The organism is Klebsiella sp. YJ (genome assembly GCF_002108615.1).
Lineage (GTDB): Bacteria > Pseudomonadota > Gammaproteobacteria > Enterobacterales > Enterobacteriaceae > Klebsiella > Klebsiella planticola.
On sequence record NZ_MTEG01000002.1, the window covers coordinates 1 to 53,577 of the forward strand.

The window sequence follows — 53,577 nt, forward strand, 5'->3', positions numbered from 1 at the left end:
CCAAGCCCGTTCATTTCCGTCCAGGTGTCGAACAGGTCATAAATACTGAAAAACTCACAGTTCAGCGTCTGAGAGAGGTCGTACATTACGTCACGGAAATCAACGAGTGGTGTTACCGCGGTGCCGTTGGTTCTCGGGGGAGCCATGAGGATGAAACCCACGTCAGGCAGTACAGCGCGACAGGCGGCCATATAGGTTTGCAGCGCAGTGCGAAATGTCTGGGTTCCGGTTGAAATGCGGTAGTCGTTGTTACCAATGACGATAGCGATCACGTCAGGCTGAATGGTACTGAGGTATTCCGAGATTTTGTCGGAGAACAGCAGAAACTGGTCCGCAAGAATCCCAGAGTTGCCGGCTTTGCTCATCACGCAGCCAGCCACACCAGCGCGCCAGAGATAAAAACCGTGGATGGCCACACGCCCAGCGTTACCGTCAGTTTTGACGTAAATCGTCCTGACATCATCCGTCAGTCCCGTCAGCAAAACAGATTTAGTAGTGCCGGTATTCCCACAGACAACCTCAGTCCACTGCGTGACACCGCCCACATCGTAGCCGTACTGGAAGGTGCCATTCAGGTCCTGATAATAAATACGGCAATCAGTACAGCGGACATTAGTCACGTTGAAATAGGCCGTGTTCGTGGTGGTGTTGATGGACTGGCCGTCAATGCCGCAACCATAAAGCGGAGCACCGCTCGTTGGCGAGGCGTCATATAAATCCCAGCCGGCTGAGCGAAAGATATTTGAACCATCGCGCGATGCGCCATAGTTCACAGTTCGCCAGCCTAAACCAGCGTCACCATATTCAGCGCTGAGTACGCCTGCAATAGCTGTCGCAAGTTCATTATTCTGGGTCCAACTGTCACCTGTGAGAAGGAAATTAGGCTGCGTAGCCATCCCGGCTTTGAGTTGCGCCTTTTTGGCTTTCCAGCGCCACAGCGTGCGACTGTCGGTATGCAAAGGCATGTTGTAATAGGCGGTATACATGCGGCGCTGGTATGCGCTGGCAAGTGACGCGCTGATGTTTGGGCCGACCCCGTAAGCATCAAACTTTCCATCCTGAAACCAGAACAGAACGTTATCACTACCATCCGTCATGCCCGGAACGAATCCCGCCGATACAAGCGGGACCGCTTTATTAAGGGCGGGTGAAATAATGGAGTTAATGTAGTCCCATATTTTCGTTTTTAGGCTTTCAGAAATTATGGAAACATCGAAACCATTGTCCCACCAAACCGGAACATTGTTGCTGGAGTCAATAAACAGTGGGAAGAAAGAGTTTGATACATCATCCACCATTGAATTAAGTGCATCACCCAATCGGGAATGAACATCATCATAAATCATCTGATAGAGAGCTGTTGATATTCTGGAAACGGCAAAACCATCATCCCACCAAACCGGAACGTTATCAGCGCCATCAGTGAAAAACGGGAAATAGTTATTGCCGACGTCGCCGCTCACAATAAACCGACTGATGAAATCGAAAACTGCGTTTATGGCCTCCTGTGACGGCATTACCCTGCCAGTTGGCGCCAGTGTCCCGGCAGTATTGATGACCTCAATAGCCAGCGCTTCACCATCTGAGCTACGGTAATACGCAGTTGCTCCAGTCGGAATATTTCCAGCATCTGCATCAGCCTGTGCCGCCGCCAGAGTAGGAAACTCGCGAATAGTCCCTGTTACCGCCGCCGTTCCTGGCTGTTTGGCCTGAAGTACTGGCACACCTGCTTTGTTTTGGTACTGCCATGCAGCAGACAGAGCGTCGGGACCCTGAGCCACCCAGAAAGACTGACCGTCAGTAGTAGCCGCCATACCAGCAATTGTGCCGTCCGGATCAGTTGGCGTTTTGTAAAAAGTGAACTTGTTTTTAGCGTAGTCGGAGGCGTTAGCTGCAGCGGCGGCAGCCTCTATTTTTGCTGCTTCAGCCTCTTCTGCAGATTGAGCGGCATTTATTTCTGATGTCGATGCATTTTGCTCTGATGATGTCGCAGCCTCTGCTGCATCTTTAGCTTCCTGAGCTGCGGCGCTGGTATCCTGATAACCCTGCTGAGCTTCAATTAAATACTGCTTTGCCTCGGCGGCGCTGACTGCGGCTTCCGCAGAAAATTGTGCGGCCTGTTGGGTATCTGTAGTTGCCATATCAGAATCCTATTACTTCCCAGCGAGTTCGAATTGTTGCGTTCTGCGTTTTACATGCAGAGCGGAATGAAAAACCATTTCCTGAAAACGTCGAATCCATGAGCCATGAGCGCTCATTTTGCCCGGCACCACCAACATCAACTGGAATCACTTTTACTGAGCAGATGGTATTGAACCCAAATACCCCATCACTGGTTGTAAAAGATGGGGCGACAAAAACGTTTTCTGTTTCGTATTCACCGTCAATCCCGGCAATAGTGCAATTAGCATCCGTATAACCCCAGGCGAGGCGAGCCCCGTTACCTAATAAAACCCCTCCTGACTGCCCGGGACCACTGGTAGCATCAACGAAATAAACATTAGACCCATCGCAGCGAATTCTTCCTCTGCCTGCTGGATATAATGTTGCGGTATTGCTACCGCTAATTGTTTTGCAGATGACATTGAAACCACCAGAGGTGTTATTTGTGACTCTCCACTGTTTAACCCACGGGGGAAAAAATAAATAAATATTCCCTGTCAAAGTCCCGTTTATAATTATTTCTTGGCGCGAAGCCTGCAAAGCAGTCAGTGTGATATTTGAAGAGCCAGATGCAGTTATTGCCGTAGTGCCATAACTTGATGCAGGAACCCAACCTGAGGGACTACCTCCGGAGTTTTCAGGTGTTCCATTGTTATTATTCAGGGTGTTTAGCCAAAGCCCATCGAGAGTGCTAAACGGAACAATCGCCCCTTTTGGATAGCCGCCAATCGCAGTAGCATAGGCCGAATCAAATGGGTATCCACCACCTGCCTGGTTCCATTGGTGCCTTAAAAAAGACTCATAGAAAATACCGTTGAAATCCTGTCCTTGAGGTGGTTTTCCGCCTGATGAAAGAGCGATTCTGGTAATAGGCGGAAATCCAACATCATATGACGCCTTTCCGCTACTGAGCGTCTCCGTAGAGGAATCGTTTGGTATTGTGTTGCGATCGCCAGACGTTGCAAAGACAACCGTCAAGCGCGGTGGCATGGCTGAATTATTCAATTCAGACCTCCTGAACGATATTTACTTTTACCCCTGGAGGGGAAGGAAGCGCACCTGAACTTTGCACTATGGCCAGCTCAGAGTCGGAAAGTTGAAACTCAAAGACATAGCTCATGACATGATTGCCATCGTCACGCACGTAAGCCCGCCCGCTGGCGCCGAACATGTACATCAGCATGCGATTCATGACCGGCACGGTGCAGTCGCTGATGTTCGCCATCGCTTTGCACATGATCAGCTTTCTGTATGCGTCATTACTCAGAACTACCGTGTTAGTGTCCTGTGCGCCAGTGTAGAACGGAGCCTGGTTAAATGGCTGTGGGTCTGTGAGCTCTGCCGGTGTACTGGCTGCCTCACCAAACCCGAAAAATTTCTGTGATGGCGTAACAGTTAATAGCCTGCCAACGTCAACAATTTTCCCCCAGCACATCAGCCCGTAATCGCCGCACGTCTCAATGTTGAAGACGAGGTCATAGAACGTGTCTATCCAGTCCTCTGGGGCCATGGAGGCATTAAAGGTGTCTATCAGCGACCTAAGGCGCGTTGAATTGACGTACTGTGCATAGATGGTCCAGTCGACATTATTCACTTACCGCCTCCGTTGTGATGTTCGTCGCATCGAGAGTGGGTTCCTGATCAATGCCCATGGTCAGCGCACTCGACCAGGTTGCTCCATCAAGAGAGATCTGGACCGAAAGTACGTTCATGTTCTGTGCATCGAGCGCTTGTATTGGTCCGATATACCGGCTGCCATAAATTCGTGCGCCGGCGCGCGCCCGGGTGCCGCCATCTGCGCCGGTGAAGGCATTCAGGACGACCGTTCTGATCTGTGCGTTGATATCTGAGGGAAGGCCGTCATTAGCCTCGTATTCCACCTTGATATGAACGCTCACCGCATCCAGCGTTTTCCACCTGTAGGTGTACTCCGGATAAGGGGCGTCATAATTCTCGGTATCCTGCACAGTTCCAGTAGTGTCACCGTTCATGATGGTACCGGGAGGAAGCTTTTTATTGATGGCCGCTGCAATGTCAGCCACTGCCCCGCCATAAACCCCGATATAAATCGAGCTGGCCAGCAGCGTGTAATTCGTCGAGCCTTTATCGACGGGGGTGGGTTCTTTGTTGTCGATAACATAGACATCAAGCACCCCGTCGACTTCCAGAACAGCAGCCCGCACAGCTGCAGCCGTGTTGAAGGCGTTACGCGCTACTGACTGACGGCGGCGATACTCAAAGGCAGACCGCCCTTCCACATTCGAGCCTGGCACGCCTGCGGTCTCGTTGGTGATGCTCGACCAGCCACTTACCGCGACATAGATGTTTGTCAGCGTCCCGATAGGGCAAGCTATCGGCCCCGTAGTCAGGTTCTGGAACTCGATTTTTACCGTCCCGTCTTCGCCTATCGTTCCGGCCGCCAGGGACACGTACATATAACCGTTATCGTCGGTTGCATAGGACTGTGCAGGAATTACCGTTCCCGGAACGCCGGAGCATGTGGCAGTTACAACCGTACCCGCCGCAGCAATGCGATCGAGGAAGTAAATTCTGCCGATGCCATCCTGAAACCGGCCAGAAGCAAAGTCTGGGTTCATGTTATTGACGATGGCCAGGAGCTGATCGTTCTTGTCAGCGATGATTGCAGTATCAGTGACAGCCAGCTGCCCCTGCGGCGTTTTGAGGTTCGTGCTCATCGCCGTCCCGAATGCAGAGCCAATATCTGCTATACGCCCGGCAAGAATGTCTCCCTCATCTGGAACATCAAGACCAGTGGTGGAAAAGGTCACGGCCGGTACTGCCGTAGAGATTGTGGTCATTTTTTCCTCACAGGGTGACGCTGGAATCCAGGCCGTTGGCATCCACGATCGCAATAACGCCGGTTGTGCGGCGCGTGTCGCGGTTGTTAATCAGCGTCGGCTCAGCGCGGGCGATATAGCTCATCCGCAACGCTTCAACCTGAAGCGCGGCCGCCATGGCGCCAGTGCTGGCCTTAACGTTCAGCAGCTCTTTGTAATTAACTCCGGTGTCTTTTTCGTAAATGCACTCGCCGCGTATAGCCAGGCATGCCGTCGCTACGTCCTGAGCGCAGGCGTAGGGGTTTTCAACCGTGGCGATATTACCCAGCTCATCAAGGACAAGGTCCCAGGTATCGGTATCAAGCAGGAGAGAGATTGTTTTCATGGATTTCGCCCATAAAAAAACCCCGCCGAGGCGAGGTCTATTATTTAATTGCAGTGGTTTATAAATAAGAAAATTTTATCTGAATATTTTACCTGACATGACCAGCGAGCCAAACTCAGGTATGTAATCACTTGGCTGATCCATGCACATTTTAATCATGCGCCCCTTGACTCCAAATGTAAGCGGCATTCCAAAAGGCTCTTTGTCGCCAGAGTGAAAGCTTATAAATGATTGTGCCATTTCATCCGCATTTTTTGGGTAAAGTTTTGACAACGCACCCCTTATTTCATTCCTGCCTGCGCTGTTATTTTGTGTTCCAGCATTAACCATTTGATAAGCCAGAAGGTGCGATGACATGATAATGTCGCATGCGGAAAAAACGTCAGCAGTATTTTCCTTTACCCACTGCTCCCTCTCGGCATTCCTCTTATTAAACAAATCATCATTATATTTATTATTTTCAATCATCGTTAAAGGAATTGATGAGGTGACCTTGTAACTACCTAACTGGCTTTCCTCTCCGCTTTCAAAGTTTATGTTTTGAAGGTTTAAAATAGCGTACCTGTCATTTTCATTTTTTGATAGCTGGACAGAAAACCCATTTTGGCAACGGTAGTTTACTGACGACATCCTGTCTGGAGCATCTCCAGAGGTGTGCATTGAGTCCATTCTGCAGGTTAGGTGCTGACTGCCTAAAAAGTCAAACTCCAAGATACCAAACCATATCGGCTCGTCATCATTTGCCGTTAGGATTCCATTAAAATAACCATCAACCATTTTTAAATGTGATGTTATCTGCTTTGATATGGCTGGCGGAGATAAGGCAAAAAGAATAAATGCTGAAATGACTATTAATTTTTTCATCACGGCTCCAGAGGATCGGTTCTGTCTCCTCCGAATTGTACTCCGCCATGAGAGTGTCCATCAACGATAGAACCATCGACAAGCTCAAGCTGTCCGCTCGGATGGACTTTCAAGCCATTGATGTTAATAACGCCGGGGCTCTTTATGTTTATGCCACTCCCGGTAAATTCTGCGAATTCAGTCGGCTCACCATTCATGCTGGCTATTGCGGTTATGTACATCGCATCGGAATACGAGTGCCGGCGCTGCGTTGGCGCCGGGCCTTCCGCTCTGGTTTCCCTAACGTTCGTCGTGTCCTTGTCGCAAACCACAACCAGACCAATATCTCCTGGCCTTGGCTCCATTTTTACCGCGCTGTTTCCCGCCTGAAGTCTGAGGTATGGGATCTGGTAAACGTCCTGGTTGGCAATGGCCCGGCCAGAAACGTCTACATCATTGACCAGGGGGAGAACGGTCAACACATCACCTTCAACCTCTCTAACCAGAACAATATCGACAAACGTCATTCCCTTCAGCGTTGAATGTAGCAGCGATAATATGGCGTTACCCTGCGATGACACGCTCTCAGGAGTCTGGTTAGTTAGCATTTTCGTTCCCTTTTACAAGATATCCCGGCGCGGCCACAACGAACGTTTCCCACAGACCACCGGGAACTTTACAGGAAAGGTAATGGGTGGTTCCTGCCTGAATAATCCATTCCCCGCTTGCGTGTGGCAGGTCAGTCTCAAGGATGATTTTGGTGTTCAGTTTCAGAGTCGGGGAGTAAATGCAGCGAAAGTTAATCCCCATGTCATAAAAAATCGGATACCCAATGAGACCTGTTGATGGAGAAACATATGGAACGACAGAATCAGAGGGTTTCTTCCCGGTATAAATAGTGACGGTGCCAAAATCAATATTTACCGTTATTTTATGCGCAGCTGCTATTTCAATGATCTGCTTTATCGCATTGCCTTTGTATACCGGGTTTCGCTCGGTACTCTTGACGTCAACATTGATGAATTTCAGCCCAACTTTAAAGGCAAGGGCGCGAATCATGTCAGCCACATCCGCATCGCCACGAATGGATGTAGGCTCACATGGGATCAGGCGTTCCCTTCCAGCTGCCGCTGCGGTTATCTCGATCGGCGCATCAGGCATCTGGTTCAGGTTAATCCTGGCAGACGTTATCGACCCGGAAAAAACACGGGTATCACCGTCATAAACGACGATAGCGTTTTGCTCAGCAGCGATTATTTTTTGCGCGTTCGTCGTCAGCTTGGCCATGTTCTCCAGCGACAGGCCCCACAGACTTAGCTCCATCATCGTGCCTGTAGCGCCGCCAAAGGCAGATATAGCCGCCTCGCATTTGAACCCTTTAACTATCAGGGTATTTCCGATACCACCGTCAAACGTGCCGTTAGCCAGCGTGAACGATACAGTAAGCTCTCTCTCCTTGTAACTCATCTGCCTACCTCACTGCTCGTCGTATAATACAGCTTGAATCTGGTGCCTATTTCGTCGTAATAGGGGTCGGCTGTGCCTTTCGAGTCAACGAAAACCAGATCGCCACTGAAACCCAGATATTTATACCGAACCAGGTAAACGCAGTTCAGGCAGAGAACGCCCTGAAATATCGGCTTGTCATCGACATACAGATCGGCGTAAAACCCGGTTGAGCGCTGATGCAACTTGATAGCGCAGTTCTGGGCGCCAAGCGTGATATACACCTTTTGGGATAGTGACGGAGATAAGCTAATTTCCTGCATGTCACATCACCTTTTCCAGAAAGTCGGAGACGGTGCTTTTTATCTGCTTAGAAACTGCAGTAGAAGAGCTGTCCCACGCCTTAGAGACTGACTCGGCCGCCGAGTTAACGTTAGATACAATCGCTGCCCCTGTCGTCTGGAGAGCGTCTGATAAGGTTGTATCAGCGCTTGACCAGGCATTCTTGACATCGCTCAATGTCACCTCTTTCGTTGCCCCGGTGATCACCTGCGTTGAGGCTGCGGTGCCATTGTTGGTTTTCGCGTTGCTGGTCGGTGGGCCTTCAATTACAGCGTTTGAAAGCATGACCTCCCCGCCGTCCATGATCTCCTCGAAAGTGCAGTTCGCCATCAACAACGTCTGCCCACGATACGACCCCACAAAGTAATCAAAGTGGGTCAGATCGTAGCTGTAATACACCGTATCAGGTGTCTCGATGTTGTAGGTACTGGCCGTGTTTTTCATCTCATCCAGTTTCTGAATGAAATTGTTCCGGCTCAGTAGGGAGAAGTTGGTCAGGTTGGGCAGCGACCCGGAAAAAGCCGTCCACCCTTCAAGGGCAAAAATGATCCTGAGTTCAGACGGCTGTTTCACTTTGTTGTAGGATGTGTACCGCCCCTTTTCTACCGGCCCCTTAGTCACTGCTGCGTCACCGTAGCGATCAACACTAACCCAGCCGGACGGGGAGAAAACCTCCTGCCCGGCTGCAGCCGTCAAAAGCGACTCGTCAACGGTGTTATAGGTGATTCGATAAGTTGGCGACAGGGCGCTGTTAAGGACTGATAACAGGCTTCCTCCCTGAATGGCGGATAGCACTGTCGAGACATTCAGAGAAAACGACATGAGTTATTGTCCTGAGTAGCCAGCCAAAAGCATGACACGGTTGTCGCCGTGCTTTTTGATGTCGCTGGTAAGCTGTTCCACGTTCTGGGCCTGGGTGGTGATTTTGGTGCCATAAAACTGATAAGTCGCACCGGACTGCCCGGGCATTGCGCGGTCTACGGCCATCCCGGCGCCAGGGCGCATTCCGGCCATGACTTTAGGGACGTAATTACGAGTTTCCGACGGCAGGTTATCCATGCCTTTCTTCTGGACGTTTCCGAGCCCCCAGTTATAGGAGGCAAGAGTTTTTTCCAGATCGCCACCAGTAGCATCCAGCAGATAGCGCAGGTATCTTGCAGCGGCATCAGCTGACTTGTGGGGGTCATAAACGTCCATCCCCTTCAAACCCAAGTCTCTGGCAGTTCCATCCATAAACTGGAATGGGCCTTTTGCCCCTTTGGGGGATACTGCGAACGGGTCGCCACCTGATTCAGTACCAGCCACCGAAGACAGCAGCCCAGCGGGAAGTCCATATTTACCTTCCAGCGCCCCGAATTCGCCAGCCATCGCCTGAAGAAATGCCCTTCCTTTGGCGCCAAGGCGAGCGGCCTGAGCGTTAAGCGGGACGTTTGGCTGGTATCCCGAGGTATCTGGCTGCATTGTTGCCGCGCCAGCTGGAGAGATCAGGGCGTCAGCGATTTTTGAAAGGAGATTTTTGGTGCTTTCCCAGTAGTCTCTCTCATCCTGCTGCTGCCTGCGCTGTTCAGGAAGCGGCTGAAACTTAACTGCATCCAGCATTTTCTGCGTTGCCTGCTGCTGCGGGCTTAGATACGCAGAGTCCTGATCAGGTTTAAAATCCAGTGTGCCGCCGTTTTTCTTCAGCGCCTGCTCGGCTGCCTTGGTCACTCCGGGCAGCGCATCATTACCGGTAGGCTTTCCGTCTTCAGTGCCGTACCACGCCTTTTTAAACTCATCGGCAGCCTTGGAGAAGTTGCCGTTATTGAGCTCGTTTAAAGCGTTACCCAGGTGGTTTAGCACTTTTCCGAGCATGGAAAAGTTATCTTTGAGGTTGCGCAGATCGCCTGATAGCGTCCAGCTACCAAGGTCAATACCAGTAATGTCGTTAATGTCCCGCTTCAGCTCTTTGAAGAATGAAGAGGATTTTGCGTTACCAGACGACCACTCTATGAGGAGACCATTCAGATCGCGAATAGTTGGTATCAAACCCACGTAAATCTGGTTTTTTACCGTGTCGAGGTTTTGCCCCAGCTCCGCCCATGCGGCTGTAAATTCCTTTGCGCCTTTGGTTGAGGCGTCTGTAATACCGGAGCTTTTGGTCAGGCGGTCAACATCAGGCAGGAATTTTCCTTCCTGATTGCGCTGCAAGGTTGCATCATCAAATCCAAGACTTAACCCAACCTGCCGGCGAAGGTTTGGATCGCTAATTTTTCGTAGCGCATCAAGGGATGTTTTGGCCAGAGAACTGGCGTCCTGTCCCCAAACGTCAAAATTCTGGCCCGTCAGCGCATTTAACTGCGCCAGTCCACCAAAAATAGAGCTACTGTAATCGCCGACCCTGGCCCCCTGTATGGCGCCCTGAAAACCCTGCAGAGAAGCGCTTATCTTCTCAGCCGAGCTCCCTGCCGCCTCCGCTGACTTCGACCAGCCATCAAGCTCACGGGCTGATAGCCCCAGTGCTTTCGACTGGATCGATAAATCCATCAGTCCGGAGGTGGTGCTTTTCACAAAGCTCATCAGGCCGCCAGCGGTGACAGTCACGCCGGTCAGCGCCAGCAACTCTGTCTTTATGCTGCTGAAGAACGAAGCGGCTTTCTTGCCCTGCTCTGCCATTTCTTTGGCGGTGTTTTTGGCGTCTTCGCGCTGCTTTTTCAGGTCGTCACTGACTTCCTGCTGGCCTTTGCGGAACTGAGAAGTATCAAGGCCCAGCGTTACCATGAGGGCATCAATTACCGTTGCTGCCATGATCATTCTCCGCTGCTATGGCTCTGTTGGTGTTATCCACGGTCATTATTTCAATCAGCCACCACATATCCTGGACGCTGTATACCGTGTCCAGTTCGTGGAGTGTCGCCATTTTCCCGGAGATCACCGCGGCGATACTGCGCGGCACGTTCTCGTACTGAATGAAGCCACGATCTGAGTCTTCCGGGACGGATAAGGGGATATCTAACTTGCGGTGGCTGCTACAAAAGCGATATGGAGTTTGAAGGCTTCGATTTTCAGGCGCGACCAGGTGCTGATTTCTTCGATCTGCCCTTCGTCAACAAGTGCCGTTTCGATACCGCTTCCGCCGATGAATTTCACACAGCCAAGCAACTCATCAAGCAGAGGATTCGACTGCGCGAACGGGACTTTAGCCAGTGAGGTGATCCCCCACTGAGCGAGGCCGGCCATGCCGCTGGCCATCACGCTTTCGTACAGCTCGCGTGCTTCTGCATTATCCTCGGCCGGGGCCGGAGCCACCGCGGCACCGATGGCCGCCATCATATTGTCGGGAACGGTAACCCCGGCGCCAATCACAGCGCACGCCAGGCGGATCGCCCATTCTTCTGCTTTGCGCGCCGGCATTTCGGTGATTTTGAACTGCTTACCCTTGTCTCGGTTATCTGCCTCAACTGTAAATACGATGCTTTTACGAGCCATTTTTGTTTCCTGAATGAGTTATCTGGCAATAAAAAAGCCCACCGTAGTGGGCTATCTGTAATGGTGACTTTAGGAGGTTCACGCCTCAAATCCTGGGAGGTACATCTGAACCTCGTCTACCACACGGGCGCGGGCGGCCATAAGCAGGCGCTTTCTTCCACCGGCGCCCCACTTCCCCATTCGACTTGCGCACTGACTAACTTCCTTCGCTTCAGCGTTTATCACATGGTCGATTTTATTTAAGCGGGCCATGGCATCAAATCCCTGACGGACGAGAGACTGGAATGTCTGATAAACACGGATTTCAAACTCAGCACTGAGCCATGCAGCATAGCGAATAGCGACGATCTCCAGAGCCCAGACGCCTTGATTCAGGCCACCGTTAACGACCTTAACTGGTTGATTTTCTTCCAGAGTGCATTTTTGCATTCTGGCTAAAGTGTGGACAAATTCCTTAACCTTCTTAGAGCGAAGGAACTGACTCGGGCCCTGATTTTCTTTAGCCTGGCCACTGCATACTGCGGAAGCGTGCAGGTCATTCAGGCTGTAGCGCCCATAGTCATCAACACGAACGGAGACGCCGTTTACTGATACGGTTGGATATTTCATGCGAATTACCTTAAGAAAGCGAACCTGTCACACAGAAAAGCCGCCCCAGAAGGCCCGCCGGCACTAACGGCAGTTCTCAGGATCGCTTTCTGTAAGGTTCCGGGATTATAACGTGCGCGTGTGAAGCGCGGGGAATTGCAGGAATAAAAAAAGCCCGGGCTTAGCCGGGCTGATTGTTTACGCTGAGTACCCTGCCGGGGTGACGGTTTCCCACTGGATGAGACCCGTTACCGGCTGAAGCACGCGACCAGCGGATGGCATGCGTCGCGCGCGCTGCAGAATACCGTTGGTCATGATGTACTTTTTACCCAGCGACGGCAGGATCACCGTGCCATTAACACGCAGTACAGACCGTGTGGTCATCTGCGTGGTTTGCCAGTTGTCGATGTACTTAATCGACGGAGAGGAAGCCGCCAGATGGAATGTCCACGGCAGATCACCATAAACAAAACCACCCAGCAGTTTACCGTCAGCAGTACGCTGATACTCTGCCATGTCGGTATCGCCCATTTCGAAGATGTTCTGCGCTTCGAACTGTTCCAGGTTAAACCCAGACGGGTATAGCTCAGCGATTACCAGCTCAATGATGGCGTCAGCCGACGTAATGTTTTGACCGGACATTACTGCACCTCCGTGCTGTTAACGGTAATACCCTGGATGATCCCGCCGTCGGTGTACCAGAAGTAAACCGTTGGCTTGGTACGCGAGGCGCGCATTGCCGGGGTGAACGGGCCGATGTAGATGTAATACCCTTCAGCCAGAAGAGAATCCGTAACGTCGACTCCAGTGATGGCGGTAATCTGGTCGATCTGCGACTGGTCAAGGTCAGTGCCCGCCGTCATACCGCCCCACGCCCTGAATTGCTCAATGGTCGGCTTCATGCACGATTCAATGCGAGCTTTTCCGGCTGCAGCATAGGGCAGATTGCTCGCCTGCTGGAACAGCGCAACGAGAGCTGCCTGAAGCTGAGCATTTACCCATACCTGACCCGCCCAGGCGTCAAGCCACGCATAATCACCGGTAATAGAGCCGGGCGCCCACTGATTGGTTTCGACGGCATTCGAGGCATAGTTGCCGTAGAAGTTATAGCCGTTGGCCTTGGCCGCCTCGTAATCAGTATCGTTACTGATCATCGGCAACAGGCCGGACACCTGACGGCCATTCAGCGAACAGCGCCCATTGGCCTGCGTGAAGTTCAGCGCGGCCACAAACCCCATCGCGTTTGCTGCGTGGTTCGGGTAACCATACACGGGGCAGGTATCGTTGTAGGCGTAGGTGTTGATGATGTCATACACCAGCGCATTCGAGCTGCCCGCCACGATTGCAGTTCCTGATGCGTCCCATGGGACATAGGCAAAGCGGTGGTTCTGGCTGTTTGCCCAGAGTGCAAACGCATTGGCCTGGTCTTTGGTTACAGCGAACGTCGTGGAAAATGTTACCCAGTCCTGCTCTTTGGCCAGAATGGCAGTAAAGATATCGTCAACTACTGCCGGCGCAGCGCCCTGGGAAATTACCGCGCCAGTCGCCTCGGTAAGCTTAAGGCCAGCGGCCAGTGTGCCGTCATCGGCGAAGGTGATCGAACTCTCTGAGCCGGTGGTGGCAGAGGTGATGATGAATTTCTTCAGCACGCTATCCCAGGTCACCACAACCGAGGAGCCAATGCCGGTTTCAATCAGCTCTGCCGCGTTATCAAAACTGGTCGCGCCGCTGAGGTTGATAGCCGCGGAAGTCTCCTCCGTACCGTCGACGGTCAGAGTCAGCGTACCAGAAAGCAATTTGAGCTGTGCCAGCGTGGTCGCTGCGTGCGATCCGGAGCGAAGGAATGCTGCCACTGCTGCGGTATTGAATCGGCTAAAATACAGCTTGCCAGGCATCTGCGTTTTACCGGTAAAAGCGGCGAAATACAGCACCGCGGTGGTGTACTCAATCGACGCGCTGCCGAAGTACGCCTTTACCTCATCCGCACTGGCAAATGAGGGTACTGCACCAACCGGCGCGTATGCGCTGTCGGTCAGGAACAGGCCATTGAGATCAATAGCCGTTCCTGTCGCCTTCAGTACGCCGGGAAGCATCTGGGCGATTTTTGATAGCGAAATTGCCATTTATTATTTCTCCGGAGGTAATCTCACGTCGACCGGCTGCGATATCACATCGGCACCTGTCATAAACTGCTGAGGAACGCTGACGACAATCAGCGGGTTTGCGTGGAATTCAAGCGTCCAGCGGGATTCCCACTGATTTTCGCCGTTGATCATCGATGTTTGCCGCGGTGGGCCGGAATAAAGCGGCACAAGCACGTTTGCGTTTTCTCTGAACCAGGTGCAGGCGAAATCGGAACGGGCAATACGAGAAAAGATGCTGGCATTGTTCTGCGCCTGCCTACCGTAGAAGTCGAGCTGGCACTGCCACTCATCAACGCGGCGAAGACGCGCCATACCCTTATCGCTAACGACGTCGTACTCGTAATCGAAAGCACTTGTTGAAAGGTCAGTGAAAAAAAGCGGCGTCATGGTAATGAAACCGCCTTTCGGCATGGGGGTTTGGTTTTGCTGTGTCTGCGTGATTTCTGCGTCAGGAAAAATGGCTGAAAGGAAATCTCCGGTGGCCTTAAACAGATCGCTTTCAGTGACCTGCAGTCCTACGTCAATTGTTGACATGCGATAACCCTCGTCCAGTCCGACCAGATTTCAGGAACAGCCACAACCAGCCAGGTTTCATTGCCGATAACGAACTTATCGCCGCCCTGCTGCCGATCCCTGTTAATCCCGCACCAGTTGCCATCCGTCCAGATACTCACCAGAACGCCTTGAATGTTCAGGTTATCCATATGTCGGATGTCTGACTGGCTCAGAGCCTGCTTCTGCACCATCATCGTCACTGGCGGATCGAAACCCGGCGAGGTCGAGTAATCCGGATTTTTGGTTGGTCCGATCGAGCGGTAAATTTTCGCCTCAACGCGAGGGTTAACCGCGCTAATGGCGCTGCGCACTATGGAATGCAGATTCACTCTTTCACCTCGTAGTCGACCGAGCTCAGCATGTGGCCTGAGTCAATTAACGGGTCGTTAAACCCTTTTTTGTCGACAGTGCTTTTTGCATTGGGCGGTTCAGAAAAGGCGATGATTGACGACTGAATCTGCCCCTTAATCCGCTCACCCATCAGCGACAGACTTTTTCTGGCGTCAAAATCGTTGGCCTTCATGAGCTTCCCAAGCTCTCCTCCCCACTCCGGCCCATGTTCGGAAATGGTCTTCCTGAAGTACGGTCGGGATGGGATCGTAACGATATGCTCGGGTATCATTACTGACTGCGCGAAATTGGCCTTCGATGGCTTTGCGAAGCGCGAAACGCCGTCGCGGCGAACGTAAAAGTTCAAATCCCGGGTATGCGCCGGGATTTTTACCGTACCGCCGAATTCGTTGGTGGCCGCCACAAGCGCTACCGGCGTCCCGTCGGGGTACTTGGCCCCCTCAAGGAAACCCACCTTTAAATCATCGCCAGAGGACAGCCCCTTTGCGATCGACTGAAGGTGCTCCATCAGCTTATCGCCGCCTGACATTCCATCCATAGTTACCTCCGGATAAAAGAGCGGCGGTTATAATGCCCCGGGTACATTGAAGGGGATGAGCCAGGGACATATCGCACAGTGCGATAAGGGGCCGTGGCTTGCCAGTAAGCAGCGCCGTATGGCGTCTGGAGATACCACCACGATGACGCGCTGGAAGGACCCGCATCAGTCGAAACCGATACTGACCCCTCCGATGCGCTTGCCACGCGGCCAACCAGACCAGAAGCCTTCTCGCCGTTTACGCCTGAATTCAAAGCCGCGATGTGAGCAACCAGCATATTCAAGAAGACAGCACGGACAGCAACATCCGCCACCAGGCTGTGGTCCGTGTTATCAAGGTAAATCGTTGCCTCCGTGAAGTACGCATTCAGCAGCGTATTACTTACGGCATCGAACTCCGGATAACGCTCATGAAATGCGGCAACATCAAAGACAACGATCGCCATTATTTTTTGTCCGCCTTTTCAACGCCCGGGGCCGGATTACTCTGATCCAATCCTTCCAGACCGGTTTTCTCCGAAGCATTTTCATTCGCTTTTGCCTGGGCGCTGCTGGTTTTCGCCTGAGCGAACACCAGCTCTTTGCGAACGTAAGGCTGATCAGCATGTGCCGCCAGCCACGCCTCAAAGGCTTCCTTATCCACGTTTTCGGTCAGACCGTAGCCGCCAACAACGATAGAGGAGTTGGAGCCGTTAAGCTCCACTTTGTACGCGCCCTGCTCCAGGATCAGGCCATTCGGCAGTTTGCATCCTACAGTTACTGTTTCGGCCATGTTACACCCCGATCATGCTGGCAATGCCCAGCGGTTGACGAATGATTGCACCCCAGGTGCCACCAGATTTTTTCTGACGCCAGGAAGACTCTTCCACCACGACAGCGTGGGCGCGCATCTTCTCGGTGAATGCTGCGTAAGCGGTGTCCTGCTCACCCAGACGCTCAACAATCAGTTGCACAAGCTCGCCGGCGTCGGTGCTGTATTCAACAGCAGTTTCAATACGCAGGTTCGGGAAGTTTTTCTTCAGCTGATCAGTGACGTTCACGTTGTACTGGTTCGTCTTGGTCAGGTTCACTTCCATTTCCGGCGACATGCCGAGCACCATGCGATCGGTGCGCTCTACCAGACCTTTGGTCTGAGAGACCAGCTGCTTATAGAGGCGACCGGAGATATCGTCATATACGGCTTGCCCGTCTTTCGATGCCCAGGTAATGCCGCCGCCGGAACCAGTCGCCGCCGGAGTAACCGGCGCGCTCAGGGATGGATCGTTAAGCAGACCGAAGTTTTCCAGCCCGGCGATGCCGTAAAAGTAGGACTTGTTCTGGAACTTGTTCAGCACAAGTGCTGAGGCCACGTTGAGCTCGGCGGCATAGCCGATACGACCGGCGCCGTACATGTCCAGCTCGCGCTCACCCCAGCGGGTGTGAGTCTGATAATGGAACGACTGGCGCGGCACCCAGTTGACGTTGGCGGACGTCATGCCGTTGTTGTTGAAGTCGCCGTAAGCGCTGGTTTCACCAGTAGACTCGACGATCGGGAACTGCGATGTCAGCGTGGTCCAGTCGCCCTTTTTCACTTCACCGATAATCTCTGCGGCCTTCATCGGCGTAACGAGAACGCGGATAAGTTCCGGATCGACATAGTTCGTGAAGTAAGCCGGGATACCGGCGTTATTCGCAGTAACCATTTGCGGCTGGGCATCCATCGCCAGCGCGTAATTCTCCGCAAACTCCGGCTTCAGGTAGTCCTTCGCGCCGGGCAGCACAATGCCATATTTCCCGCTGGCTGCGGCGTAGTGTCGCTGAAATTCGTTCATTACTTGCTCCAGGTGCTGATTTTGACCAGCTCGCCAGCGTCACAATCGCTTGCGGCATAGAATGCGGTCTCGATAAAACCGGCCACGGTTTCGCCGGCCGCTGCGATTTGCACCTCACCGGTAGTCAGGGATGCAAAAACCTTCTGCCCGCGGGTGGCAGCGGTTGACGTTTTGGCCCAGAAGTCACCGGCTACCATCAGGGTGATTTCACGCCCGGGCTGAATAAGCATGGACGCCTGACCCAGCCAGATGGTGATCGACGCCTGACCATCACGATGGACAAAACCAGACGGTACGCCGGTGCCTGCATTAGAGGCGACGCCGCCGACGTTCCAGGCAAAGCGGCCGACGGTCAGGCCGTCTTCGCCAGCAACCAGAGCGCCCTCGCCAGCCTGATAGGTCGCATGAGGGTTAGTGCCAGCAAAGGCCCCTTCCACACCGGGGGCCGGATACTGGTTAATACGATTCTGAAAACCTGCCATGTTAACCTCGTTTCAGTTTGCCAGCGGTCGGGAATGCTTTTTCGAACTCACTGACGGAAGCGGAATCCTGCGCAATGACAGGGCGTGAATTTTCTTTCTGGCTGATCGCCATATTGACCATCGCCGGATAAGCGGACGGGTGAACGCCTGCGATATCCACACCGCTTTGCTCAAGCGCGGTGCGATAGACATCTTCAGCTGAGTCCATGGCAACGACGTCGCCAATCAGCGGGCGAACAATCTGTTCGGCTTCGCGAACCTTGCGGAAGTTTTCCGCTGCCTTTTTGGTCGCGCTGTCGGCCGCCAGACGAATCGCAGAGTCCATCGCCGTTTTGGAGACTTTGTCGTCTTCTTCATCGTCTTCGTCATCGGCGGTTTTCTTCTTGTCCTTGTCTTCTTCGTCGTCCTCATCGTCAGCCGTTTTTTTCTTATCCTTCTCGTCGTCGTCTTCGTCGTCGGCGGATTTTTTTTCTTCTCCGTCTTTCTTTTCGGCCTCATCAAGAGCCAGAAGAGCTTTGCGGACTTCTGCCTCCAGATCAGCATCCTGCGCCAGAAGTGGCTTAAGGGTGGCGCGGATCGCCTCTGCCTTATGTTTACGCATGTGGTTAAGCTCCGGTGGTAATGAATCTGCGACCAGTACATCTGGCCCTGCGCGGCCGTCAGGGACCAGCGCTTCGTGGTTTCCGAAAATGTCACGCATAACGCCGTCATAAGGCTCGCCGTCAGGGGTAACACCCGGGGTCATGTCTGCGACGTACTTGTACGATGCAGATAGCTCTCGCTGCTCTCCGCTCTCAATTCCAGCAATCGCGCTGTTATCCCAGATCGACATGCCAACCGTGAGATACGTGCCGTCAAACTCCGCATTGGAGTGCGTCACGCCAACACGAAATTCATTGGGCGGGTCGGTGGGAAAATCGGGAATGTGCTTGCTGAGCACGGGGATGTTATTGAAGGTTTTGGCTGCTTTCCGGAGCTCGTCCGGGTGGCGCCAAAGCCGGTAAAGTTTGTCAGGGTCGAGACCAAGCTCTTCGCTTTTTGGTATCTCGCGCCCGTAGTAGGCATTGACGTTTGCCTTGCTGATGTTCGTTCGTGAAATCTGAAGGCGGCCATTTGCGTCGATGGTGCGCACAGAGGCGCGATCGAAAGCTAAGCACTCTGTAGGCTTCATGTTCTATCCCAAATTTATACAACGAGTTACTCGTTTACCTTGCGGGCAAGAATGCATTAGGAATCACTATCCGATGCGTGCATTTGCACCTTGGCTTTTGTCCGGGGAATATCCACTCACCATCGATATAGCATCCCTTATCAAGCCGAAATCGCTGCTTTCGCTTCCCTGCAGCTACATGTCCCGGCCTTGGCTCTTTACCTGCTCCGGAGTGTTCCCATTCACCTTCGATGATGCCAAGTGAACGCTGCCTTGCTATCTGCAATACCGAGGTGGCTTTGTTATTTTGATCGAGCGCTATGAACGCTGCGCGGTTCCGGGTAATCCCGTATCTCTTCTGGAGTTCATCGGTGAGATAGGACAGGTCGCGCCCACGCGCTACCGACCGCATAACCAGACCTTCCACCTCAGTGAAATACTTCTCAGGGATGGATCGGATAAGGCCGACATTTTCGGCGATGGTCGCCTGAAGCGCGTTATTCATCTGCGAGGTCATTTTGAACTCGACGGTAAATCCCGCGTCCTTGAAGGCTGTGGCCAGCGATACATCTGCGTTCTTCATGGCGTCGTTAGCGAACCTATCAGCCAGCTTTTGCGCCATGTCATCAAAACGCCGCGTCCAGCGCTTAGCCAGCTTATGCATAGCGTTTCGCATCATCACTGCTGGCGATGCATCCATGGCAACCTCCGCACCACTGGCCCGATAGTTTGCCGAGAGCCAGTAGACGGCTGACGCCTGCATTTCCTGTACCTGCTTATCAAGCTGCCGGCGGTACCATGCTTCGACGCCGGAGTTAGGATGAACCGCCCTTATCGTCAGGGTCTGCTTCTTCCTCTTCGTCGTAGTCGTCTTCGATTTCGAGGTCATCATTCAGGTCCAGTGAGTGATAAGGAGAGTCCGGGTCTCCGGCAATTTTTTCTCGGACTTCGTTGCCAGAAAGCACGCCAGCACTGACATAAGCAGCATCCGTTTCAGCATCCAGCTTGCGAATTTCCGCCCGCTCTTTAGCGCTCATTTCGTATAGAGGCTCAAAGTCGAAGGTGATCCCATCGTCAATGTCGCCAAACTCAGAGAGCTGAATGATGTCCATCACACGCTTCAGGTTGTCTTTGAAAACAGACTGCTGCAGGGCGTGAATGTAATCGTAGAAAACGCGGATTTCGCCGTCAGACGATGCATTTAATCCGCTTGGAGTGATCCCCGCATATTTAACGAGAGGCTCGCTTGATGGAACGCATAGTTGCTCAAAAGCCTGCGCCTGCAACCCATCAAGACCAGCTATAGGCGCGCTGACAAACTCCACGGTCTCCGGTTTTTCCTTATCGTTATTGACTGCGAACGCACCACGGTTATCACGACACTGATTCATGATCTGCAGACGAGAAATCAGCGTATCCGCTGCTCCGCCTGTCAGGATTTGGCTCATATCGGTACTGAAAACCGGTATCGAATAGGAGTGGATCATGTCGCTAACGCTGTCGCGGGTGCGTAGCCAGTTATTCACATAAGGCTCGGCGATCTGCGAGAGAGACAGGCCGCGAAAGTTATACGATGCCTTCAGCAGGTCAGGAACCTGCCGCGAAACGAAGTCAATCATGCGGCTTGCATGCACAGTCCTGCCCATGACAAACCACTGCGTCGGCTTGTAGAAATCCGGGCTTAACGGGTTGTCAGAGTTATAAATCCCCGGGTAGGTCCAGATGGGCTCAATGACCCGGAAACCCTGAAGGCTGCCTTTCGTGATCTTCTTGTTGCTCATGAAGAGCTTCGATTGCAGCTCATTGTCGTCCATCCATGCGGAGATTCCCCGCGGAGAGCGAACGTCAATGTAAATCTGGCCTCCTCCGAAGTAACCGTCATGCTCTGCGGCCTCTTTAAAGCGCTCGCGAACCTTAAACCGCTTCATGGCCTCTTCGAGTTTCTTTACCCGATCCGCTTTGTCTTCATCGCCGACAGTTTTGAGTTTTATCCATTTGCGGGTCATTTCTTCCGCAATGGTGCCCACCATCTTGCGATATTCAGGTTTCTGCGCCAGCGTGGCCAGGTACGGATAGCCGGGGAAACTCTCAAAGTCTCCATAGCCGTAACCACCATACGCAGCATTGAGGGCATCGTAAGGCGTGGAGTCCATTGCCAGAATGGCGCTTTTGATAGCCTCGGGGATCACGCCTTTCGGAGGTTCGTAGCGCTGAAACCCTCTTCTCGGCGCTGCGCGGACATCGGCCACGGCTTCCGGCCTGATCACGACTTTCTGCGCTTCAGATTCTTTAGCCGGCTCAGGCGCGGCGACTTCTTTCTTTTTAAACCACCACACTTAAATTCTCCTGAGTTGATTCGGGTCGATAACCATCGGCTGCGGGCCGGAAATCAGGTTGTCGTCGATTGCGTCCATCCAGGTATCAAGGATGTCGTCGTTGTCGTGACTGTCATCAGCGGAGAAAGCAGCGCATTCCGTCATTGCCGTCAGCACCCATTCCGTTGAGCCTGCGATCGTTCCGTCTTCGTAGAAGATGCTGGATAGCTTCTGGCCGTCGTCCGTGTGCGTTGCAGGGACAAATACTTTCCCGGTTTTGATTTGAGGGATGACGTTAAGGCAGCGAACAAGCTTGTTCTGCCCGGTGCCTCGGGGAATTTCCCTCACAGGGATAGCGAGTTGCCCGGGCGTCTGGCTGCGCTTTTTCAGGGTGGTGATGAGGCCCTGTCCGGCCTGCTTCTCTTCAATCGCCATATGGCGCATCGGCATAACCCGCACGGACCCGGCCAGGCGCCATTTTTCCCAAACCTCTTCCGCTTTCTTCAAGAGGTCCTCCGGGTCCCATCGACCGCGGACGACATCAATGATGTAGAGATTCCCATCCACGCCCATACCAGCCAGCGTGAACACGGTGTAATCCAGCCAGTCCTCCACCTTTCCGCTGTTCGTATCGACGTACACGGCGCGATGCGTAAGCTTCGGCAGAGTGGTGTAGGTCCGGAACCAGCTTGTGTCGATGATCCCACCGGTCAGCGCCATCGGGTTTTGCTGGTATTGCGACAGGAAGGTGTAGCGATCCTTTTCCCACAACTGCAGGAGGTCATTGACGTCTTCCATCTGTGGCCAGTAAGACCAGTAGCGAACGCCACCCACAACCACAGAATCGGTATCTTTGACCGTCTTCCAGCAAAGCGAGCGCCATGGTTCATCGAGCGACTGGATGTACTTCTCGTCGATCATGGCCGGTATGGCGACATGGTGAAACGGAACACCCATCCCGCCGGACAACATGAATCCGGTCGCATCGTCGGTATGCAGGCGCTGTTGAATACTCACAAATGGCGTCGGGTGCTCTTTCGACTTATCGCCGCGCCGGGATCGGATGGTGTTTACCAGCAGCGTATTCGCGCTTTTCCGTCGGGACTCGCTGAGCATGTCCACCGGCTTGTTGTAGTCGTCCAGCATCACCATGCCGGAGAACTCAGGGCCGTAGTAGCCACCACGACCACCGGTGATCTGACCGTTGCTAGAGCGAGATACCGTCTGCCCTATCGAGCGCCCCTTCTCGTCCTTTATCTCCCATTCTTCCGCCTGGTTAACTCCAAACGAGCATGGCCAGAATTCCTGATATTCACGACTGGCGATAATGTCGCGGGTGCGCCGGCTGTTACGTTTTACCAACGTGTCAGCAAAGGAAACGTTCAGGTTGCGAAATCGCTTGAGCCGCTTCTCCTGCACCAGGGCGTTGACATACGCCGGGAAGTGGATGGAGAAAAACTCCGTTTTCGTACCGCCGGGCGGGATGTTGATGATGAGGTTTCTCGGGACAAGTCGCCCGGCAAGCAGATCATCAATTTTCGAAGCCATCAAGCGGTGATGCCAGTTAACCAGCAGCCGATCGCCCTGAATGAGTTCGAACCAAATCCGGGTAAAGTTAAGAAATGACTTCGTGGACTTTGAACGGATGATCACGCGCTCCGGGAATGACAGGTCATCCCATTCGATAATTCCGCTCATATCAGTCCAGCCCTTCTAACCTTCCCTCCAGCTTCTGCTGGGCCTTCGCATAGTCTTCAGCGGTATACGTAACCTGATTCAGCGGGCCGCCGTCTTTCCCGGTCAGCTCGACCTTTTGCTTATTGCTGTAAGCCTCACCCACCTCTTTGGCTGCCTGCTCCAGAAGTTGGGCCGTCATGCCGATGTTCTTCATGTTCTCGGCAGTCGTCGACATTCGCTGAAGGACACGCAAGCGGTAGGCTCTGTTAGCGATCGGGATGTCAGAGATTTCGTTGAGAAAACGCTCACGGGCCGCATTGAACAGGTCAACCCATTTCTTAGCGAGCCCTTTACCTGCTGCCTTTGTCGGGTCATGCGACGCTACCTGCTGGCGCGTCACCTGAACCTTAAATTCTTTTTGTACGGACTCAACGATTTGGGATGGCGTATCAAAGCATGCAAGCTCTTGAATGATAAAGGCTCTCACTTCTGGTTTTAGTGCAGCCATAAATCACCATCCGTATAAAGCAGTATAAAATCACGCCAGCTTGAGCATGCACGTCCCGCACGCTCTGGCAACATCGATATGAGCAACCTCCGCCGGCCTGTTTGCCGCATCAACCATTTCCTGCACGTCTTTGCTGGCGCCGTAACGCCGGACCACACCAACGAACTCCTCGACGTCATGGCCGCGAAGCTTCAGCACCGGCATCCCGGTCTCTTTGTTGAACTTCGGTGCGCCGTAGTCATCGGTAGCCTGAGCTATGTGGTAAAGCTCATGCTCAACCAGTGCGCAGAATTCGACGTCGTTGCATTGCTCGCAGTAGTCAGCAGCCAGGGTGATGATGAACTTCGGTATGCGACCGAACCATTCATGCATCTGTTGCTCCATTCTGGCTTTCTGCCAGCCACCGGCGCGCATCATTACTTGTTCACACTGACCCAGCACAATGCGGCCACTTTTGGCGAATGACCCAGAGGCCCACATGAACGCGACATCAGCGTCGAGCAAGTGCGTATGGTCAGGGTTATGGATTCGTCCGTCTTCGGAGAGGATGCTCTGGTTAATCCACTCGCCAATTTCGGCAGCAGGGATAAGCCGGGTGTAAGGCAGCCAGTTCTCACCAGTGAAATTGACGGGAGGGTATGGCCTGCGGTCTTCAAAATCAGCCATACAGAACATTCCTCTGGGTTGTTTGAATACTTACCGGGAAACTTTTCAACAGGTAGCGCATAAAACTTACATAAAACTCTGTCAATGGCGCTTTACCGGAACCATTTGCAGAACTTTATAAACGCAACATTGCCACGTCTTCTCAGAGTTGCGCTGTCACTTCTCGTCTTTGCGAGCCGTCAAGATGTGGATCACCTCTTTGGTTGATGCCAAATCTATGCTTCTTGTCGGGTAAGCATTATCGAGCCACCTCTGGAAGTGGCTCTGTAATGCCCTACTGACGTTTTGATTCCGCCTGCCTGATGTCCGCCTTATCCCGGTTGCACTGTCCCAATGCTGACAAAAGACTAACGTTTAAATCCAGGCTTTGCCCCCACGTCATTTTGTCCGGGATATCAGGGTAAGGGGTCTCAGTCGTCAGACTGGCCGGCAGCGGTACCACCGGCACTTTGACGTAAACGATCTTTGTATTGCTGCAGCCGCTTAACTGCGCTAGCAGGAATATCACGGGGAGCGCAATCATCATTCGCAACAGCAACCCGGATATCAGCCGAGGCTCCCGATGCGTCCAGTGCGATTTGCTCTTTTGCATGCTGATTGGCCTCGACGATGGTGTTGAAGATGGTCATGGTTGTCAGAACGTTGGATGTGATGGTCTGAGCTGCGTTTACCTGCTGCTCTGCGTTATCAGCTCGGGTTTTCTGCTGTGCAGCGGCATTGTGGTAATGCATCACCAGCCACCCAAGGCAAACGACCAGACAAATCACTACTGCGCTGATAATGGCGGTTAAGCGGATCATTTCTGCCCCCACAAACAAACCTCACGCTCAATCTCGCGGCGGGTTATCAGGCCTTTCCACTGCTTGCCTTTGGCGTAGGTCCAGCGGCGCAATTGGTCACATGCGCCTTTCTGGTCGCCCTGGTTGATTTTTCGCAGCAGCGTGGAGGTCTGAAAGTTTCCGGCGCCGACGTTATAGGCGAATGAGTAGAGAGCCCCGCGCATTGTTACCGGGATCGGCTTCTGGATGTACGGGTTAATCTGGCGGGCGACAGTGTTCAGGTCTTTACTGAGCAGCGCACGACATTCAGCCTCGGTGTACCTCTTGCCGAGCATGATGTCTTTTCCAGTGTGGCCATAGCATACCGTCCAGACACCGACCACGTCCTGATATGGGTTATACCGCACACCCTCAAGACCATCGTTACCGGTCGGGCCGGTAATCAGTGCTGCAGCAATAGCAATAGCCCCTGCTGGTACAGCAGCGAGAACGCTATTCCTCAGCTTTGGTGACATAGCCATTGAGGCGATCCTCCCGTTCCTTACGCCGGTAATACCAGTTCACGCCGCAGGTAACGATGGTGCACGCAATACCGACAACGATCGCCCAGTCACTCAGGCTCATTCCCGCCACTTTGTCGGCCAAAATCCACACCTCTGTTTTTGCTACATCGGCATATGCCTTTGCTGAGACACCGCAGCCCGTCAGCGCGGTCCCGGTGCCGTATGAGAGTCTGCTGTAAATGGTGCTCATTTTTGTCATAGCCTCACCTCCGTTGATGACGGATGGCGCTGTGTGTTTGAAAAGGGTCAGGCCCGTCGGGCTGGATTTAACAACGAAGCGTGTCGATGATGATTCCTGCGGGACCTGATAATAAAAAAGCCATGCAAATGCATGGCCTTGTGATTTGAATCCGTTATTTACAAAATGTATTCGAGACAGTATCTTTCGACTTCCGGACAAAAAAACATATACCGGGACAAAATCTAAATGTAACTGCCTTGCCTGCATGAAACCATGCGGGCTTTTTTTTGCCCAAAGAAAAAGCCCACCGAAGTGGGCCTTACAGCTATCATCATTTTTTATTAGGTGTGGTGCCGGGTGCCTCCCGGTAAGTCGCCGCCAGTCCACAGACGACTCGCAATGCGCAAAAAAACATATCAGACTGGCAATGCCCCTCCGCATAGGGGGATTCACCACACCATAAATTTAACATCTGATGAAACTCGTTTCAATGCTCTACGACGATGTGACAGGGGTACTGATGCAATGCATCTCGCGAATACCCCTGTCGTGTCGCCGGAAAGCAAAAAGCCCAAGGCGTTAACCTCGGGCTTGTATTTTTGCTCACTTTCGAGCCGTCACGTTGCTTTTAGAGACTGCCGCTGTCTAACTGCTTTTTACTGATGGCTTGCCAACCAACTTTTTTCAAACTTCATGCCGCCACTTAAAGTTAAGGCAGCATATCAAAGTAGCCTCAAATATGACGCATTTAATTGACTTTTGCAAGACCCTGCTGCGAAAAAGTCGCTTTTTGTTGTGATCGTGTTCTCACGGCGCAGAGAAGAGAGTCGCTATCAAGCCGCTTAAAAATGGCGCACATAGCCCGCCAGTAATCAGCGTAGTTATGGCACCAGTTATCAGGTTTAACGCCACACAGGGCTGCAAGATCTTGGTGCTGGTATACATACTTACCCGCCAGCTCTGCTTTCACGTCCTGCGCCGCCAGCCAGATAAGCTTCTTCAGGCGCTCCATCGTCTTGCCGGCCACCTTCTTTGCGCCAAGTTGCTCACGGAACTCCGCCCACGCCCACTGGGTGATCGTTTCCTGGTGCTCAAAGCGGATATTCTCGCTGTAGTTCCAGAGCAGCCAGGCTTTCTGATGCTCATCGAGAGACAGGAGCGCCCGGCGCCATGATGCGGTTGAGTATTCGACGGGCAGCACCAGGGCGATTGCCGAACCTTTGGCGCGTGACTGCTTCCCGGGGACCGGCGGGTTGCTCGGCTTGACCAATCTACCGGTCGCCGGGTCGACTACCTTCATCCGCTTGCTGCTGCGCGGCGTCGCCTCAAACATCGCGTTTTCCGCAAAGGCTACCAGTTGCCCTTTCGTCGCACCGCTCAGATCGGCTGTGGCCACTATCAGCTGTTGGCGAACATACTGGAGGTATTGGGTGTTAATCATGCTGTCTCTCCCAGGGTCTGATAGATGCGAACGTAATTCCGTAAAATGCGATAGTCGGTCATCACCGTTCCGCGGTGTCGGCAGAGGCGGAGCTTTTGCCAGCGTTCGCGGATGCGGTCGATTACGTCCTGGTTCATGCGGCCTCCGCCATAAGCTGGTCATACGTCAGGTAAAGGCCCCAGCAGCTAAACAGCACATGCGCCTTAACGACGGCCATTTCCTCGTTGTTCCAGCGGCAGAACCATCTGATCGCGCCCATAACCTCGCTCTCTATCTGATGCGGTCCGTTCAGGTGGATGGGATAAACCACATCATCAAAAACAGCAGCAGTGGACATTGGGTATTGGATTTTGCTCATGCGGCCTCCCTTTGCTTGACGAGTGCGCGGCGTAACGCGCTGTAATGGCGTCTGATGCCTTCCAGTTCTTCGATGGTGTATCGGTGAGGGGTGTTGTTGTTTTCGAGCGCTTCGACGCGCTCAGCGCCGATTTTCTCTACCAGGCCAATGCGGTACTGCTGCTGGTTGCCCGACAGCTGCACGTTGCAGTGATGGCACTGCTTATTGATATTGTCTTCGTTGTAGCGCAGGTGCGATGCCTTGCCGCGGGAACGGTAATGCCCTGCTTCCCATTGGACCGTTTCGAATGTGCCGCAGCTGATGCACGGCAGGTCAAAGTCCCGCTCGCGAATGTAGTCATTAACGACGCGCTGGGTCATGTCTTCCCAGTGCTTAAGAGGTTTCACCGCAGCTTTGCGTTTGCGCCAGGCCGCGCGCTCTTTCTTCTCTTTCGCCTGGGCCTGCTTATCGCGCTTCTTCTCCAGTTCCTGCATGGCAAATTCAGCGCCATGCTCAGGGCAGCACCAGCGTTGATTCTCAAATGCCGCGGTAAACTTCGCCCGGCAGATTTTGCACCGCCGTTGAGTTCGGTTAAGCATGACCACCACCCTGCACCTGCAGCAATGTCAGGCGCCCACCGAAGACAGCGCCGGTGTCGATATACATCTGGTTGGCGTATTTGAGCGGCTGGCGTGCCGGGGTATGGCCGAAAATAAACAGGTCCGCACCAGTGATCTCATGCACTATTCCGTCCTGCGCATCGCTGACACGCTCACGGTTCCAGATCACCTGACTGGTGCGGACTGGCTTATCGAACTCATATTCGTTATGCGGGTAATCGGCGTGGCAAATAACGACTTTCTTGCCCGCAGTTTCCAGCTCGATAATGAGGGGGAGTGTTTCGACCTTCTGGAGCAACGATCCCAGGAACATGTTCTGTTCATCGTCGAGGCGGTATAGCCAGTCACCACCATTTGACATCCAGTGATGGACACTACCGCCATTGAGCATCGCATCAAGCATCATCTGCTCATGATTTCCACGCACCGCGCGAAACCATGGCATCACGATCATCTCAAGGCATTCCACATTCTCTGCACCGCGGTCAACGAGGTCGCCAACCGAGATCAGCAGATCACGAGTCACATCGAATCCGACCTTATCCAGTTCGGACATCAGACGCGTATAGCAACCATGCAGATCACCAACTACCCACACGTTGCGCCAGTCAGCGCCGTTAATGCGTTGATAAATGCTCATGCAATTTTCCTTCTGGCAGCGTGGCGCAGCCAGCGGACATCCGCCAGGTGGGCCGTATAGTGAAAGGTTGGGATGTCGGAAGGCTTTACTTCGACTTTGCGCCGGCGGCGCGCAGGAACGCGGAAGATGCCGCGCTCGATGACTTTAGACAGAGGGCTATGCATGCGAAGCCCTCCACTCCTGGGCCCACTCAATGTGGCTATTGGATTTCTCGCTGAACCTCACGCCATGCTCAGTACCGAACCAGAAAATAGCCTCGATAACCTCGACCATATAGCGCTTGCTGGATTGAGAGGTGCGAACGCCGAAGTAGACGCGGCCGCCGTTAATGCCAGGAGCAGATTTCTGCTCACGGTCAGGGTTTTGCATCTGGCTAACCAGAACAGTAATGAGGTCTTTCCACTCTGCCGGCTCCAGCTTTTCGCCGTACCAAGAAACCTGATCGCTCAGGTCCTTCAAAAGTGGCCACATAAGACGATTTTGTTTGTCAGTGCGACTTTCCTCGCGCGCCTCGATGATGACTGGCGAACGGCGATCGACAGGAAGGGATTCAATGAAGTTGACGACGTTACGCTTAACGTTGTCGTTGATGAGGCAGAATTGTTGCTTCACGCTTCACCTCCGCAGAGGTCAAACGCTGAATGCAGAAAATCGCCGGTGACTTTCGCCATCGGTGACAGGAATTGCCTTAAGGTTTTGTGCGCCATGTGTCCCCACTTGGCGCCGGTCATTAGTGTCAGTTGCTCAGGCTGACAGGGGAATTATGACGGGCTAAATCCCAAATTGCAAAACGAGCATAGGCTATTTTTTCTCGTTCTGGCTGGCCATCTCGATATCACAGAGCTTTATTTTTCGCTGGCACAGGTAACCTTCATAGACGTACCAGTTGCCAGCACTGACCCACTCTTTAACACGCTGCCGTGGTTTATCGACAGAACGAGCAAAGGCGGCTTGATTGCCGCCATAGTGCTTAGCAATGTACTCAGCGAGCCTCATCAGTTGTACCCGAGAATGATATCCTGAATCTTACCCAGCAAAACCGCGTATTCGGCATCATCGCTGTCAATGCTGGTAAACTCGCCGCGCTCGATAGTGAAATCTTCACCGTTAAAATTTACGTTGTTGATTTCTTCCTGGGAAAGCATGCCCTGGATAGCTTCGATTTTTTCATCTGATACTTCGCGAGAGATTGTGATAGTCGCCATTTTTTTCTCCAGAGATTGGGTATTTCGTTTCGTTGAATACATAATACCCTACCTTTTTAAAATGTCACTAAAAAGCGTGACACTTGTTTGCTGTTTTATGATTCCAATCACAAACAATCGCCCCCTGCGAGTATTTCCGTTCTGCGGGGGAGTTATGCACGTCTTATCTCGCTTCGTCTATTGGCTTCCGTTATTACCACCACAGCGGAAATCAGGATGACCATAATGCCGAAAATTAAACCTGCTGCATCGTTTACGCTCTGGTCAGAAGAGGCAATCAACAGGGCGCCAATGATGTTTAGAGCCAGATGTAGCTTCAGCATCACTTCACCTCCTGCGGGGCGGCTGGCAGCGGCATCCAGTGGGTTATTTTGTCCTCCCACACAAAGCCGGGGTAAAACTGCTCGCCATCAAATGTCTGTACATCGAAGTCACTACCATCTGTAACGAGATAATCTCCGCATTCTGGCATCCCTCGCTTACCGGAATCCATCCCGGAATAATTTCAGGAATATTTTGTTGTGCGTTTTGTTGTCCGTCAGTCTTTGTCACAGGCATGTACTGCACGCCCCACGCGCTTGAAGGGTCACTCGAACCCATGACGAACTGCGGAGCGGTGCAATTTACTTGAAAGTCTTGCTGGTAATCAGTGCGAATCCAGCCAATGACTGAGCCACCCGGAATTACCGGAGAGTTGCCAGCCTGGAGCATGGCGGCGCGCAACTTACCAGGCACATCAGCCCACACGCCAGAATAATAGCTAGTGTTAGGGTCGGTATGCTCCAGCAGGTCTTCTATCGCTGAGGCAGCCATACTCAGTAGATCATCAGGCACTACCGGCGCTGGCTGTGGTCCTGCTTCGCGATAAACTGGGATATATCCAGGGCCTGCATCCTCGCTACCAGCCTCGCCATCGACTACCCCGCGCGCCAGGTAAGCATCATTGAGCCAGGCTATCGGCTCCTGCTGAGTTACCGGCGCCATCTGCTCTTTGATATGCAACCGCGGCTCACCGTCTTTCGGCTCCGGCCAATCGCGCTGTTTGTTCACAGAAAGTTTTTCGATCATCGCCTGGGTAATCTGCTCATCAGTGATACCGGCACGGCGTTGTGCATCCCACAGCAGGAATTGCGTGTCAGCCCACTCCGACAGGTCTCCAGGCTCGGCAGCAGCTTCCAGCGCTTCTTTGCTGAGATGTTTTAGTGGGCCAATCGGGCCAACATTGCCGAATGTAGCCTGTGACCACTCGGCATGCTCGTTTCGCACCTGGTCACGTTTCGGCGCTGGCTGCGCGTGGCGATAGAGTGGGACTTCGTTAATCCCCATCCCCTTTGTCCACATACAGGCCATATCATTGACGAAATTCAGTTCTTCTTCGTCGGTGTACGCCACCGGCTCGCTGTCCATTGCGGACAGCGCCATGCGGGCCAGCACTTTGCTTTCGCCATGCTTCAGGAATCCATCTTCGGCGATTTCCTGCAGGCGTTCTCTGGTTAATTTGCTGGTCATTGGTTGGCTCCTTCTGCTGCCCGGTTAACTATCACGCCGTCATAAACTTCTTTGAGGTGGCCGCGCAGGTCCATCCTGCGCAGTGCGCTGTACATGTAATCGCACTCGGCCTGTTTGTTGGCCTGAAACGGCTTATGCTCCCGAGAGCACCACAGTGCGTTACCCGGCCAGCCGTGGACTTTGTATACGCGCCCGTTCCTGACGTGCAGCAGGCCCCAGCCAGGCGGCAAATCAGAGACGTCGATAAATCCAGGCTCGGCCATAAAAAAGCGCCAGTCGCCCATTCCTTGGCTCGGCATTCTCCTGAATGGCTTTTTCTTGTCCGCCAAAAAGTCGGAACGGGAACACTTCACCTCAATCAGGCAGGAAGCCAGGTTACGGAAGCCGATAGCATCCGGCTGCTCGCCGGTTCCAACGTAGGCGACAAAGCGGTCGTGGAAAGCCACCTTGAAGCCGTTGTTTTGCAGAAAGCGGCAGGCTATCTGGCATAGTTCATCGTGTGTCAGTGCCATCACTCAGTCTCCCACTTGATGCCAGCGGCTGACGAGAGCAACTCAAGGGCTAAGCGAACCTGATGCTCAACTTCATCAGCGAAGGGGGCTTTGTAAGTATTTCGGTAGTCTGGTAGCTTCACGGCCACAGTTCTGGATTCCAGTTCGGTGGGTTTAGTGCTCCATCCATGCCACCACATAAACGCGCAATAAGCGGCAACGTCGCGCGGGTCACCTTTGGCGATATGCTGGTGAAAGTGCGCCTGGCATTGACTTGCCCACCCAGCCTGTTTCCAGTCCGCGTCGTAGCCGTATTTTAATTGGGCCTTGTACAGCTTCTCTGCCAGGGCAGTGCAGAAGTCGGTCACCAACTTCTGCGTATCCGGGTGAAGTTCTAATGGCATAACCGGCGCTTGTGGCGAGGTGTAGAGTTTGGTGCCTTCTTCGAGGTTCTTGTGCCATTCGACCAACAGTGCGTCGCCGACCTCAATAACTTCTCCCACCGGCTCGCTCTCAACCGCCGTCGTCTGCTGCGCCTTCTCCAGCGCCTCTACCAGAGATAACGCAATTTTTCGCAGATGGTCTTTGCTGCCAACTGCCGGATTTGAAAGCTCAGCACGCAGCTGCGCCAGTTCGGTGATATCAGTTGTCATGCTGAAGCCCCCTTAATCCCATTGCAGAACAGAAGCGAAATATGCCCCGCGACAAGGCGTATCACGCGGATGGTGCCAGCCTGAAAAACCTTCTTGCCCACCAATTGGACTGACTTTGTACCAGCACTGGTAATAGCGAGCGCTGGAAGCAAAATCCTCAGCCCCTTCAGCATCAATCACATCCCGATTAACTGACGCTTGGATAATATCTGCTTCGCTATAGTCGCCACGCATAACCAGAAAGCGAGCATCATCAGAGCGGAGATAATCAACTGCTCCATCAAATTTACCTTTGCTGGTTGGTTTGGTTACGTTGCTCATTTGGCCCCCTCACGCTTAACCTGACCGTCTTTGTTCATCTGCCACAGGGCTGAATTAACCACTGACGGATCGAGCTCAGTAGCGTGGCGTATTTCATTGAACGAGCACCCAGGGTGCTGGTCGATGTAATTGATTACGGCCTGTTTGCCGGTATTCTTTTTCATCAGAACCCACCTTTTCTTGCTGGCTTATCTTCTTTTTCGCGCCGGCGCTGGCTGGCAGCTTCCTGGTCGCAGTCGTAAATCGCCCCGTGGCGCTGCTCGCAATAGACAACACCTGTCTCGCCATGCCGGTTAAGGCGCAGCAGCAGCTCTGTGTCACTCTGGTTTGCGTTCTCGTCGTAGGCCCCTTCCCGGTAAATAGCCAGCCAGTAGTCGCAGTCCTGCTCTATCTGGCCTGTGTCGCGGGAGTCGCTCGGCAGCGGTCGCTTGTTGGTTCGCTTCTCCAGATCCCGGTTGAGCTGAGTCAGGAGAACGACGACGCAATCCAGCTCCTTAGCAAGAATCTTCAGGCCTTTGGTGATCAGCCCATAGGCCAGGTCGTTTCGCTCAGCCTTATCGGCGGTCATCAGCGTGAGGTAATCGACGAGGATCATCCCGACCTTCCCGCGCTCGCGCTTGATTCGGCGAGACTCGGCCATAACATGCGCCAGTGAAATACCCGGAGTGTCATCAATCAGGAGGTTGTTGGTTTCAATAAGGGCGGCCATTACACCGGTGGCCTTTTGCAGATCGCTGTTCCAGTCCCCGCGATAGCCGTAGTCATCCTTAGTCATGTCCGGGTAAAAGAGGTTTGGAGAGATCCGCCCCTTCTGCGCAGTGATTTTCTCCACCATCTGCCCTTCCGGCATTTCCAGGGAGAACATCAGGGCCGGCTCATTTTCGACCGTGGCGCAGTTAACGCCCATTTGGGTATAGAGTGTGGTTTTACCCATTTTCGGGCGAGCGCCTATAACAAACAGGCTGCCGCGCACAATGCGCTTCACACCGAGAAGCTCATCCAGAGAGCGGATCCCAGTCGATAACCCACGGGAACGACCATCAGGTTTCATCCGATCGTCAAACTCATTTGACCAGTCATTCACAGCGTCATAGAACGTGCGAAGCCCTGTCCGTCGACCTGTTTTTACGTGCTCGGTTATCTCGGTAAACAACCCCTGAATAGCGTCAAATTTCTGCTCTGCCGTCATGCCGTTTCTGGCATAAAGCAACTCGATCGCCTTCGTGGTTTTATCGATACCGTAGCGTTCCATTGCTGTCTCGCGGACGCGCATTGCATAGGCCACGATGTTCGCCGCGCTTGGCGTGTTTTTGGACAGCTCAGCCAGGTAAGCAAAACCCCCTACCGATTCCGTCAGTGACTTTCTTTCCAGTGCATCAAACAGGGTCAGGAGATCCACCGGTTTCTGGTCCCGGTACATCTGCCGCATTTCAGAGAAAATGACCTGGTGCGGACGCGAGTAGAACGATTCCGGCTTGAGGATCGAAAGAACCTTTTGGGTCCGTTCGCTGCGGTCATCATCCAGGAGAAGTCCGCCCAGAACGCTTTGCTCTGCTTCAATGCTGCTCGGAGGGGTGAAGAATTCAGAGGTCATCACAGGCCCCCTCGCGTGTTTTGGCGTAAACGTCGACGTTCAGGAAGTATTCGAGTGACTTGCGGCGCCACGTCTTACCGGTACGCTGGTCCGGGCGGTTCTCCAGCATCCAGCGGCAGTTGCTGGCGATGTAGCTCAGGTAGGACTCCCAGTCTTCCAGGGTGAATCCATGGCCATCCAGCTGACGGGTGATTTTATTAGCCTTCTGCCAGAACGAGCGGATCAGGTTACGGCGTTTGTCAGTGAGGATCCTGATGCCTTGCGCTTCTGGCAGAACCTGGTGGTAAACCTCAACAACCTGCTCACAGCTGAGAGACGGTTTTTTTGGTTCTGATTTTTGTGATGCTGATGCACTCTCTTCTACGTCAGTAGAAGAGGTATTATTTAATATATTGTTTGTGGCACTCTGTTGGCATTCTGTTGGCACAACCTCCCGTAAAGGCGGTGTGGTTACTGGGTTTGCGTTGGCACTCTGTTGGCATTCTGTTGGCACAAAAAATTGCTGATAATCGTCATAATTAGTAACGGTTAACAGGGTGAATTTCTTGTTTGTCAGGGTGGTGATCATGCCCATTTTGATGAACTTGTTCAGCAGGTATTTGACCCGATCAGGTGTTATGCCAGTATCTTTCGAAAGTGTGTGGCGCCCGGTGATGACCTGGCCACGCCCTACCGGATATTCCCCAAACTCAGTGGTGACCATACCTTCCGCTGCGTTCACTTCCATGATGAGGTGTATCCACAAATGGACGGCCTCACTGTCCGCTCTGTAGAACGGCAGTTCTCTTACTTTGCGGTGCAGGAATACCAACCCCTGCCCGGATGGCTGAGGTTTCTCCATGGGCTTCTGAGACCCTCTAAAATCGGATATGCGAAGAACGTTACTCACGGCCTTCCTCCTTCCGTTTCAGCTCTTCCAGAATGGCGCGCATCTTTTCTGCCACCACCGGATTCACCGAACGGACAAAGCGGTAACGAGTAACGTTTTTATGTGTTTGTGCCTGGTAAAATCTGCTGCTTTTAGGCATAATTACTCCTGTGAATTGATCCAGTTAATTCGCGTAGAAAGCCGTTAGTGTCCTACCACTGCGGCTTTCGCCTTTTCTGTAAACCCTCATGCCTCAAAATCCCCCTTATCTCCCGTTCTGTTAGAAATCAGGATGGCCAGCAGCAACGACATGTTCGGCAGCAGGCTTTCCCTCCAGCGACTTACCGTCGACTTATTCACTCCGGCCACTTTGGCGATAGTTGTGGTTCCCAGTTCTGCTATCTGGCTGTGCAACCAGCTTTCAATTCTCCTGGCCTCCACTTTGTTGCGTGTTGTTGAACTCTCCATTTGTGATAATTCCTCTGGTGTTGTTTGGAATGGCCGCCAGTCAGGCGGCGCTATTGTTTGGTGGCGGAAAAATCGAAGGCAGATCAGGGCGAAACTCATACGCCTTAATCTCTCCATTTACGGCCGCAACAAGGTCGGGAACATGCACAGGAGAAATCCTCTTTTTCCCGTTTAGCCAGTCGCAGATCGTCGACTGCGCTTTGCCGCATCGCTTGGCCAATTCTTTCTGACTGCCGGCGATGGAAATCGCTTTTTCTACTGCGGGGTTTTTCATAATCACCTCAGCTATTGATTTTTGATGATTATGGTTATCGCAAAAGAGATTGTCAATCGCCTATGCGATTTTTTGCTAAGTAATCGCTGTGGCGATAGGATTAAAGGAGTTACTTTGAGGAGGTGTTATGGATTTCTCTGAGCGTCTTGCTCGAGCAATGTCATTAGCTGGGTATACGCAAGGCAGGCTTGCCAAAGCGGTTGGCATGGCGCAGTCGAGCGTGAACAAGCTGCTTAATGGCGCCAACGGCTCTCGCAAGACAGTGGAAATAGCATCAGTGTTAGGTGTGCGTCCTGAATGGCTATCCACTGGCGCAGGTGAAATGCTTGCTGATTCCATACAGATTACGCAAGTGCAGACGCCAGTAACACCGCAAAATGGCATTTATCGTGTGGATGTCCTCGATGTAAAAGCCAGTGCAGGACCAGGAGCGCTTATCACGAACGATTTCATAGAGACGATTCGTGCGATCGAATACACATCGGAGCAGGCCAGATCTCTATTTGGCAATCGACCAGCTGATCACATAAAAGTAATCACCGTTACCGGTGATAGCATGGATACGACGATCTCACCCGGTGATGAAATTTTCGTAGACATCAGCGTTACCCATTTTGATAGTGATGGCGTTTACGTGTTTGTTTTTGGAAAGACCCTTCACGTCAAGCGCTTGCAGATGCAAAGGGATCGACTGGCCGTAATTTCAGATAACCCTATCTATGAAAAATGGTACGTAGAGCCAGGTGATGAAGACCAGTTCTACGTTATGGCCAGAGTCCTTCTCAGACAATCCATCGAATATAAACGATTCGCATAACCCGCTTCGGCGGGTTTTTTATCGCCCTGCCGTCGTCAAACCCTTCGTAAAAACGCCTACCTAAATTTTTTTCTTAAAAATAATCACTTTAATAATCACACACTTATCACTTTTCCGATTATTGATATCGTTTTAGCGATTGACCTCAATAATCGCCTTGGCTATTATCAACCCATCCAAACAACACCGGCAACGCCGGTCATTAGCAACAACGCTCCGCTGGCCGGCGATAAGGCAAGGTGAAGAGATGATCCGCGAAGAAGACAAGCCTGCATGGCGTAATTTTTGGTTAAAGGTCGTTCCGTTTTTGGTTGCAGTCGTAGCTGTCAGCGTTCAGTGCTGGGGTGGCAAATGAGCAAACAAGGCATTCGTTCACTGATTTACTGCCTGCTGATCTGCGTCGTTATCTTGGCAGCGGTGGTTATCAAAATTCTGCACGTTACGGGGGTGTTCAATGGCTAAAGCAATTCCAAACAACGGACGCGCCGTGATGATGCGCAATAACCGCACCGGCGCCGCCTGGCTGGTCAGCTTCGACTACCGCGACGGCAGCTACTGGCACGAGCCACAAGGCAATTTGCGCCACATTCGCCGGCCATACGCATCACGAAACGTCGAGCCAAACCTGGTACCCGCCGGGACGCATTAACCCGCGCATATCAGCGCACGAATTTAACTGAGCTATCAGGCGGCCTTTATCGCGCCGGGATTCTTACAACCAAATTTCAGGGGAAACCATGAGCGAAATAATGGATTTAGTCGTCATCGAGAAAAGCAATGCGATGGCCATATTCACCAGTAACGACCAGCTCGACCCACTTATCGAAGCGATCGAAAAAGAGGCTCGCAGCCTGGTGCCGAATGTAACCACCAAAAAGGGCCGCGACGCCATCGCATCCATGGCTCACAAGGTTGCGCGCTCTAAAACCTACATCGACAACGCAGGTAAAGACCTGGTCGCTGAGTTGAAGGCGCTGCCAAAGCAGATCGACGAAAGCCGCCGCGTTGCCCGTGAGCGTCTCGATGCGCTGAAAGATGAAGTTCGCCGCCCCCTTACTGAATGGGAAGCAGAGCAGGAACGCATTAAGGCCGAAGAAGCGATGCTCGCTCTTCACGTCGAAGCACTGGCCATGAACGAAGACTTCGATCGGAAGCTGGCAGCTCGGATTGAGTCTGACCACGAAATGGCCCTGCTGATGGATAAGGATTTCGACCGTGAACGCGCAGATAAAGCGGCAGAAGCCGAACGCCAGCGCATTGCCCGCGAAGAAGAGATTAAGCGCCAGGCAGAAGAAAAAGCGAAGCGTGAAGCGGAAGAAAGACACCGCGCTGAACTGGAGGCAGCTGCCCGCCGTGAGGCTGAGGAAAGAGCAGCAAAGGAGCGCGCTGAACGGGAGCGTATTGAAGGCATGCAACGCGCTGAGCGAGAAAAGCAGGCCGCAGTTGAAGCCGAGCGGCGCAAAGCGCAGGAAGAAGCCGATCGCATCCGCCGTGAGGCAGAGCAGCGCGAACAGGCCCGTCTGGCTGAGGAGAAGCGCAAAGCTGACGAGCAGGCGCGGCGGGAAGCCGACGTTAAGCACCGTAAGACGGTCGGTACTGACATCGTCAAAGCTCTGCAGGCCAATACCAGCCTAACCCGCGATCAGGCGATTGAAGTCCTCACAGCGGTTAAAGACGGTCGCATTCCTCATACCGGTATCAGTTACTGAGGTGCTTATGAACGCATACCGCGCATACGACGCTATCGAAGAACGGAAATGGACTGAACAGTCGCTCACCGAAGAGAAGCAAAAGTGGATTGACGATCGGGCGCAGGAAATTATCAGTGCGCTGCCCAGTGAGCCGATTCAACTGTTCTATTTATCGTTACAGGCGGGCCCGCACCCGTACGAAGGGATTCGCAGTGATAAAGCCGGTGAAGCGTATAACGATTTCATTTCGGCAGTAGCTTACGCCCAGGCTGAATACGACTGGGATCACCGCACCGGCTGCCCGTTTTAAGGATGCATGAAATGTCTGAATCTAAAACTCACTACCGAAAAGCTTTTGACTCTCCATACCTGAGCAGTGCCGACATCGTTGAACCAACGGTGCTGACGATCGCCCGGGCAACGTTAGAAGGCGACAAAACCAAAAAAACCAAAGACGTTTTTAACACCGCTTATTTCGAAGAGCGCGAGTTGCGCCCGGGTGAAAATCTTAAGCCGATGATTCTGAATGCCACCAACAGCAAGATGCTGAAAAGCATTACCGGATCACCATTCCTTGAGGATTGGGTCGGCGTGAAAGTCACAGTTTACGTCGATAAAAATGTCCGGTTCGGAAAGGAATCGGTTGAAGGTCTCCGCTTAAGCCCAGCGCGCGTTACCAAACCTGTGCTTTCTCCGGAAAAAACGCAGGCATGGAATAACGCTAAGGCCGCCTTCAAGCGCGATGGCAACCTGGATGCAGTTCTGGCGAGGATGGACATTTCTCCAGAGCATCGCCGCCAACTGGAACAGGAGTGCTCAGCATGATCTGGCATGACGTCGAGCAAAACGGGGAAGAGTGGGATGCTCTTCGCCTTGGGAAGGCTACCGCTTCAAACTTCGGCCTGATTATGGCTAACGATGGAAAGTCGTTTGGTGAGCCAGCCAAGCGTTATGCGCTTCAGTTAGCTCTTGAGCAGATTAAAGGGTGCAAGTCTGAGTTTGGCTTCTCAAACGAGCACATGGAGCGCGGGCACGAACAGGAGCCAATTGCCCGCATGCTGTACGAAGAGATGAACTTTGTAGACGTGGATAACGGCGGTTTCTTTGATCACGAAACATATGGGGATAGCCCAGACGGACTCGTAGGCCAAGACGGAGTGATTGAGATTAAGTCTGTCATTGCCGCCACTCACTACGCCACCCTCATCCGAGGCTCCTTCGATCCGGCTTACAGGTGGCAACTAATCGGCCACCTTGATTGCTCTGGCCGGGATTGGGTTGACTTCATCAGTTACTGCTCTGATTTCCCTGACGGGAAGCAACTCATTGTTTATCGCCTGACGGCGGCTGAGTGTGAATCAGAGATAAGCCGCCTTCGCGCGAGAAGGAAGGAGTTCCTGACGCTTGTGGCAGAGACCAAGCGAATGATACTGGAGCTCGGATGAAAACTAACCACGACGGTATCACCGTTGGCAGTGCCACTCTGCCCTATTCCATCAATCGCCGGGGATGGATCGCCCCAAGCGGCGACGTTATCAAAAACCCATTAAAGGCTCAGCGCCTGGCTGAGCTGATGAACAGTAAGAAGGTGATGGCATGACTGACTACACCGGAAGCAAAACTCCAGTTGAGCAGAGAAACCTTTGGCAAACGCCGATCCCTCTGTTCGTCGCTCTGGATGCGGAATTCTGCCTGACACTAGACGCGGCAGCCTCAGCTGATAACGCGCTGTGCAACCGCTATATCACGGAAGAGCAGAACACACTTGAAACGCCGTGGACTGATTACCTGAGCATTCCTGGCTACGCCTGGCTGAACCCGCCATACAGCGACATCACGCCGTTTGTTCAGAAGGCAGCTGATGAATCTAAAAACCAGATCGGCACGGTGATGCTGGTCCCGGCTGATACGTCCGTCGGCTGGTTCCGTGAGGCTATCGAGACGGCCAGTGAGGTACGTTTCATTGTTGGCGGTCGCCTTGCCTTTATCAATCCGGTATCCGGGAAACCTGTTAGCGGCAACAACAAAGGCTCAATGCTGATTATCTGGCATCCCTACCCGCGTACCCACTGCCAGTTCACCACCGTTGAGCGCGATGATCTGCTGAGTTTCGGTGCCCGATTGATAGCTAAGCGGGAGGCAGCATGACGCCAGAAGAGAAAGAAAACGCCCTCCGCGCCCAGGCTCGTCGATGCGCAGAAGAGCTAACCAAAGCGATGAGCGCAAAGCCTAAACCGAAGTGGAACGCTGTATGCCCCCCCCATCCTTCGCAAGCACTACGAGAAGGTCCGGCCGATGGGCGTCAGTCTGGTGAAATTTGTCAGTGTTATTGGCCGCATGCAAGGCCGCTATGGAGTGGAATCATGAGTAAGGTAACTTTTGTCGTTGATTTTGAAGATGGAAAGGAACCGGCAGTTCATTCCCGAATGAATATTCTTGGCGGGGAATTGGCGGCTGTGGCTTGGAGGGACTCGCTAAAATCAAATGTTGTTTCCGTTGGGGATTATCTTCCGGCTGCGAATCAACAGGTTTTACTCTTCGATGCCAACGGAGAGGGTTGGGTTATTGGCTGGCGCTCTGTATGGCTTTCTGAAGGTATGAAAGAAACTGGCGATTGGGAGTGGAGCTATCAAATAGATAGTCTTGATGATGAGGAAATGAACATTACTCATTGGGCTCCTACACCCTCAGAACCGGGGGCCGAATGAACAGAGCCTCTCCCGTTGATTTAAGGAAATGCCTTGAGGCTGCACATGGCCTAGCTCATATCGGTATCCGTTTTGTACCGATCCCGGTAGCGACAGAGGAAGAGTTCCAGGCCCTGTCTGCCGAGCTTTCACGAAAGCTTGAGCAGATGGCGGTTGAAGCTGAGAAAAATGAAGGCGGTGCAGCATGAGCGCAGAGATTATCGATCAGGCCAACGAACTCGAAGAGCTGCAGCGCGAAGCCGCTATAGCGAAGTATCGTATCGACCATAACTCGATTTCGGCTACTCATTGTGTGGATTGCGGGGAAGGAATACCAGAACGGCGCCGGGAGGCGGTGGCGGGATGTCAGCGCTGCGCCTCCTGTCAGGAAGAGGCTGAAGAACGCGGAAAGCATCGGAGGTGACAGGTGTTCAAGCTTATTCAGCGCGGCCAGATATTCGCAGACAGCCACGGATGGCCGGTGCTAATCCACAGTTGCGACAGCCAGACAGTGCGCTACTGGCGCCAGGGGCGGATCAACACGGCAAGCATTGACAGATTTAATACCGATTTCGAACCGCTCTCCCCCGAAGAGGCGCACCAGATACGCGCCGAACTGGAGCAGAGTGAGCATATTAAAAAGCTGCGCGCCCAGCGCGCGGCCTGATTCAGGAGAGCATATGAGCGACGTAATTCAACTGGTACCTAACAAGTGGGTTACAGAAAAAAAACTCACAGAAATTACCGGTCTTCGTTCTGGAACAATTGAAAGAGCCAGAAAGAACTCCTGGTTCGTTGGCCGAGAATATATGCATGTATCACCTGATGGTGATCCAAACCCGAACAGCCAATGTATGTATAACCTGGAAGCGATAAATCAGTGGATAGAGCGCCAGTCGTCGAAACAGCCAGGTGCTCATTCATGCTGAAAGCGATATTCTTAACATGCTCTTGGGCGCTAGGGAGGAAGAATGGCCAAATCGTCATATCCAACTGGCGTTGAGAACCATGGCGGATCGCTTCGTATATGGTTCATTTATCACGGTGTCAGGGTCAGGGAAAGCCTTGGCGTTCCTGATACACCAAAAAACAGAAAGACGGCAGGCGAGCTAAGAAGTTCAGTTTGTTTCGCAATCAAAATGGGTACCTTCAACTATGCCAGCCAGTTTCCTGAATCTCTTAACCTGAAAAAATTTGGAGTTGAGAAAAAGGAAATAACAGTAAAGGAAATTGCTGAGAAATGGCTTGAGCTCAAGCGGATTGAGATGAGCAGCAACGGATTTGTTGGCTATGAGTCCATTGTAAAAAACATGGTGCCAAGGATCGGCGCTGACAGGTTCATTTCCTCAGTTAACAGAGAGGATTTGCTGCTGATAAGAAAGGAGCTTCTGACCGGGTGGAAGGTGCCTAAAAAAGGGCATAAACCATCAAAAGGAAGAACGGTACCCACCGTTAACAACTACATGACCACTATTTCAGGAATGTTCAGTTTTGCTGTAGCGAGTGGGTACACGGCAGAAAACCCGTTTAACGGTATATCAGCTTTGACAAGAAGTCGCCCAGACCCCGATCCTCTTTCGAGAGATGAGTTTCTTCGACTGCTTGATAGCTGCAAGCATACGCAGATCAGGAACATCTGGGCCCTTGCAGTATACACCGGCATTAGGCATGGGGAGTTGGTTTCACTTGCCTGGGAGGATATCGACCTGAAAGCGGGAACGATGATGATCAGGAGGAACTTTACCCCTACAAATGAATTTACCATGCCAAAAACTAAGGCTGGAACGAACAGAGTTGTTTTCCTGATTGAACCTGCAATAGAAGCACTCCGCAGTCAGGCAGAGATGACAAGGTTTGGTAAACAGCATGAAGTAGAAGTAAACCTACGGGAGTACGGGCGAAGGGAAAAGCACGAATGTACGTTTGTGTTTGATCCACGACTAACAGGGCGAAACTACCTTGCAGGGGACCATTATGCAGTCGGGTCGATAAAGAAAATTTGGGATGCTCATATAAAGCGGGCCGGTCTGAGACACCGAAACGCCTATCAAACGAGACATACTTACGCTTGCTGGTCTCTGTCAGCTGGCGCAAACCCGAACTTTATTGCCACACAAATGGGCCATGCCGATGCACAGATGGTTTATAAGGTTTACGGGAAATGGATGGCAGAGAAAAACACGGAACAGGTAGCGCTTTTGAACCAAAAACTATCTGATTTTGCCCCATCCCTGCCCCATGACATTGCATTGAATGGTTAATATATAGATATATCATTATGTTACATGTTACCATGCTACATATTGATAACACAAGAGGCACGAAATGCGCTCGACCCGGTGCAAAGCTTGTGGTGTGATCCCTGTTCAATATATTAAACTAGGCCTCGCAAATGACCGTCAGCGTCGCCATCGACCGTCACTGCGGGACAGAGTCGGGTAATAAAGGTATACTCCGCCTCCTTTTTTCTGCTTCGGTTTTTGATGGAAACGCTCCAGTGAGAGGACGCTACTGCGCACCATGACACAATTCACTTCTCCTGTACTGCACTCGCTGCTCGATACGGACGCCTACAAGCTGCACATGCAGCAGGCTGTCTTCCACCGCTACGGCGATGTACACGTTGCGGCGGAGTTCCGCTGCCGCGGGGACGATCTGCTCGGGATCTACGCCGACGCAATTCGCGAGCAGGTTGAAACCATGCGCGACCTGAAGCTGCAGGACGATGAATATCACTGGTTGTCTACCCTGCCGTTCTTTTCCCAGGATTATCTCGACTGGCTACGCGACTTCCGTTATGACCCGGGCCAGGTCACCGTCAACAATGAAAACGGCAAGCTGAATATTCGCCTGTCCGGCCCATGGCGTGAAGTCATCATGTGGGAAGTTCCGCTGCTGGCGGTGATTAGCGAGCTGGTCCATCATTATCGCTCGCCGGAAATCAGCGTCGATTTAGCGCTGGAAACCCTCGAACACAAGCTGGCTGATTTTGCGCAACTCACCGCCGACCTCGATCTCAGCCACTTCCGTCTGATGGACTTCGGCACCCGCCGTCGCTTCTCGCGTGAAGTGCAGCAGGCCATCGTCGAACGTCTGCAGCAGGAGCCGTGGTTTATCGGTACCAGCAACTACGATCTGGCTCGCCGTCTTCATCTGACGCCAATGGGCACTCAGGCGCATGAATGGTTCCAGGCGCATCAGCAAATCAGCCCCAGTTTAGCCAACAGCCAGCGCGCGGCGCTGGCAGCCTGGCTGGAAGAGTATCCTGACAAACTCGGCATCGCCCTCACCGACTGCATTACCATGGACGCTTTCCTGCGCGATTTCGGCCCGGAGTTTGCCAGCCGCTACCAGGGGCTGCGCCACGATTCCGGCGATCCTGTCGAGTGGGGCGAAAAAGCCATCGCGCATTACCAGAAGCTGGGGATCGACCCCATGAGTAAAGTGCTGGTCTTTTCCGATAACCTCGATCTGGCAAAAGCCGTCGATCTCTATCGCCACTTCTCTTCGCGGGTCAATCTGAGCTTCGGCATTGGTACGCGTTTAACCTGCGACATTCCGCAGGTTAAACCGCTAAACATCGTGATAAAGCTGGTGGAATGTAACGGTAAGCCGGTCGCGAAACTCTCCGACAGCCCGGGGAAAACTATCTGCCACGACAAGGCGTTTGTCCGGGCACTGCGTAAAGCCTTTGACCTTCCGCCGGTGAAAAAGGCCAGTTAATCACCACATTCATCATCGCAAGGAGCCGCTCTGGCTCCTTGTTCTTTATTTATTTCCGAAAACTCCCCTTGATGGTGCGAAATCTGCTTGTCTGATGGAAGATGACAGGTAACATAGATATCCCCCATTATCGGGGGAAACAGATTTTTTTATTGGACTACGAATAGAGAGACTATTATGAGCGTTGTGCCTGTAGCCGACGTACTCCAGGGCCGTGTTGCCGTTGACAGCGAAGTCACCGTGCGCGGATGGGTACGTACCCGCCGAGATTCAAAAGCTGGCTTTTCCTTCCTGGCCGTCTATGACGGTTCCTGCTTTGATCCTGTACAGGCCGTTATTAATAATTCTCTGCCCAATTACAATCAGGAAGTGCTGCGCCTGACCACCGGCTGCTCGGTCGTCATTACGGGTAAAATCGTGGCATCTCAAGGCCAGGGTCAAAGTTTTGAAATCCAGGCCAGCCACGTTGAAGTGACAGGTTGGGTAGAAGATCCGGATACCTATCCGATGGCCGCTAAGCGTCACAGCATCGAGTATCTGCGTGAAGTTGCGCACCTGCGTCCGCGTACCAACCTGATTGGCGCGGTCGCCCGCGTGCGTCATACCCTGGCACAAGCGCTGCATCGCTTCTTTGATGAGCAGGGCTTCTTCTGGGTTTCCACGCCGCTGATTACCGCCTCCGATACCGAGGGCGCGGGTGAAATGTTCCGTGTCTCTACGCTGGATCTGGAAAACCTGCCGCGTAACGATCAGGGCAAAGTAGATTTCGATAAAGACTTCTTTGGTAAAGAGTCGTTCCTGACCGTATCCGGCCAGTTGAACGGTGAGACCTATGCCTGTGCGCTGTCTAAAATCTACACCTTTGGCCCAACCTTCCGCGCCGAAAACTCCAACACCAGCCGCCACCTCGCGGAGTTCTGGATGCTGGAACCGGAAGTCGCGTTTGCCAACCTGAACGACGTCGCAGGCCTGGCGGAAGCCATGCTGAAATACGTCTTCAAGGCGGTACTGGAAGAACGCGCGGACGATATGAAGTTCTTTGCCGAGCGCGTGGACAAAGAAGCCGTTTCCCGCCTGGAGCGCTTTATTGATGCCGACTTCGCTCAGGTCGATTACACCGACGCCGTCACCATTCTGGAAAACTGCGGTAAGCAGTTTGAAAACCCGGTTTACTGGGGCGTGGACCTCTCTTCCGAGCACGAGCGCTACCTGGCTGAAGAACACTTCAAAGCGCCGGTCGTCGTGAAAAACTATCCGAAAGACATTAAGGCGTTCTATATGCGCCTTAATGAAGACGGTAAAACCGTCGCCGCCATGGACGTTCTGGCGCCTGGCATCGGTGAAATCATCGGGGGTTCCCAGCGTGAAGAGCGCCTGGATGTGCTTGACGCGCGTATGGCGGAGATGGGTCTTAATAAAGAAGACTACTGGTGGTACCGCGACCTGCGTCGTTACGGCACCGTACCGCACTCCGGCTTTGGCCTGGGCTTTGAGCGTCTGATCGCCTATGTCACCGGCGTACAAAACGTGCGTGATGTGATCCCGTTCCCGCGGACTCCACGCAACGCCACATTCTGATTAATTTTTCTTATCATTGCCGAAGGCCAGCGTAAGCTGGCCTTTTTTTATGTCAGGCTCTGTTAATGAATATCAAGAAATTTAAACATCAACCCTTCCAGTTCACATTTATGTTACTCACTATTACGACTTCTTCTCATCCCGCAAACCGCACCTTATGTTCATTCATCGACGAAATGCCTGATAATTTTGTTCATTTTTTAACCTCGCGCAGCACAAGATGTAAAGACAAATGCTGAGCGAAAAAAAAGCGAAATGCAGACATAAAATGCACAAATGGGTCTTTATCTAAATTAATCATAATTAATTCATATAGATATATATAGTCTGTTTGTTTTACGAGCAAAGTGGAACGGAATTTTGATTGAGTTCACAAAGTTCCAGAAAATACACATTTAGTTACATACTTTTTCTTATTGTTACTCATATGCGACATTGGTAGCATTTTCCGGCTAGCGAAACGCTGGCGCGGATGGAAAGATGCCTTCAGACACCAAACTATCATCAATAGTTCTGTAAATTTTTATTGACGGAATTTATTGGCGGCAGTGGCAAGTGTTCATATAAAAAATATTAATGAGGGTAATAAATAATGATGAAGCGCAATATTCTGGCAGTGGTAATCCCTGCCCTGCTGGTAGCCGGCGCAGCTAACGCTGCAGAAATCTATAACAAAAACGGCAACAAACTGGACTTCTACGGGAAAATGGTTGGTGAGCACGTCTGGACCACCAATGGTGACACCAACAGCAGCGACACCACCTATGCACGTATCGGCCTGAAAGGCGAAACCCAGATCAACGATCAGCTGACCGGTTACGGCCAGTGGGAATACAACATGGATGCGTCCAACGTTGAAGGTTCCCAGGGTACCAAAACTCGTCTGGCCTTCGCGGGTCTGAAAGCGGGTGAATACGGTTCATTCGACTACGGCCGTAACTACGGTGCTATCTACGACGTTGAATCCGCAACCGATATGCTGGTTGAGTGGGGCGGCGACGGCTGGAACTACACCGACAACTTCATGACCGGTCGTACCAACGGCGTAGCGACCTACCGTAACTCTGACTTCTTTGGTCTGGTTGACGGTCTGAGCTTCGCGCTGCAGTACCAGGGTAAAAACGACAGCAGCCGTGCTATCCAGAAACAAAACGGCGACGGCGTCAGCACCTCTGCGACCTATGCATTTGACAACGGTGTCGCGCTGTCTGCAGGTTACGCCTCTTCTAACCGCAGCGTCGCACAGAAAGCTGACGGTAACGGCGACAAAGCTGAAGCATGGGCAACCTCCGCTAAGTACGATGCCAACAACATCTACGCAGCAGTCATGTACTCTCAGACCTACAACATGACCCCGGAAAACCAGGCGAACTACTTCGCTGGCAAAACTCAGAACTTCGAAGCCGTTGCTCAGTATCAGTTCGACTTCGGTCTGCGTCCGTCCATCGGCTACGTTCAGACTAAAGGTAAAAACCTGCAGGGCCGTACCGGTTTCTCCGGCGGCGATGCTGACCTGGTTAAATACATCGAAGTGGGTACCTGGTACTACTTCAACAAGAACATGAACGTCTACGCAGCATACAAATTCAACCTGCTGGACGACAACAGCTATACCGAAACCGCTAAAGTGGCCACCGATGACCAGGCTGCAGTCGGTATCGTTTACCAGTTCTAATCAGTACACCCCTTCGTGATATGCCTAAAAAGCAGGACTTCGGTCCTGCTTTTCTACATTACTAAGATAAAGATCGTAACTTTCGAAAACCTTCTCGCTTTTTGTCGCAAACGGTTGGCAATTTGTAAATCTCCCGTTACCCTGATAGCGAAATCCCCTCAGTAATCACAATGGAACCTCGTCATGTTTGAGAACATTACTGCCGCCCCTGCCGACCCCATTTTAGGCCTGGCCGATCTGTTTCGTGCCGATGACCGCCCGACTAAAATTAACCTCGGGATTGGTGTTTACAAAGATGAAACGGGTAAAACCCCGGTCCTGACCAGCGTTAAAAAAGCAGAACAGTATCTGCTGGAAAATGAAACCACAAAAAACTATCTGGGTATCGACGGTATTGCGGAATTTGGTCGCTGCACCCAGGAACTGCTGTTCGGTAAAGGAAGCGCCATCATCAGCGATAAGCGCGCACGTACCGCCCAAACCCCTGGCGGCACCGGCGCCCTGCGCGTTGCCGCTGACTTCCTGGCGAAGAACACCGCAGTAAAACGCGTCTGGGTAAGCAACCCGAGCTGGCCGAACCACAAAAGCGTCTTTAATTCCGCAGGTCTGGAAGTTCGCGAATATGCCTATTACGATGCGGCCAACCATACCCTCGACTTCGACGGTATGCTGGCAAGCCTCAATGAAGCCCAGGCGGGTGACGTGGTTCTGTTCCATGGCTGCTGCCATAACCCAACCGGTATCGATCCTACGCTGGAGCAGTGGCAGCAGCTGGCGCAACTGTCCGTTGAAAAAGGCTGGCTGCCGCTGTTCGACTTCGCCTACCAGGGCTTTGCCCGTGGTCTGGAAGAAGATGCCGAAGGTCTGCGCGCGTTCGTTGCGCTGCATAAAGAGCTGCTGGTTGCGAGCTCCTACTCGAAGAACTTTGGCCTGTACAACGAACGCGTGGGTGCCTGCACGCTGGTTGCGGCAGATGCCGAAACCGTTGACCGCGCCTTCACTCAGATGAAGTCGGCGATTCGTGCGAACTACTCCAACCCGCCTGCGCACGGTGCGTCGGTGGTGGCGACGATTCTCAGCAACGATGCACTGCGTGCTATCTGGGAACAAGAGCTGACCGATATGCGCCAGCGTATTCAGCGTATGCGTCTGCTGTTCGTCAATACCCTGCAGGAAAAAGGGGCCAGCCGCGACTTCTCTTTCATCATCAAGCAAAACGGCATGTTCTCGTTCAGCGGCCTGACCAAAGAGCAGGTGCTGCGTCTGCGTGAAGAGTTCGCGGTTTACGCCGTGGCTTCCGGACGTATTAACGTTGCGGGCATGACGCCAGATAATATGGCGCCACTGTGTGAAGCGATTGTCGCCGTGCTGTAATCTCGCAGCCGACAAAAAAAGGCCGCTTCCGCGGCCTTTTTTATATCCCGTCACGGTGATTACCAGACGGGCATTTCATCCTGCAGGAAAGGATTGTGCAGACGCTCATAGCCCAGCGTCGACATCGGCCCGTGACCGGGAATAAACGTCACGTCATCACCCAAAGGCAATAACTTACGTTTAATCGCATCAATCAGCTGACCGTGATCGCCGCGTGGGAAATCGCTGCGCCCAACGCCACCTTTAAAAATCACATCGCCGGAAATCAGCAGCCGGGAAGCATCATCAAAAAAGACCACGTGTCCTGGCGTATGCCCGGGACAGTGCAGCACCTGCAGAGAAATGTTCCCCACGCTGACGACGTCGCCTTCATTGAGCCAGCGGTCCGGCTGCAACGGCTGGCAATCCTCCAGACCAAACATCCGGCTTTGCGCCGGCAGACCTTCCAGCCAGAACTCATCTTCTTTTTCCGGTCCGATAATCGGCACGCCATAGTGTTGTGCCAGTTCGGCCGCCGCACCAACGTGATCGAGATGACCGTGGGTGAGCAAAATCTGCATCAGGCTGACGCCTGCTGCCGCAACTTCCTGTTTGATTCGCTCAGCGTCACCGCCGGGATCGACCAACGCGGCGAGCCGGGTTTGCTCGCACCAGATTAAAGAACAGTTCTGAGCGAACGCGGTAACCGGAATAATACGATAGTTCATGATGCTCCTTTCGTTACCAGTGCCTGACCGGACCGGTATCAATATGCACAAAGTTGCTACGTGGGTAGTATCCTACACCACCTGCGCCCATAGATAACGCCGCTTTGCGAACATTGCTTAACGAAATGCCTTCTATGTGGAAATCCATTGCCTGTCCCTTGGTGTGATAGCTATGTTTCGCCACACCACGGCTTCGTGCACGGAGCTCGTCATTGGTATCAAGGGAACGATAGCCTGAGATAAGCTGAACAGGTTTATTGGTACCAAGTAATCCCTGCAGACGATAGAGTTGATCAAACAAACTCGGATCGATTGGCTTAATTTTATTCGCGCGAAAATCACGGAAAAAATGGTTAAGCCTTGCTAATTCATCCTGAATATAGCCTCTGCCATCGAAAAACTCCGCCTTGAGTGATTCACCAGTATGCAGGTTATTCAACGTCAGAATACGCGGTCGGGGGGTCGAGAGGGTAGCAAATGCCGGCGCAGGCAGAATGGCGGCAGCACCGAGCGCAGCCCCACCTAACGCCAGCAATTTGCGGCGATTAGCGTCAAATTTGTCCATGATAATCAGGTCTACAAGTAAATGAATCGAATATATGCACTTCTGGCGCACGAAAGGCACCTTACCGGGCATTATTGCCAACGTCAAGGTAGCCTAACCCCAGTAAATACGGGCCCTGTAGAGGAACAGGGCCTGTTTTCACTGAGAGTTAGGACAACGAAATTCGTTGAACTACTTCATTTACCTGATTAATTGTTCTGCTTTCGCCAGAATTTGTGCGCCAGATCGCGCGGTGAGATCGTAATTGTAAATATCTGTGCGATATTGCATGCGGCCATCCGCATCGACGAAGGCGGTCAAGTAATAGAGATTGACCGGGATATTCTGGCGGATATTGACATAGCGGGTATCGCCCTGCTTGAGCGCATCGGAAATCCGCGTGTCGTTCCAGCCGGCATCCTGCAGCAGCATATTCGCCAGCTCCGAGGCTTTGTTGACCCGCACGCAGCCGGAGCTTAAGGCCCGCACGTCTTTCTGGAACAGATTGTGGTTCGGCGTATCGTGCAGATAGATAGCATCGGAGCTGGGCATATTAAACTTATAGCGCCCCAATGAGTTACGCGCGCCAGGCGCCTGCTGAAAACGGAACGGCAGATTGTTTTCGGTGATCGTCGACCAGTCAACCCGATACGGGTCGATAGCCTCTTTGCTGTTCCAGCCGCGCATCACGGTGTAACCATGCTGCTCAAGATAGCCCGGATCGTTACGCACCTTCGGCAGGATATCTTTGCGCGCCAGCGTTGGCGGTACGTTCCACGGCGGGTTAACCACCACGTTGTTTAGCGCGCTGCTCATCATCGGCGTTTTACGATCCGGCCGCCCGACAATCACTCGCGATGCCAGCACCTGGCTGCCATCCTGGTAATAGACCAGCGAGAAGGCCGGAATATTGACCATGATGCCGGTAGACAGTTTTCCCGGCAGCAGACGCAAGCGCTGAATGTTCAGCGCCAGCACGCCGGCGCGCTGGGCCGCGGAAACGTTGAGCCAGTCACGGGTGGATTGACCAATCACGCCATCGGCGCCCAGCCCCTGCCAGGCCTGGAAGCGCTTAACGCCCTCAACAAGCTGGCGATCGTAGACGCCGCGCGCCGCGGTTTTACTCTTCTTCCCGGCAGATGGACTGACAACATCCCCCGGCAGAGCAATTTTCGCAGAATCATCAAGCATACCGTTGCGCTGTAAAATTTCGCGCAGCGCGCCAATGTCGTTACTCCACTCTCCCGGACGTAGCGACGCGTTGCTGGTCAGCTGCGGCCACGGACGGGAATCGGCCACCAGCGCCAGCAGCGCCCGATGCATCGCCTCATACTGCGGATGCTTCGGCGCCAGTCCGGCAATAAACGGCACCAGAGAGCCATTATCCAGCGCCAGCTGCCACTGGTTAATTACCGACAGCGGCGGGGTCGCCATGGTGTACGGCTTCGTTCCGTACAGCCAACGGTTCCCCTGCACCGGAATACCGCTGATAAAATGCAGGTATCCCATCATGGCGTCGGAGAGCACGATGTCGCGAGCCATACCGCTTACCGCCGGATCGGTCAACAGACTTACCCAGGTGGTAAATTGCGGTTGAAAACCGGCGATGGCGACCTCAGCCAGCTGCTGCTGGAAAGCCTGAACCGCCCCGCGGTTCTCCCACATCGGCTTCATATCTCTGGCCGCATAGAGCGACACCAGCGGGTTCATAAACACGGGCTGATAGCCGGCCGGCAGCTGTGCCGTTATCGCGGCGCGACTTTTTTCTGCGGCGCCGGCAGCCAGCGGCTGTTCCCCGGCCATTTTCGCGACCGTCGCGGACTGACCATCGCTCTGGGTAAGCGCAGACGACAGCTCCCCCATCGTCGCAGAACTGTCTGTGGGTACGATTTCAGGCTCTTCGGCCTGGGCATTAAACAGTGGAGCAAATGCAAATGCCAGGCTCAAACTCAGCGCTGACAATTGACGACCATAGCGTTTTTTTAGCAACATCCCTTGCCCCCTGTTGTCACATTGCCGCCCGTAAAAACGGGTTTTACTCTCAGTATATAGAGGCGCAAAAGCTTTTGCCTCCCCAAATGTAAAGAAGTTTAAAGATTATAAAGCGTTAACTTAGCGAATCCGATAACAAAAAGGGCGACATCAAGTCGCCCTTTTATCTATCGATCGATGACCGCTAAGAGGCATCCGCCGTTCCAGGCAGCGTTTCCGGCAACTGTGCGGCAAAGCCGCGCAGCCCGACAACGTGGACGTGTTCGTGATTATTAAACACTTTACGCACTAGCTTATAGGTGGTGCCTTTTTCCGGGCTGATGTTTTCCGGCGCCGCGATAATCAGCTGCATCTCCAGACGTTCGCACAGCTCGAACAGCGTGGCGATAGAGCGGGCATCGAGACGCGCCGCTTCATCAAGGAACAGCAGACGGCACGGCGACAGGTCTTTGCCGCGCAGGCGACGAGACTCATCTTCCCAGCTCTGTACTACCATCACCAGAATCGACATCCCGGTACCGATAGCTTCCCCGGTGGACAGCGCGCCGGATTCTGCGCGCAGCCAGCCGTCGGAGCCGCGGTTGACTTCCACTTCCATCTCCAGATAGTTGCGGTAGT

General features: G+C 52.9%; 76 protein-coding genes and 4 pseudogenes (1 of these 80 only partly in view). 21 read left to right on the forward strand and 59 right to left on the reverse strand.

Annotated features, from left to right (window positions below; translation table 11 throughout):
• The 55 genes and pseudogenes from BV390_RS31265 to BV390_RS02445 all read right to left on the reverse strand — a co-directional run.
• On the reverse strand, positions 1-2,141 hold a 2,141-nt coding region (locus tag BV390_RS31265; RefSeq protein WP_085396490.1), incomplete at its 3' end, for an SGNH/GDSL hydrolase family protein.
• 1 nt (position 2,142) lies between these two features.
• The gene (locus tag BV390_RS02210; RefSeq protein ID WP_085396491.1) at positions 2,143-3,168 is read right to left on the reverse strand and encodes a hypothetical protein; all 1,026 of its coding nucleotides are present in this window, start codon (positions 3,166-3,168) and stop codon (positions 2,143-2,145) included.
• Between the two features lies 1 nt (position 3,169).
• Positions 3,170-3,757 (reverse strand): DUF2612 domain-containing protein, encoded by a 588-nt coding sequence (locus BV390_RS02215; protein ID WP_085396492.1) that lies wholly within the window; start codon positions 3,755-3,757, stop codon positions 3,170-3,172.
• Positions 3,750-4,982, reverse strand: a complete 1,233-nt coding sequence (locus BV390_RS02220) for a baseplate J/gp47 family protein (protein ID WP_085396493.1) — start codon at positions 4,980-4,982, stop codon at positions 3,750-3,752. The genes BV390_RS02215 and BV390_RS02220 overlap by 8 nt, the downstream gene beginning before the upstream one ends.
• Before the next feature lie 7 nt (positions 4,983-4,989).
• Positions 4,990-5,346 carry a hypothetical protein gene (locus BV390_RS02225; protein WP_085396494.1) on the reverse strand — a complete coding sequence of 119 codons (357 nt, stop codon included), beginning with the start codon at positions 5,344-5,346 and terminating at the stop codon, positions 4,990-4,992.
• A gap of 75 nt (positions 5,347-5,421) precedes the next feature.
• Positions 5,422-6,210 carry a hypothetical protein gene (locus BV390_RS02230; protein WP_085396495.1) on the reverse strand — a complete coding sequence of 263 codons (789 nt, stop codon included), beginning with the start codon at positions 6,208-6,210 and terminating at the stop codon, positions 5,422-5,424.
• On the reverse strand, positions 6,210-6,797 hold the full coding sequence (locus tag BV390_RS02235; RefSeq protein ID WP_085396496.1) for a hypothetical protein: 588 nt from the start codon (positions 6,795-6,797) through the stop codon (positions 6,210-6,212). The genes BV390_RS02230 and BV390_RS02235 overlap by 1 nt, the downstream gene beginning before the upstream one ends.
• Positions 6,787-7,656, reverse strand: a complete 870-nt coding sequence (locus tag BV390_RS02240; protein WP_085396497.1) for a baseplate hub protein — start codon at positions 7,654-7,656, stop codon at positions 6,787-6,789. Before BV390_RS02240 ends, BV390_RS02235 begins: the two co-directional genes overlap by 11 nt.
• Complete coding sequence (locus BV390_RS02245; RefSeq protein WP_085396498.1) at positions 7,653-7,958, reverse strand: phage baseplate plug family protein; 306 nt, start codon at positions 7,956-7,958, stop codon at positions 7,653-7,655. The genes BV390_RS02240 and BV390_RS02245 overlap by 4 nt, the downstream gene beginning before the upstream one ends.
• A gap of 1 nt (position 7,959) precedes the next feature.
• Positions 7,960-8,799 (reverse strand): phage baseplate protein, encoded by an 840-nt coding sequence (locus BV390_RS02250; RefSeq protein WP_048257911.1) that lies wholly within the window; start codon positions 8,797-8,799, stop codon positions 7,960-7,962.
• Between the two features lie 3 nt (positions 8,800-8,802).
• Positions 8,803-10,761 (reverse strand): lytic transglycosylase domain-containing protein, encoded by a 1,959-nt coding sequence (locus BV390_RS02255; protein ID WP_085396499.1) that lies wholly within the window; start codon positions 10,759-10,761, stop codon positions 8,803-8,805.
• A complete protein-coding gene (locus BV390_RS31050; protein WP_012542589.1) occupies positions 10,742-10,909 on the reverse strand; it encodes a hypothetical protein in 168 nt (55 codons plus the stop codon). Before BV390_RS31050 ends, BV390_RS02255 begins: the two co-directional genes overlap by 20 nt.
• Positions 10,910-10,965: 56 nt before the next feature.
• Entirely contained in the window at positions 10,966-11,442 is a 477-nt protein-coding gene (locus BV390_RS02260) for a hypothetical protein (protein WP_085396500.1), read from the reverse strand.
• Between the two features lie 78 nt (positions 11,443-11,520).
• The gene (locus BV390_RS02265) at positions 11,521-12,051 is read right to left on the reverse strand and encodes a KilA-N domain-containing protein (protein ID WP_085396501.1); all 531 of its coding nucleotides are present in this window, start codon (positions 12,049-12,051) and stop codon (positions 11,521-11,523) included.
• A gap of 177 nt (positions 12,052-12,228) precedes the next feature.
• The gene (locus BV390_RS02270) at positions 12,229-12,672 is read right to left on the reverse strand and encodes a phage tail fiber protein (RefSeq protein ID WP_064349565.1); all 444 of its coding nucleotides are present in this window, start codon (positions 12,670-12,672) and stop codon (positions 12,229-12,231) included.
• Entirely contained in the window at positions 12,672-14,153 is a 1,482-nt protein-coding gene (locus tag BV390_RS02275) for a DUF3383 domain-containing protein (RefSeq protein WP_085396502.1), read from the reverse strand. Before BV390_RS02275 ends, BV390_RS02270 begins: the two co-directional genes overlap by 1 nt.
• A 3-nt stretch (positions 14,154-14,156) precedes the next feature.
• Positions 14,157-14,708 (reverse strand): phage neck terminator protein, encoded by a 552-nt coding sequence (locus BV390_RS02280; RefSeq protein WP_085396503.1) that lies wholly within the window; start codon positions 14,706-14,708, stop codon positions 14,157-14,159.
• Positions 14,690-15,058, reverse strand: a complete 369-nt coding sequence (locus BV390_RS02285; RefSeq protein WP_085396504.1) for a hypothetical protein — start codon at positions 15,056-15,058, stop codon at positions 14,690-14,692. The genes BV390_RS02280 and BV390_RS02285 overlap by 19 nt, the downstream gene beginning before the upstream one ends.
• Complete coding sequence (locus BV390_RS02290) at positions 15,055-15,618, reverse strand: hypothetical protein (protein WP_085396505.1); 564 nt, start codon at positions 15,616-15,618, stop codon at positions 15,055-15,057. The genes BV390_RS02285 and BV390_RS02290 overlap by 4 nt, the downstream gene beginning before the upstream one ends.
• Positions 15,619-15,620: 2 nt before the next feature.
• Positions 15,621-16,064 carry a DUF4054 domain-containing protein gene (locus BV390_RS02295; protein ID WP_085396506.1) on the reverse strand — a complete coding sequence of 148 codons (444 nt, stop codon included), beginning with the start codon at positions 16,062-16,064 and terminating at the stop codon, positions 15,621-15,623.
• Positions 16,064-16,390: a hypothetical protein gene (locus tag BV390_RS02300; protein WP_085396507.1), complete on the reverse strand. Its 327-nt coding sequence runs from the start codon at positions 16,388-16,390 to the stop codon at positions 16,064-16,066. Before BV390_RS02300 ends, BV390_RS02295 begins: the two co-directional genes overlap by 1 nt.
• A gap of 1 nt (position 16,391) precedes the next feature.
• Complete coding sequence (locus BV390_RS02305) at positions 16,392-17,429, reverse strand: DUF2184 domain-containing protein (RefSeq protein ID WP_085396508.1); 1,038 nt, start codon at positions 17,427-17,429, stop codon at positions 16,392-16,394.
• Positions 17,429-17,911 carry a structural cement protein Gp24 gene (locus BV390_RS02310; RefSeq protein WP_085396509.1) on the reverse strand — a complete coding sequence of 161 codons (483 nt, stop codon included), beginning with the start codon at positions 17,909-17,911 and terminating at the stop codon, positions 17,429-17,431. The genes BV390_RS02305 and BV390_RS02310 overlap by 1 nt, the downstream gene beginning before the upstream one ends.
• A gap of 1 nt (position 17,912) precedes the next feature.
• Complete coding sequence (locus BV390_RS32060; protein WP_463671387.1) at positions 17,913-18,236, reverse strand: hypothetical protein; 324 nt, start codon at positions 18,234-18,236, stop codon at positions 17,913-17,915.
• Between the two features lie 309 nt (positions 18,237-18,545).
• A pseudogene (locus tag BV390_RS32065) lies at positions 18,546-19,082 on the reverse strand (DUF2213 domain-containing protein); the annotation flags it as partial.
• A gap of 34 nt (positions 19,083-19,116) precedes the next feature.
• A complete protein-coding gene (locus tag BV390_RS02320; protein WP_085396511.1) occupies positions 19,117-19,824 on the reverse strand; it encodes a phage head morphogenesis protein in 708 nt (235 codons plus the stop codon).
• A 52-nt stretch (positions 19,825-19,876) separates the two neighbouring features.
• Entirely contained in the window at positions 19,877-21,397 is a 1,521-nt protein-coding gene (locus BV390_RS02325; RefSeq protein ID WP_085396512.1) for a DUF1073 domain-containing protein, read from the reverse strand.
• A complete protein-coding gene (gene terL, locus BV390_RS02330) occupies positions 21,398-23,074 on the reverse strand; it encodes a phage terminase large subunit (protein WP_085396513.1) in 1,677 nt (558 codons plus the stop codon). It lies immediately after the preceding gene.
• Between the two features lies 1 nt (position 23,075).
• Complete coding sequence (locus BV390_RS02335) at positions 23,076-23,561, reverse strand: DUF2280 domain-containing protein (protein ID WP_085396514.1); 486 nt, start codon at positions 23,559-23,561, stop codon at positions 23,076-23,078.
• Between the two features lie 30 nt (positions 23,562-23,591).
• On the reverse strand, positions 23,592-24,227 hold the full coding sequence (locus BV390_RS02340) for a putative metallopeptidase (protein ID WP_085396515.1): 636 nt from the start codon (positions 24,225-24,227) through the stop codon (positions 23,592-23,594).
• A gap of 274 nt (positions 24,228-24,501) precedes the next feature.
• Entirely contained in the window at positions 24,502-24,753 is a 252-nt protein-coding gene (gene lysC, locus BV390_RS31405) for an Rz1-like lysis system protein LysC (RefSeq protein ID WP_227517216.1), read from the reverse strand.
• On the reverse strand, positions 24,638-25,027 hold the full coding sequence (locus BV390_RS02350; RefSeq protein WP_085396517.1) for a DUF2570 domain-containing protein: 390 nt from the start codon (positions 25,025-25,027) through the stop codon (positions 24,638-24,640). The genes lysC and BV390_RS02350 overlap by 116 nt, the downstream gene beginning before the upstream one ends.
• Positions 25,024-25,527 (reverse strand): lysozyme, encoded by a 504-nt coding sequence (locus BV390_RS02355; RefSeq protein ID WP_304442469.1) that lies wholly within the window; start codon positions 25,525-25,527, stop codon positions 25,024-25,026. The genes BV390_RS02350 and BV390_RS02355 overlap by 4 nt, the downstream gene beginning before the upstream one ends.
• Entirely contained in the window at positions 25,499-25,768 is a 270-nt protein-coding gene (locus BV390_RS02360) for a phage holin (RefSeq protein ID WP_064385973.1), read from the reverse strand. Before BV390_RS02360 ends, BV390_RS02355 begins: the two co-directional genes overlap by 29 nt.
• Positions 25,769-26,498: 730 nt before the next feature.
• Positions 26,499-27,188, reverse strand: a complete 690-nt coding sequence (locus tag BV390_RS02365; RefSeq protein WP_085396628.1) for a bacteriophage antitermination protein Q — start codon at positions 27,186-27,188, stop codon at positions 26,499-26,501.
• Positions 27,188-27,328 carry a YlcG family protein gene (locus BV390_RS30525; RefSeq protein ID WP_086816906.1) on the reverse strand — a complete coding sequence of 47 codons (141 nt, stop codon included), beginning with the start codon at positions 27,326-27,328 and terminating at the stop codon, positions 27,188-27,190. The genes BV390_RS02365 and BV390_RS30525 overlap by 1 nt, the downstream gene beginning before the upstream one ends.
• Entirely contained in the window at positions 27,325-27,549 is a 225-nt protein-coding gene (locus BV390_RS02370; RefSeq protein ID WP_047037039.1) for a hypothetical protein, read from the reverse strand. The genes BV390_RS30525 and BV390_RS02370 overlap by 4 nt, the downstream gene beginning before the upstream one ends.
• Positions 27,546-28,127 (reverse strand): recombination protein NinG, encoded by a 582-nt coding sequence (locus tag BV390_RS02375; protein WP_085396518.1) that lies wholly within the window; start codon positions 28,125-28,127, stop codon positions 27,546-27,548. Before BV390_RS02375 ends, BV390_RS02370 begins: the two co-directional genes overlap by 4 nt.
• Complete coding sequence (locus BV390_RS02380) at positions 28,120-28,788, reverse strand: metallophosphoesterase (RefSeq protein ID WP_085396519.1); 669 nt, start codon at positions 28,786-28,788, stop codon at positions 28,120-28,122. Before BV390_RS02380 ends, BV390_RS02375 begins: the two co-directional genes overlap by 8 nt.
• Positions 28,785-28,952, reverse strand: a complete 168-nt coding sequence (locus tag BV390_RS02385) for a NinE family protein (RefSeq protein WP_085396520.1) — start codon at positions 28,950-28,952, stop codon at positions 28,785-28,787. The genes BV390_RS02380 and BV390_RS02385 overlap by 4 nt, the downstream gene beginning before the upstream one ends.
• Positions 28,945-29,400, reverse strand: a complete 456-nt coding sequence (locus BV390_RS02390; protein ID WP_085396521.1) for a recombination protein NinB — start codon at positions 29,398-29,400, stop codon at positions 28,945-28,947. Before BV390_RS02390 ends, BV390_RS02385 begins: the two co-directional genes overlap by 8 nt.
• Before the next feature lie 189 nt (positions 29,401-29,589).
• A complete protein-coding gene (locus BV390_RS02395) occupies positions 29,590-29,784 on the reverse strand; it encodes a hypothetical protein (RefSeq protein ID WP_085396522.1) in 195 nt (64 codons plus the stop codon).
• Positions 29,784-29,993 carry a hypothetical protein gene (locus BV390_RS02400; protein WP_139155975.1) on the reverse strand — a complete coding sequence of 70 codons (210 nt, stop codon included), beginning with the start codon at positions 29,991-29,993 and terminating at the stop codon, positions 29,784-29,786. The genes BV390_RS02395 and BV390_RS02400 overlap by 1 nt, the downstream gene beginning before the upstream one ends.
• A gap of 152 nt (positions 29,994-30,145) precedes the next feature.
• Positions 30,146-30,316 (reverse strand): hypothetical protein, encoded by a 171-nt coding sequence (locus BV390_RS31055; RefSeq protein ID WP_168185404.1) that lies wholly within the window; start codon positions 30,314-30,316, stop codon positions 30,146-30,148.
• Entirely contained in the window at positions 30,316-30,486 is a 171-nt protein-coding gene (locus tag BV390_RS02405) for a DUF551 domain-containing protein (RefSeq protein ID WP_369804284.1), read from the reverse strand. Before BV390_RS02405 ends, BV390_RS31055 begins: the two co-directional genes overlap by 1 nt.
• 479 nt (positions 30,487-30,965) lie before the next feature.
• Positions 30,966-31,415, reverse strand: a pseudogene (locus BV390_RS02410) (DUF550 domain-containing protein); the annotation flags it as partial.
• Between the two features lie 83 nt (positions 31,416-31,498).
• Positions 31,499-32,014 (reverse strand): hypothetical protein, encoded by a 516-nt coding sequence (locus BV390_RS02415; protein WP_085396524.1) that lies wholly within the window; start codon positions 32,012-32,014, stop codon positions 31,499-31,501.
• Positions 32,014-32,646: a hypothetical protein gene (locus tag BV390_RS02420; RefSeq protein ID WP_085396525.1), complete on the reverse strand. Its 633-nt coding sequence runs from the start codon at positions 32,644-32,646 to the stop codon at positions 32,014-32,016. The genes BV390_RS02415 and BV390_RS02420 overlap by 1 nt, the downstream gene beginning before the upstream one ends.
• A 12-nt stretch (positions 32,647-32,658) precedes the next feature.
• Complete coding sequence (locus tag BV390_RS02425) at positions 32,659-32,967, reverse strand: hypothetical protein (protein WP_085396526.1); 309 nt, start codon at positions 32,965-32,967, stop codon at positions 32,659-32,661.
• Positions 32,964-33,131: a MarR family winged helix-turn-helix transcriptional regulator gene (locus tag BV390_RS30530; protein WP_227517218.1), complete on the reverse strand. Its 168-nt coding sequence runs from the start codon at positions 33,129-33,131 to the stop codon at positions 32,964-32,966. The genes BV390_RS02425 and BV390_RS30530 overlap by 4 nt, the downstream gene beginning before the upstream one ends.
• Positions 33,131-34,561, reverse strand: a complete 1,431-nt coding sequence (locus tag BV390_RS02430; protein WP_085396527.1) for a DnaB-like helicase C-terminal domain-containing protein — start codon at positions 34,559-34,561, stop codon at positions 33,131-33,133. The genes BV390_RS30530 and BV390_RS02430 overlap by 1 nt, the downstream gene beginning before the upstream one ends.
• Positions 34,551-35,402, reverse strand: coding sequence for a DNA replication protein (locus BV390_RS02435; protein ID WP_168185405.1), 852 nt, complete (start codon positions 35,400-35,402; stop codon positions 34,551-34,553). The genes BV390_RS02430 and BV390_RS02435 overlap by 11 nt, the downstream gene beginning before the upstream one ends.
• A 40-nt stretch (positions 35,403-35,442) precedes the next feature.
• Entirely contained in the window at positions 35,443-35,589 is a 147-nt protein-coding gene (locus BV390_RS31060; RefSeq protein WP_168185406.1) for a hypothetical protein, read from the reverse strand.
• A gap of 86 nt (positions 35,590-35,675) precedes the next feature.
• Positions 35,676-35,897: a CII family transcriptional regulator gene (locus BV390_RS02440; protein WP_085396529.1), complete on the reverse strand. Its 222-nt coding sequence runs from the start codon at positions 35,895-35,897 to the stop codon at positions 35,676-35,678.
• 40 nt (positions 35,898-35,937) lie between these two features.
• Complete coding sequence (locus BV390_RS02445) at positions 35,938-36,171, reverse strand: transcriptional regulator (protein WP_004151299.1); 234 nt, start codon at positions 36,169-36,171, stop codon at positions 35,938-35,940.
• Between the two features lie 127 nt (positions 36,172-36,298).
• Between BV390_RS02445 and BV390_RS02450 the strand changes: the two genes are divergently transcribed.
• The 21 genes and pseudogenes from BV390_RS02450 to aspC all read left to right on the forward strand — a co-directional run bounded on the left by BV390_RS02450 (position 36,299) and on the right by aspC (position 49,716).
• On the forward strand, positions 36,299-36,988 hold the full coding sequence (locus BV390_RS02450; protein ID WP_085396530.1) for an XRE family transcriptional regulator: 690 nt from the start codon (positions 36,299-36,301) through the stop codon (positions 36,986-36,988).
• 336 nt (positions 36,989-37,324) lie between these two features.
• On the forward strand, positions 37,325-37,450 hold the full coding sequence (locus BV390_RS31065; protein WP_168185409.1) for a hypothetical protein: 126 nt from the start codon (positions 37,325-37,327) through the stop codon (positions 37,448-37,450).
• On the forward strand, positions 37,443-37,637 hold the full coding sequence (locus tag BV390_RS02455) for a hypothetical protein (RefSeq protein ID WP_085396531.1): 195 nt from the start codon (positions 37,443-37,445) through the stop codon (positions 37,635-37,637). Before BV390_RS31065 ends, BV390_RS02455 begins: the two co-directional genes overlap by 8 nt.
• A gap of 88 nt (positions 37,638-37,725) precedes the next feature.
• Positions 37,726-38,697: a coiled-coil domain-containing protein gene (locus tag BV390_RS02460; RefSeq protein WP_085396532.1), complete on the forward strand. Its 972-nt coding sequence runs from the start codon at positions 37,726-37,728 to the stop codon at positions 38,695-38,697.
• 7 nt (positions 38,698-38,704) lie between these two features.
• Positions 38,705-38,989 (forward strand): host nuclease inhibitor GamL, encoded by a 285-nt coding sequence (gene gamL, locus BV390_RS02465; RefSeq protein WP_085396533.1) that lies wholly within the window; start codon positions 38,705-38,707, stop codon positions 38,987-38,989.
• An 11-nt stretch (positions 38,990-39,000) separates the two neighbouring features.
• Positions 39,001-39,199: pseudogene (locus BV390_RS31070) on the forward strand (hypothetical protein).
• Positions 39,196-39,504 (forward strand): hypothetical protein, encoded by a 309-nt coding sequence (locus BV390_RS31075; protein WP_074181085.1) that lies wholly within the window; start codon positions 39,196-39,198, stop codon positions 39,502-39,504. Before BV390_RS31070 ends, BV390_RS31075 begins: the two are co-directional and overlap by 4 nt.
• A complete protein-coding gene (locus BV390_RS02475; protein ID WP_085396535.1) occupies positions 39,501-40,124 on the forward strand; it encodes a lambda exonuclease family protein in 624 nt (207 codons plus the stop codon). Before BV390_RS31075 ends, BV390_RS02475 begins: the two co-directional genes overlap by 4 nt.
• Positions 40,121-40,279, forward strand: coding sequence for a DUF1317 family protein (locus BV390_RS02480; RefSeq protein WP_085396536.1), 159 nt, complete (start codon positions 40,121-40,123; stop codon positions 40,277-40,279). Before BV390_RS02475 ends, BV390_RS02480 begins: the two co-directional genes overlap by 4 nt.
• A complete protein-coding gene (locus BV390_RS02485; protein ID WP_085396537.1) occupies positions 40,276-40,827 on the forward strand; it encodes a phage N-6-adenine-methyltransferase in 552 nt (183 codons plus the stop codon). Before BV390_RS02480 ends, BV390_RS02485 begins: the two co-directional genes overlap by 4 nt.
• Positions 40,824-41,046 (forward strand): annotated as a pseudogene (locus BV390_RS31410) (hypothetical protein). Before BV390_RS02485 ends, BV390_RS31410 begins: the two are co-directional and overlap by 4 nt.
• A complete protein-coding gene (locus tag BV390_RS02495) occupies positions 41,043-41,387 on the forward strand; it encodes a DUF551 domain-containing protein (RefSeq protein WP_085396538.1) in 345 nt (114 codons plus the stop codon). The pseudogene BV390_RS31410 and the gene BV390_RS02495 overlap by 4 nt, the downstream one beginning before the upstream one ends.
• A complete protein-coding gene (locus BV390_RS02500) occupies positions 41,384-41,575 on the forward strand; it encodes a DUF1382 family protein (protein ID WP_065801347.1) in 192 nt (63 codons plus the stop codon). Before BV390_RS02495 ends, BV390_RS02500 begins: the two co-directional genes overlap by 4 nt.
• Positions 41,572-41,790, forward strand: a complete 219-nt coding sequence (locus tag BV390_RS02505; protein ID WP_085396539.1) for a TraR/DksA family transcriptional regulator — start codon at positions 41,572-41,574, stop codon at positions 41,788-41,790. The genes BV390_RS02500 and BV390_RS02505 overlap by 4 nt, the downstream gene beginning before the upstream one ends.
• Positions 41,791-41,793: 3 nt before the next feature.
• Complete coding sequence (locus BV390_RS02510; RefSeq protein ID WP_085396540.1) at positions 41,794-42,033, forward strand: DUF4222 domain-containing protein; 240 nt, start codon at positions 41,794-41,796, stop codon at positions 42,031-42,033.
• A gap of 13 nt (positions 42,034-42,046) precedes the next feature.
• Positions 42,047-42,295: an excisionase family protein gene (locus BV390_RS02515; protein WP_015584784.1), complete on the forward strand. Its 249-nt coding sequence runs from the start codon at positions 42,047-42,049 to the stop codon at positions 42,293-42,295.
• Positions 42,296-42,337: 42 nt separating this feature from the next.
• Positions 42,338-43,627: a tyrosine-type recombinase/integrase gene (locus BV390_RS02520; RefSeq protein WP_085396541.1), complete on the forward strand. Its 1,290-nt coding sequence runs from the start codon at positions 42,338-42,340 to the stop codon at positions 43,625-43,627.
• Positions 43,628-43,886: 259 nt separating this feature from the next.
• On the forward strand, positions 43,887-45,089 hold the full coding sequence (gene pncB / locus BV390_RS02525) for a nicotinate phosphoribosyltransferase (RefSeq protein ID WP_032688578.1): 1,203 nt from the start codon (positions 43,887-43,889) through the stop codon (positions 45,087-45,089).
• A gap of 177 nt (positions 45,090-45,266) precedes the next feature.
• Positions 45,267-46,667, forward strand: a complete 1,401-nt coding sequence (asnS, locus tag BV390_RS02530; protein ID WP_004860113.1) for an asparagine--tRNA ligase — start codon at positions 45,267-45,269, stop codon at positions 46,665-46,667.
• A gap of 592 nt (positions 46,668-47,259) precedes the next feature.
• On the forward strand, positions 47,260-48,342 hold the full coding sequence (locus tag BV390_RS02535; RefSeq protein ID WP_032688579.1) for a porin: 1,083 nt from the start codon (positions 47,260-47,262) through the stop codon (positions 48,340-48,342).
• 183 nt (positions 48,343-48,525) lie between these two features.
• Positions 48,526-49,716, forward strand: coding sequence for an aspartate transaminase (gene aspC, locus BV390_RS02540; protein WP_032695670.1), 1,191 nt, complete (start codon positions 48,526-48,528; stop codon positions 49,714-49,716).
• A 59-nt stretch (positions 49,717-49,775) separates the two neighbouring features.
• On the opposite strand, the gene BV390_RS02545 is transcribed toward aspC, so the two are convergent.
• The 4 genes from BV390_RS02545 to mukB all read right to left on the reverse strand — a co-directional run.
• Positions 49,776-50,423, reverse strand: a complete 648-nt coding sequence (locus BV390_RS02545) for an MBL fold metallo-hydrolase (RefSeq protein WP_032688580.1) — start codon at positions 50,421-50,423, stop codon at positions 49,776-49,778.
• A gap of 13 nt (positions 50,424-50,436) precedes the next feature.
• Complete coding sequence (locus tag BV390_RS02550) at positions 50,437-50,988, reverse strand: peptidoglycan L,D-endopeptidase MepK (protein WP_015584788.1); 552 nt, start codon at positions 50,986-50,988, stop codon at positions 50,437-50,439.
• A 180-nt stretch (positions 50,989-51,168) separates the two neighbouring features.
• Positions 51,169-52,959 carry a L,D-transpeptidase gene (ldtD, locus tag BV390_RS02560; RefSeq protein WP_032695669.1) on the reverse strand — a complete coding sequence of 597 codons (1,791 nt, stop codon included), beginning with the start codon at positions 52,957-52,959 and terminating at the stop codon, positions 51,169-51,171.
• Between the two features lie 184 nt (positions 52,960-53,143).
• Positions 53,144-53,577 carry the final stretch of a chromosome partition protein MukB gene (gene mukB / locus BV390_RS02565; RefSeq protein WP_032695668.1) on the reverse strand. 4,015 nt of this gene lie beyond the right edge of the window, so 434 of the gene's 4,449 nt are visible here — the last part of the coding sequence; its start codon lies beyond the right edge, outside the window; the stop codon is at positions 53,144-53,146.

Coding starts and splice junctions, on each gene's coding strand:
- BV390_RS02220 (WP_085396493.1), bottom strand. CDS start 4,982: ATGACCACAATCTCTACGGCAGTACCGGCCGTGACCTTTTCCACCACT.
- BV390_RS02225 (WP_085396494.1), bottom strand. CDS start 5,346: ATGAAAACAATCTCTCTCCTGCTTGATACCGATACCTGGGACCTTGTC.
- BV390_RS02230 (WP_085396495.1), bottom strand. CDS start 6,210: ATGAAAAAATTAATAGTCATTTCAGCATTTATTCTTTTTGCCTTATCT.
- BV390_RS02235 (WP_085396496.1), bottom strand. CDS start 6,797: ATGCTAACTAACCAGACTCCTGAGAGCGTGTCATCGCAGGGTAACGCC.
- BV390_RS02240 (WP_085396497.1), bottom strand. CDS start 7,656: ATGAGTTACAAGGAGAGAGAGCTTACTGTATCGTTCACGCTGGCTAAC.
- BV390_RS02245 (WP_085396498.1), bottom strand. CDS start 7,958: ATGCAGGAAATTAGCTTATCTCCGTCACTATCCCAAAAGGTGTATATC.
- BV390_RS02250 (WP_048257911.1), bottom strand. CDS start 8,799: ATGTCGTTTTCTCTGAATGTCTCGACAGTGCTATCCGCCATTCAGGGA.
- BV390_RS02255 (WP_085396499.1), bottom strand. CDS start 10,761: ATGGCAGCAACGGTAATTGATGCCCTCATGGTAACGCTGGGCCTTGAT.
- BV390_RS02260 (WP_085396500.1), bottom strand. CDS start 11,442: ATGGCTCGTAAAAGCATCGTATTTACAGTTGAGGCAGATAACCGAGAC.
- BV390_RS02265 (WP_085396501.1), bottom strand. CDS start 12,051: ATGAAATATCCAACCGTATCAGTAAACGGCGTCTCCGTTCGTGTTGAT.
- BV390_RS02270 (WP_064349565.1), bottom strand. CDS start 12,672: ATGTCCGGTCAAAACATTACGTCGGCTGACGCCATCATTGAGCTGGTA.
- BV390_RS02275 (WP_085396502.1), bottom strand. CDS start 14,153: ATGGCAATTTCGCTATCAAAAATCGCCCAGATGCTTCCCGGCGTACTG.
- BV390_RS02280 (WP_085396503.1), bottom strand. CDS start 14,708: ATGTCAACAATTGACGTAGGACTGCAGGTCACTGAAAGCGATCTGTTT.
- BV390_RS02290 (WP_085396505.1), bottom strand. CDS start 15,618: ATGGATGGAATGTCAGGCGGCGATAAGCTGATGGAGCACCTTCAGTCG.
- BV390_RS02295 (WP_085396506.1), bottom strand. CDS start 16,064: ATGGCGATCGTTGTCTTTGATGTTGCCGCATTTCATGAGCGTTATCCG.
- BV390_RS02300 (WP_085396507.1), bottom strand. CDS start 16,390: ATGGCCGAAACAGTAACTGTAGGATGCAAACTGCCGAATGGCCTGATC.
- BV390_RS02305 (WP_085396508.1), bottom strand. CDS start 17,429: ATGAACGAATTTCAGCGACACTACGCCGCAGCCAGCGGGAAATATGGC.
- BV390_RS02310 (WP_085396509.1), bottom strand. CDS start 17,911: ATGGCAGGTTTTCAGAATCGTATTAACCAGTATCCGGCCCCCGGTGTG.
- BV390_RS32060 (WP_463671387.1), bottom strand. CDS start 18,236: ATGGACTCTGCGATTCGTCTGGCGGCCGACAGCGCGACCAAAAAGGCA.
- BV390_RS02320 (WP_085396511.1), bottom strand. CDS start 19,824: ATGCAGGCGTCAGCCGTCTACTGGCTCTCGGCAAACTATCGGGCCAGT.
- terL (WP_085396513.1), bottom strand. CDS start 23,074: ATGAGCGGAATTATCGAATGGGATGACCTGTCATTCCCGGAGCGCGTG.
- BV390_RS02335 (WP_085396514.1), bottom strand. CDS start 23,561: ATGGCTGCACTAAAACCAGAAGTGAGAGCCTTTATCATTCAAGAGCTT.
- BV390_RS02340 (WP_085396515.1), bottom strand. CDS start 24,227: ATGGCTGATTTTGAAGACCGCAGGCCATACCCTCCCGTCAATTTCACT.
- lysC (WP_227517216.1), bottom strand. CDS start 24,753: ATGATGATTGCGCTCCCCGTGATATTCCTGCTAGCGCAGTTAAGCGGC.
- BV390_RS02350 (WP_085396517.1), bottom strand. CDS start 25,027: ATGATCCGCTTAACCGCCATTATCAGCGCAGTAGTGATTTGTCTGGTC.
- BV390_RS02355 (WP_304442469.1), bottom strand. CDS start 25,527: ATGGCTATGTCACCAAAGCTGAGGAATAGCGTTCTCGCTGCTGTACCA.
- BV390_RS02360 (WP_064385973.1), bottom strand. CDS start 25,768: ATGACAAAAATGAGCACCATTTACAGCAGACTCTCATACGGCACCGGG.
- BV390_RS30525 (WP_086816906.1), bottom strand. CDS start 27,328: ATGAACCAGGACGTAATCGACCGCATCCGCGAACGCTGGCAAAAGCTC.
- BV390_RS02370 (WP_047037039.1), bottom strand. CDS start 27,549: ATGAGCAAAATCCAATACCCAATGTCCACTGCTGCTGTTTTTGATGAT.
- BV390_RS02375 (WP_085396518.1), bottom strand. CDS start 28,127: ATGCTTAACCGAACTCAACGGCGGTGCAAAATCTGCCGGGCGAAGTTT.
- BV390_RS02380 (WP_085396519.1), bottom strand. CDS start 28,788: ATGAGCATTTATCAACGCATTAACGGCGCTGACTGGCGCAACGTGTGG.
- BV390_RS02385 (WP_085396520.1), bottom strand. CDS start 28,952: ATGCATAGCCCTCTGTCTAAAGTCATCGAGCGCGGCATCTTCCGCGTT.
- BV390_RS02395 (WP_085396522.1), bottom strand. CDS start 29,784: ATGAGGCTCGCTGAGTACATTGCTAAGCACTATGGCGGCAATCAAGCC.
- BV390_RS02400 (WP_139155975.1), bottom strand. CDS start 29,993: ATGGCGACTATCACAATCTCTCGCGAAGTATCAGATGAAAAAATCGAA.
- BV390_RS31055 (WP_168185404.1), bottom strand. CDS start 30,316: ATGCTGAAGCTACATCTGGCTCTAAACATCATTGGCGCCCTGTTGATT.
- BV390_RS02405 (WP_369804284.1), bottom strand. CDS start 30,486: ATGGATTCCGGTAAGCGAGGGATGCCAGAATGCGGAGATTATCTCGTT.
- BV390_RS02415 (WP_085396524.1), bottom strand. CDS start 32,014: ATGGCACTGACACACGATGAACTATGCCAGATAGCCTGCCGCTTTCTG.
- BV390_RS02420 (WP_085396525.1), bottom strand. CDS start 32,646: ATGACAACTGATATCACCGAACTGGCGCAGCTGCGTGCTGAGCTTTCA.
- BV390_RS02425 (WP_085396526.1), bottom strand. CDS start 32,967: ATGAGCAACGTAACCAAACCAACCAGCAAAGGTAAATTTGATGGAGCA.
- BV390_RS30530 (WP_227517218.1), bottom strand. CDS start 33,131: ATGAAAAAGAATACCGGCAAACAGGCCGTAATCAATTACATCGACCAG.
- BV390_RS02430 (WP_085396527.1), bottom strand. CDS start 34,561: ATGACCTCTGAATTCTTCACCCCTCCGAGCAGCATTGAAGCAGAGCAA.
- BV390_RS02435 (WP_168185405.1), bottom strand. CDS start 35,402: ATGGAGAAACCTCAGCCATCCGGGCAGGGGTTGGTATTCCTGCACCGC.
- BV390_RS31060 (WP_168185406.1), bottom strand. CDS start 35,589: ATGCCTAAAAGCAGCAGATTTTACCAGGCACAAACACATAAAAACGTT.
- BV390_RS02440 (WP_085396529.1), bottom strand. CDS start 35,897: ATGGAGAGTTCAACAACACGCAACAAAGTGGAGGCCAGGAGAATTGAA.
- BV390_RS02445 (WP_004151299.1), bottom strand. CDS start 36,171: ATGAAAAACCCCGCAGTAGAAAAAGCGATTTCCATCGCCGGCAGTCAG.
- BV390_RS02450 (WP_085396530.1), top strand. CDS start 36,299: ATGGATTTCTCTGAGCGTCTTGCTCGAGCAATGTCATTAGCTGGGTAT.
- BV390_RS02455 (WP_085396531.1), top strand. CDS start 37,443: ATGGCTAAAGCAATTCCAAACAACGGACGCGCCGTGATGATGCGCAAT.
- BV390_RS02460 (WP_085396532.1), top strand. CDS start 37,726: ATGAGCGAAATAATGGATTTAGTCGTCATCGAGAAAAGCAATGCGATG.
- gamL (WP_085396533.1), top strand. CDS start 38,705: ATGAACGCATACCGCGCATACGACGCTATCGAAGAACGGAAATGGACT.
- BV390_RS31075 (WP_074181085.1), top strand. CDS start 39,196: ATGATTCTGAATGCCACCAACAGCAAGATGCTGAAAAGCATTACCGGA.
- BV390_RS02475 (WP_085396535.1), top strand. CDS start 39,501: ATGATCTGGCATGACGTCGAGCAAAACGGGGAAGAGTGGGATGCTCTT.
- BV390_RS02480 (WP_085396536.1), top strand. CDS start 40,121: ATGAAAACTAACCACGACGGTATCACCGTTGGCAGTGCCACTCTGCCC.
- BV390_RS02485 (WP_085396537.1), top strand. CDS start 40,276: ATGACTGACTACACCGGAAGCAAAACTCCAGTTGAGCAGAGAAACCTT.
- BV390_RS02495 (WP_085396538.1), top strand. CDS start 41,043: ATGAGTAAGGTAACTTTTGTCGTTGATTTTGAAGATGGAAAGGAACCG.
- BV390_RS02500 (WP_065801347.1), top strand. CDS start 41,384: ATGAACAGAGCCTCTCCCGTTGATTTAAGGAAATGCCTTGAGGCTGCA.
- BV390_RS02505 (WP_085396539.1), top strand. CDS start 41,572: ATGAGCGCAGAGATTATCGATCAGGCCAACGAACTCGAAGAGCTGCAG.
- BV390_RS02515 (WP_015584784.1), top strand. CDS start 42,047: ATGAGCGACGTAATTCAACTGGTACCTAACAAGTGGGTTACAGAAAAA.
- BV390_RS02520 (WP_085396541.1), top strand. CDS start 42,338: ATGGCCAAATCGTCATATCCAACTGGCGTTGAGAACCATGGCGGATCG.
- pncB (WP_032688578.1), top strand. CDS start 43,887: ATGACACAATTCACTTCTCCTGTACTGCACTCGCTGCTCGATACGGAC.
- asnS (WP_004860113.1), top strand. CDS start 45,267: ATGAGCGTTGTGCCTGTAGCCGACGTACTCCAGGGCCGTGTTGCCGTT.
- BV390_RS02535 (WP_032688579.1), top strand. CDS start 47,260: ATGATGAAGCGCAATATTCTGGCAGTGGTAATCCCTGCCCTGCTGGTA.
- aspC (WP_032695670.1), top strand. CDS start 48,526: ATGTTTGAGAACATTACTGCCGCCCCTGCCGACCCCATTTTAGGCCTG.
- BV390_RS02545 (WP_032688580.1), bottom strand. CDS start 50,423: ATGAACTATCGTATTATTCCGGTTACCGCGTTCGCTCAGAACTGTTCT.
- BV390_RS02550 (WP_015584788.1), bottom strand. CDS start 50,988: ATGGACAAATTTGACGCTAATCGCCGCAAATTGCTGGCGTTAGGTGGG.
- ldtD (WP_032695669.1), bottom strand. CDS start 52,959: ATGTTGCTAAAAAAACGCTATGGTCGTCAATTGTCAGCGCTGAGTTTG.